The sequence below is a fragment of the Pseudomonas sp. 910_23 genome (assembly GCF_052850795.1).
This window is the reverse complement of the sequence record NZ_VXCZ01000001.1, coordinates 399,549-457,219: the sequence shown is the minus strand read 5'-3', so window position 1 is coordinate 457,219 and position 57,671 is coordinate 399,549. Positions and strand designations below refer to the sequence as shown.

The window sequence follows — 57,671 nt, the reverse complement described above, 5'->3', positions numbered from 1 at the left end:
CGTGCGGCCGATCATCAGGCCGGCGAGGAACACCGCGATCAGTACGTTAAGCAACATGCCGTACATGCCAGCACCGACGCCGCCAAAGATCACTTCGCCAACCATCATGTTGACCAATGCCACCATCCCACTCAGCGGGCTGAGGCTGTCCTGCATACCGTTGACCGAGCCGTTGGATGCCGCGGTAGTGGTCACCGACCACAGCACGGTGCCGGTGGTACCGAAGCGTGTTTCCTTGCCCTCCAGCGGTGCGGTTTGCTCCACGGCCGGGTTGTTCAAGGTCGGATTGGGCTGGTATTCGGACCACAGCGACGTCGCGCCGCCGATCAGGAACAGCGCCAGCATACACGCGAGGATCGCCCGGCTCTGACGCAGGTCTTTGACGTAGTGGCCGAAGGTAAATACCAACGCCACCGGGATCAGAATGATCGAGGCCACTTCGAACAGGTTGGCCCAGGCTGTCGGGTCTTCGAACGGATGCGCCGAGTTCACCCCGAAGAAGCCGCCGCCATTGGTGCCCAGTTGCTTGATCGCAATCTGGCTGGCCGCCGGGCCCAAGGGAATCACTTGGTCCACGCCCTGCAGCGTGACGGCGTCAACATAGTGGGCGAAGGTTTGCGGCACGCCCTGCCACACCAGGAACAGTGCGAGCACCAGGCACAACGGCAGCAGGCCGTAGAGGGTGGCGCGCGTCATGTCGACCCAGAAGTTGCCCAAGGTCTGGGCAGATTTGCGCCCGATCCCACGGCACAAGGCAACCAGGACGGCGAGACCGGTCGCCGCACTGACGAAGTTCTGCACAGTGAGGCCGGCCATCTGGCTGAGATAACTTAGGGATGCCTCACCGCTGTAGTTCTGCCAGTTGGTATTGGTCATGAAACTGACCGCAGTGTTGAACGCCAGGGTCCATTCCTGGCCCGGCAACTTCTGCGGGTTCAGTGGGAGGGAGCCCTGGAATAACAGGATCGAGAACAACAACAAGAAGCCCGCCAGGTTGAACGCGAGCAAGGCCAGCATGTATTTCTGCCAGCTCTGTTCCTGCTGCGCGTCCACGCCCGAAAGGCGATAACAGGCCTTTTCGACAGGCCCCAACACCGGCGTCAACCACGTGCGCTGGCCTTCCATCACCTTGTAATAGAACCGCCCCAAAAACGGTGCCGGCACCAGTACCACGGCAAAAAAGGCGATGATCAGCCAATAGTCATAACTGTGCATAGCCCGCTCCTAGTTCCGATCCGCGCGTAACAGCGCAACCAGCAGATAAATGAACAGCGCCACGGCCAATAGCAGTGACACTCCGTCCAGAACGCTCATGGAAATTTCCCCGTCTTGCGGCGATTGCCGCGTGTGGGGGCATTGTCCCTAGGAGGGGTGTAAAGGAACGAGAGCAAGGCGTTGGGTGAGGCGTAAAGATGGCGTAAAGAGTGGGTTTATCCGGGGTTTACAGGGGGCCTTATGGGGTAACCATCCAAAGGTGCCAGGTTAATGATCGCGAGCAAATCGACCCTTGCACTGCCACCTTTTGACCCACTGAGTGATTACAGAGGCGTGAACAAGTCGGAAACTCCTCCTGGCACCGCGGCCACGTTGGGATTTACCTGCGACTCTTTAAGCACTGACACTTGATACTCAGGTAAGCCCGATTCACCGTCGAAGTGCGACAGCATTGCCTTGCTCTGGCCTTTTCTCAAGGTCATTTCCAGGGCCGCTTTCATTTGCGTCTCGTCGGTGAATATCGCAAGACCATAGTTAGGGTCAAAATAGAACCATGTCTTGTTCCCATTGAGATCAACCACAACACGGGCCATCAAGCCATGGTCTGGGGTGCTGATTAACAAAGTTTTCGTTTCGCGGCTACTGGCCAAATCGGAAATGATACCGGTGGAGGGAACCTGTTTAAGTTCACCGGGTTGAAGGTATTTAGTTTCGATTTTTTCCTGAAGCCGGCTCAGCTTACTACGGAAGGTAGCGACTTGAGTGGCGCGCAGTTGTTCGGCATCGGCTTTCGCCGGGTCCAGTTTTCGCAACTCTGCAATGTCCTCGCCCGGAGGCACGGGGCGCATCGCCTGACTTAGATTTTCAAGAAAAATTTCGTGTTTGCCCTGCTTGAGGGCTTCCGCCATCAGCGTAGACAGCGCCGCGCACTCCCCCTCCGACAACAAGTCAACTCGACTGAGGTACAACCCTTGAGGAATACCCTTGATCACTATAGGCGGGCGGGCGTCTGTTAATCCAATGTCTTCGCTGAAACGTTTGAAGTTTCTCTTGCTCGCCTGTTCTCTTATCTTTTCCATATGCCTGACCAAGTAACCAATTTGTTCAGGTGTGCGTTCGGGTGCGATAGCCAGCTCTGCCACCTGATCGAGAGTCAATTTTTCCGTCAACTTGTCTAGCCCTGCCGGCTGCCCTGCGCGATACCCTCTCGCATAGCCGTCTTTGTCAGTGAGGGCCGCTTTAAGATGGGCCATCTTGAACCTGTCGGGCAGTTCTTGGAGATCTGCAATTCGTTTTGCCAGACTACCGAGTTGGCCCGGCGTACGGCGCTGGGCTACCGCAAGGCGTTTTAACTGATCGATGGTCATCGCTGGAGAGTAGCCATAGACGGCTTCTGGGTTTAACTCTCTCCACCCCTTTGAGTACGTGGCGAGGTCTTTACTCTTTGCATCGGCTATAACGTTATTGTAGTCAGTGCGAAAGTTTTTGTTGGGCGGCGCAGGAGGCGCCAATGTGTTTGTTATTCTTTCCCACGACAGGTAATCAGAGAATCCTTTGATTTCCCCTTTGATTGCACCTTGTTCGGGCTTGAAACCCTTCGCGGTACCATATGGGCGACCGCTGATGGGGTCATAGAGACCCCACTTACCATTCTGGAAGACCGCAGATCCATGTAGGGTCTGCTCGCCAACCTTGAATGTACCGTTGGCTACCGCGTCATAACGCTTACTGAGGTTGATGAGTTCCGGCCGGCCTAATGTGCTCTTGACGAACCGGAAGTTGTTAATGACGTGGCCAGCGCCCTGGGTGACCACTTTCGCCCCCCCCACAATCAAGTCACCAACACCGGCTAGCGGATTGAGCTCGGATAGAAGGCTTGTGCCCATTATTTTGGTGACCTTGAGCACCTTTTTCAGTGCGTTCCCCCCTTTAGCCAGCACTTTCGCTGCTTTGGCAGCAGCACCGACACCAGCGGTGATAAAACCAAAAATATCAAATGCAACATCGGTGATTCCTTCACTGTAGTTACCGTCTATAAAGTTGACAATTGCCGATCGAAAGGGAATAAAGTCGAGAAGAAAATTCCCTATGACTTTCTCCTGTTCCGCCCCCTGTTCGGACCGCGTCGCCCCCATAGCGGCTTTCCGAATGGCAGGGTTATCGAAGTCCAGTGCCTTAACAATCGAGTCAGCAATATGGTTGGCTCGCTCGTCGGTGAACAGGTACGGTGCAGACGGTGCGGAGGCTCTGGGCTGATCAAGAATGTGTCGTTTGATATCATCAGCACGTCTCACGCCAAACGGTAATATAGCCGCTAGCGTATTACTGCCATCGATCCATTTACTTAAATCTTGATCGGGGAAAAACTCCTCGATTTTAGTAACCTCGTTCTGAATGTACTCAGGATCACGCGGCACCTCAATATTGCCAAGGTTTTTGATCAGACCTTTTTCCGTATCGAACTCATAGTTACTGGTGGTGCCGTTGCGTTTAGCGGTTACTAGTACCTTGGAACTGGTATGAAACAACGTATTACCCAACGTTCCGATTTTATAGCTTTTCTCTTGATAATATTGGATTTCGCCAAAGCTGAGATTTTTTTTATCTTCCGGTGGCAAGTTGGTAAGGGCGTTCATAATAGACAGCTTTTTGACTGACTTATGGTTGGCTGTTACCGTTGAAAATGCCTCATCAAAATCTTTTTGAATACTAAATTCCGGACTCTTAGTAAAAGCGGTAAACCTCGCAAGATCAATGCCATCGCCCTCTTTAATAATTTTCCAGCGTTCATCCATTGCATTCCCTTCCATGACGATATCCAGCATGGAATAAGAAATGCCAGGAGCGTAGGACGCGTAGGGCGAAGTTTTGGCGAATTTAGGCTCCTCGAACGCTACGTTTTCCCCAAACGTCTTCTTGAGTAACGCCAGGGCGATCTCTCGACGGCTTGGCAGGGGCGTATCCAGTAAAGCCGAGGCTTTTTCGAGTTCTGTTTGCTGATGGTTGAAAGCCGCTTGCGCTTTGTTGATGTCGTCCTGGGTGTAAAGCGCATCCTGTTTTCCGTTGAGAATGTTATTGGCCACAGCCCAATTGAGCAGTATCGCCGTTTGCGCAAGCTTGGGAGCCGCGTCTCGGGCGTCGGCGGCGATCATCACTTCAGCGTAGGTCATATGGGCGACGCTGCCGGGTGACTGGGCTTCGATGGCGGCGACCGCAATGCACAGAGTCGCCCACGCCACACTGCCGTAGACCACACTGTCGGGGACATCTTTGACCAGTAATTGCGGCGCTGCCCGCATCAGCAACAGGTACGCCCCCGCCTTGGCCATCGCCGATGATGCACGGCCGGTTTCAATCAGGTGCCGGCTCAGGCCTTCGATGATGGCTGAGAGGGGCTGGCCCCAATATTTTTTATCGGTCAGGTCGAAACCGGCTACCCAATTTCGATGCGGCCTGGTGAGAGACTCGGGGTCCAGCGCCAGATTCATGAGTGCCAGCGTATAGTCATTGACGCTGATGTCCGTGGAGACGCCACCCAAATTGGTTTGCATCTCTAGTCCCAGCGCATGCCCTTGCGGGGAGCCCACGAGGGCCTCCAGCATCGTCACTGGATCCTGCAATACGTCCTGAGAGAGCGGTTGACGCGTGTTCAAGTAGTCCAGCAGCCCCATCTGCGTGCTGACCTTATAGTCACTGGCGACGGCCCGCACCGTCTGCTGCTCGCGGGCAGTCATAGGAATCGGCCAGGACAGGCCGCCCCCGAAATTGCCTAACGGGTGCTGCTGGGCCCTTGCAATTGCCGTTTGTGCCAGGGAAAGCAGCTCGTCCAGGGTCTTGGGCAGGGGCAAGTCATTTTCGTTGATGAATGCCTCCAGACTGATCGATTTACCGGGTTCGCGGACAGATGACTGGTAATGAGCAGAGTCCGGGGCAATTCTCATCGGCGTACTTTTCAAGATGGCCGATATGTCCTGCGCCGTGGCATTTTCCGGTAGCGCCTGGCCGGCCTGATTAAGCTGTTGTGCCAAATACTGCCAGTTGCTGCGATTCGCTGTCCGTTGCTGCATCACCTGGAGATTGTCCTGCTCGCTCAAACGCTCCAGCAGCCACTCATTGTGTACCCGCAGAACGTAATCGGCGCTGAAATGTGGCGCCAGAGCAGACGCCTGATCCAAGTCCCTGAGCGTTTGCGATCGTTGCCAAGGGCCCGTGTTCGCTACACCCCTATCATCGTCGAATAGCGCTTGCAGCTCGGTGTTTACCTGCTGCTGCTGGCGTTCGAGCAGCTGCGGTACGCCTGCGGCAATGACGTCGGTGGTGAGTGGAATAAGGGTTTGGCTCAGCTCGTTTTCCCAACCAGGCTTGAGGCTTTGCTCGACCGAAATCGGCAAACTCTGCTTGGCCTGTTGCGCGGCATAAGCGTTGTTGCTGAGGCGCTGGCGCCAGGCTTGCAGGGCTTTGGCCGGGCTGTCGAACACCTCGTAGCCATCGCGGGGGGTATAAAGCACCGTGAGGCCGCGTTGCTCGCTGGGCGATAGTGCCCTGTTGGTGTCCGAGTTATTGAACGGGCGCTGTGTCGACGAACCGTCACTACTCGTGATCAGGAAGGCGCCTGCCATCAACGTACCGTCGGGCTTTGGCGTATCGAGCTTGAGCGGATACACCCCAGGCCGCTCTCCATCCTGCATGGCACTTTCCCGCGCCTCCAGAGTGGGATATTCAATCGCTTTGTCGATCAGCACTTTGGCGGCCGGGAGCATTGTGCCTTCTTCTACCTGAAGCGCTGCAAGGGTAGACAACATCTGCCGTTGAATACGCAGTAACTCGCCTTGCCGTGCCTCAGGGTTCGCTTCGCCAGAGCGTGGCTCCGTCCAGAATCGGGCAAGGCTCGAGGGCAGCTCTTTTTCGATGGTTTGGGCAATCGACAACAGGCTACCGGCAGCGTCCAGTTGTTTATCGCGTTCGGCCGGCGCGTCCCCCAGATAAAAACCGCAGTCTGTGGTGGCGGGGCTTGTGGAGGCGTCCGAGCCACCGAGCCCCTTGGAGGTCTTGAGCGCGTTAAAGAGTGCCGCAGTGGCAGGCTCTACAGAGAGCAATGTGCGCTGCCCCTGCTCATCAGTGTGATAGCGATGAAAATAGAGTTTAGTGGCGTCCAGCGGCGTCTGTTTGTAGAGCGCCTCAGCGAGTTGCTGTTCGATGACGCTCGCAAGTGTCGGCTGCTGGCCCGTCAGTGCGTGGATTTGCTGATTCAGCGCCCGAAATTGGTGAAGCAACTGAAGGTGTTTTTCGCTGATTTGCCGGCCGTTTTTCAAGCCTGCCGGGGTCACGCTGATGGGGGCAATGCCCTTCACATGAGGAATCGTTGATGGCTCATTTGCCGGCGATAGGGCATTGGCCTCGGGCAATAGAACGCTTTGCGAGGGGGGCAGATCCCGGCGCGCATGAAGACCAGTCACAGCTGAAGTCATTTCGGCTTTCTCGGATGTATGAACCCATGCGTCCCTGACGATTATTCATGTAACACTCTTCCTGAATGGGCACCGCATAGTGAAAACTGAGCAGGGAACAGTTCCGACAAGGTCGATCAGTAATAGTAAGTAAGCGTAAATGGACCGCCTCGAACAGCCCGTTGATTGCAACCATGTCATGGGCCAAGACATGCACCACCGTCAGGTCATGGCGGATAAACCGACCGGGCTGGCGCACATATCTGGTGCGCACCGGAAAACTTCAAACACAAAACCATCCTCCAAGCGACACTGGCGCCGCTTTACGACGTATCCCCATGGCATGGCACGCCTGCTGCAACACGCTGAACCATTTCCAACGGTTCAGGGAGCGCAGCACAATGAACACACAACTCAAACCCACCTTAGGCACCCTGCATCTCTGGGGCATCGCCGTGGGGCTGGTGATTTCCGGCGAGTACTTTGGCTGGAGCTACGGCTGGGGCGTGGCCGGCACCTTAGGCTTTCTGGTCACTTCGTTGATGGTCGCCGCGATGTACACCTGCTTCATCTTCAGTTTTACCGAGCTGACTACCGCCATTCCCCATGCCGGAGGCCCCTTTGCCTACAGCCGTCGCGCCTTTGGTGAAAAAGGCGGCTTGATTGCCGGGCTGGCTACCTTGATCGAATTCGTCTTCGCCCCGCCCGCAATTGCCCTGGCCATCGGCGCCTACCTGAACGTGCAATTCCCGGCACTTGATCCCAAGCACGCCGCCGTCGGCGCTTATATCGTGTTCATGGGCCTGAACATCCTCGGGGTCAAACTTGCCGCGACCTTTGAGCTGGTGGTGTGCGTACTCGCCGTCGCCGAACTGCTGGTGTTCATGGGCGTGGTCGCCCCGGCGTTCAGCTTCAGCAACTTCGCCCTCAACGGCTGGGCCGGTTCCGACACCTTCGGCGCGCCGGCGATTGCCGGGATGTTTGCCGCTATTCCCTTCGCCATCTGGTTCTTCCTCGCCATCGAAGGTGCCGCCATGGCCGCCGAAGAAGCCAAGGACCCCAAACGCACGATTCCAAAAGCCTACATCAGCGGCATCCTCACCCTGGTGTTCCTGGCCATGGGCGTAATGTTCTTCGCCGGTGGCGTAGGCGACTGGCGCACCTTGTCGAACATCAACGACCCACTGCCCCAGGCGATGAAAACCGTAGTCGGCGAAAGCTCCGGCTGGTTGCACATGCTGGTGTGGATTGGCCTGTTTGGGTTGGTGGCGAGCTTCCACGGCATCATCCTCGGCTACTCGCGCCAGTTCTTCGCCCTGGCCCGCGCCGGTTACCTGCCGCCCTTCCTGGCCAAACTGTCGCGTTTTCAGACACCCCATCGAGCAATTATTGCCGGCGGCCTGGTCGGCATCGCGGCCATCTACAGCGACGGCCTGATCAACCTGGGCGGCATGACCCTGACCGCCGCCATGATCACCATGGCGGTGTTCGGTGCCATCGTCATGTACATCATGAGCATGCTCAGCCTGTTCAAACTGCGTAAGACCGAGCCCCTGCTGGAACGCACCTTTCGCGCACCGGGCTACCCCATCGTGCCGGGTATTGCACTGGTACTGGCAGTGGTGTGCCTGGTGGCGATGGCCTGGTTCAACGCCCTGATCGGGCTGATCTTCCTGGGCTTTATGCTGGCAGGCTTCATCTATTTCCAACTGACCGCGCAAGACCGCGCCGACGCCCCGACAGATGCGATGTTGACGGGACTATAGCGCCCGCGAGGCAGAACGGGCCTACACTGAACTACTCAGAAAGCCCGTGACTCAAAGCAGTCATTACCGTGGGAAACTTTCCCACGGACATCTGCCTCAAGGAGAGCCTTATGCCGTGGTATGCGTGGTTGATTATGGTAGTCGCAATCGGGTCGATCGTCGGAGGGCTGATGATGCTGCGCGACAGCGCCAACAAAGTCGAACTCACCGACGAACAACGTAAACGCGTGGCCGAGCGCAATGCGCAGGCGGATGCCAAGGATGCGCAGGATCGCTGAACCTTGAGTTACTCCCAATCCGCCTTGGCGATATGCAAACCGTGCTGCCCCTTGTAGGCAGCACGTTCCGGCTGGCTCCAGCCATTGAGCAACTCATCCTCCAACCGGTAGATCTCCACCCCCAACGGACGACACACCGTCAGCGGATCCTGCGCATCCGGCCCCCACATCGGTAGCGATAAATCCCCGCCAGGGCACGTCGACAACGCACACAGCAAATCAATCTCGGCAAAAAACTCCAGGTAATCACCCTTCTGCGCCGGACAGGCTTTCATAAAGTACATGTCATCGTGATTGAGGCCCGTGCACTGGAAAATATTCAACACGTCATGCACGTCGAATTCCGTCAGCCCATGGGGCAATACCGCACGGGTCAGGTTCGAGTGGCAATGGTGATGAAAGTCCTCCCCAGTCAGCATCCGGTTCACATAGGGATCGCAGCGCGTACCGAGCAAATCGTGCAAGCGTCCGCCGTATTCATCGATGCCGTAACTGGCGAGGCTGTCGTCGGTGATGGTCACCAGTGGCCGTAGAAAAGGCAGGTTCGACCACAAGCGATCATGGGTGCTGACATGGGCACCCTGAAGCTGCCGAGTGCGCGCAGCCCACAAACGCTCGCGCGGGTCATTGGCGTTCCATACGTTGAAGTCCCCCACCTGCGGGCCCACCGGCGTGGTCACACGGAACACATGCCCGGCCGGCACTTTCCATGCCCTGCCCGTACGGATAGGTACCTCGAACTGTTCGATCAACGTGCGCTGGGTTTTCTGATCACGAATGCGCTCATAGAACGCCGTGTCCACCTGCAATGCTGAGCCTTTGCTGACTTGGTACGCGGCCGGATAGTCTTTGTACATGGGGCAATCCTCCATCAAGGGTGATCAAACAAGGCGAGGGAAAGATGTTCCGAATCATCCAGGTACAGGCTCATCGCCTCGCTGGCGGCCTGGGTTTGGTTGCGGGTTAACAGCGTGTATATCTCATGGTCGCGCTCCAGCCAGGGTAACTGGAAACTCTGCTCATCCGGCGCGGCGCAAAACACCAGGCGCAGCTGGGTGATCACCTGGGCAAAAAACTCGTCGAACAGTGGGCTGTCCATCAACGCGACGATCTGTTGGTGGAAAACAAGACTGTGGGTAGCCACCGCTCGCCAATCTTCGCGCTCCCGGGCCAGGGTGGTGGCGTCGATAGCGTTTTGCATGCGGCCTGATTGAGTGTCCGTCAGCGGGCCGCTTTGGGCTATGGCCTGCAATTGCAGGGTGCGGCGGACTACGAAGAGGTCACGTACTTCTGCCCGCTGCAGGCGCCGAACCATTACGCCCTTATTGCGGACATAGCGGGTAAGCCCTTCTTGGCCCAAGCGATGCAGCGCCTCACGGATAGTATTGCGCGAGGCGTTGTAGCCCTTGACTAAGTCGGCCTCGACGAGCGACACACCCGGCAGCAGCCGCCCGCCGATAATGTCGGCGCGTAATTCCAGGGCGATTTGGTCGGCTAAAGACAAGCTGGACGTCATGTACACCTCAAGATTGTTGAACAATCGTTGAGTTGAATGTAATCACGTTTCATGCCAACGCGGCCTGAGAGTAAATAGACGCAGCTTTGATAAAGGAAAGGCCGGTCAATGACCGGCCTTCTGGGGCTATCTTCGCATCTTCAATTAATAACCAATCTGTCGCGATTCTTCTCCAGCAGTGCTTTACCGATGCCTTTTACTTCCAGTAACTCATCCACCGCCGTGAACGGACCGTTGCTTTCGCGATACGCAACGATTGCCTTCGCCTTGGAAGCGCCGATACCGAACAGGTCGCGGCGCAGGGTTTCGGCATCGGCGGCGTTGAGGTTGACCTTGGTGGATTGCTCGATCTTGGTCATTTGGGTGGAGATTGGGCTTGAAGCTTCCGGCTTGATGGAGGGCGCAGCAGTAGTGGCGACGGAGAGGCTAGTGAGGAAGGCGAAGATGAGGGATGAAATGTAGAGATTTTGCATTGGTGACGCTCCATGACATCGGTAAGAGAAAAGCAGCTTTCCGAAGCTGCATTTCTACATTAGGCGATAGATGGAGGGTGTCAAAAATGGGGGTATTGCAAGGTATGAAAGAGTTCGGCTTTTTGTGTACAGGCCAGTAAACGCTTGCCGTCAAGCAACGGTGGATGCCGACGATCGCCCGATAAATCTTCGCACAGAATCGCAAATTGAAGTTGCGAGCGGTGCCTGGAATATCCAACCACTTTCCTAATGACCATCGATAATATCAAGGTCCGCAGCAAACTCGGCGGCCCCGGCATTACCGATGGACAGTAGGCGGAACAAAGAGGCCGATGCAGTAGCACCGCACACTTCATATCACAGCGTTTGTTTTTTCCGAGTAGGCAACCGTGGGGGCGTTGGTCTGCTCCACTCGTTTCTTGCGCATAAACCTTTTCTCTACATGAACAAAAGTAATGGTCGACAAGGCGACGATGATTGGAATGGTCACGAAATTTGCCACCCAAAAAGTTACTTTATCAAGAGCAGCAAGATCAAAAAATACAGACAGGAGCTTGAAGGATAAAAACAGTACCGGCAAGTGGAGCAGGTAAACACTGTAGCTGATATCACTGAGCCTGTTCAGGAACTGGTAATGCAAGAAGTACGGATTTGAAATTGTAATGCATATGAAGAATATTGTTGCCAGAGCGAATCTCAACGCTCCGTAGCCGGGGACATCAACCAGCCCGCACACCCAAACAAATATACCCACTGCAATTAACATGGAAAAGAATTTAACCGGTTTATTCGTGATATTTTTTTTATGAACAACCGCTGCCACCATGCCTGACAGAAAGTAGGCCCAACACACCACGGCAGAGGTGCCCAGGTCAATGGCAGCAATCAGTATCGCCACCGTCATGATAATGGACCTATAGCGCGACCTGTAAAAAATTGCCACCATTGGCAGCACTGCATAAAAACGCCATTCATGAACCAACGTCCATGTCACGGAACTCAGAGGCACAAGCGATACGCCGCCAATTTTCATTGGGTTATCTATGAAATTAAACGTTACCAGACCAGCGATAGTGGTAATAGACTCTTTATCCAGGAAATCAAACCCTGCAAAAGAAATCGCAATAATAAATACCAAGAACGACGCCAGATAGTAAAGCGGAGCCACTCTCCTGATTCTGGCTACGAAAAAATCACCCCAATCTATATGCTTGCTCTTCATGACTTTGTCAAAGAAAAGAAAACCCGTTATGCAGAAAAAAATCTGCACACCAAAAGATCCAAGGTTCGGGTAAATTTGTCCCCACGCAGAAAAAACTGTATTTTTCACACCCAAATTTATTAGTACAAACGGCGCATGATTAATAAAAACAAATATAGCCGCAAGACCACGCAGGCCATTGATGAATTTATATTCATGCTGAACTTCTGCACTTTCTATTTTCGACCTGAATATCGACGAAAAAGTAATGAACATCAATATTATCAATAGCGTAAGTGCAATTACTTCAAGTGAATATTCGGTTTTCATTTAGAAAAATTACTCATGCAATGCCTTCCTGCTTTGGGCTATGTTGAAAAAGCTCCATGGATGATCAAGCCGCCGGCTCTGCCCGGCCGCTTATCACGAGGCAGCGCTCAATGAAAATGTCATCGTGCAGCGCCCCGAGCGGATTGTATTCCGTAAGCGGTGTGCAGGGGAAGAAAATGTAGAGCGCGAACGCTCCGTAAAAAGGGCGAGGTTATGCCAAAAAACGCTCTAAATGCACCTCGTGACAGACAATGAAGCTGATAGCTGAGTATTTCAACGTGTCGGCAAAAAAAGCCTTCTGATCAATAGATGTTGATTGACGTGAGTGCGCTGTAATTAATTAAATTATTTAACAGACCGAATGTTTTTAAAGCATAGATAACAGCACCGGTGTACTGTTATCTTCCTCCAAGACCTTACGTTATGGTTCCAGCCGCCTTTGTTGATAAGACCAGTCTACAATTTCACCATCGGGGGCATAGCCGCTAACAGTTTCGCGCAACAATTGACGTACTTTACTGTAATCATGGCTTTCAATAGCACATAACAACTCGGACAACCTCGGTTTCAATACGCTCCACGATAAATAATCTTCGTTTGCACTCATGATCATTGGATGTTGTGTGGCATCGACATTATCACCGATGAGTAATTCCTCGTAGAGTTTTTCCCCGGGCCGAAGCCCTGTAAACTCGATGGCGATATCGCCCAGCGGTTTTTTATCTGAACGAACACTCAGGCCAGACAGATGAATCATTTTCTCTGCCAATTCCGTGATTTTAACCGGCTCCCCCATATCCAATACAAAAACATCTCCTCCCTGGCCCATTGAGCCTGCCTGGATAACAAGTTGAGCCGCCTCAGGGATGGTCATGAAATATCGAGTGATTTTCGGGTGGGTCACTGTTATCGGCCCACCTGATTTGATCTGCTTGTGAAATAGAGGAATGACGGAACCAGAAGAACCCAGAACATTTCCAAACCGAACCATTGTGAAGCGTGTACGATTTTTAGGGGTAGCTGCACCGTTGAAGAGAGCAGGTTCTAGCTCACGGCTGAGCGCCTGCAACGTCATCTCAGCGAGCCGCTTGGTGCTTCCCATAACATTGGTAGGGCGAACCGCCTTATCAGTCGAAATAAGTACGAAATTAGCAACATTCGAAATAATGGCCGCTTGAGCGGTATTTAACGTACCAATAACATTATTCAGAAAACCTTCCGCGATATTATGCTCTACCATCGGCACATGCTTATAAGCGGCCGCATGATAGACGGTATTTACATGCCAGGTTTTCATCACATCAACCAATTTATCCTGGTGACGTATTGACCCCAGGATCGGCAGCAATTTTACCGCCAATGAATCCCTGAGTATGCGTGCCTCCAGTTCGGACATAATGCTGTATAAATTGTATTCACTGTGCTCAAAGAGAATCAGGGTGGTGGGTTGCAATTCAAGGATCTGGCGACACAGTTCAGATCCAATCGACCCCCCCGCGCCGGTAACCAGCACCACCTGGCCCTGTATGCAATGCTCCAACAGATCTTCTTGGGCGGGTACAGGATCGCGCCCCAACAGGTCGGCAATATCCACTTCTTGAATATCATCAACTTTGACACGACCGCTGGCCAAGTCCATGAAGCCCGGGACACTACGCACATGTAAAGGAAAGCCTTCCAGAAATCCGAGGATTTCCCGACGACGCCCGCGCGTCGATGAAGGTATCGCCAATAAAATTTCTTGAGCCCCTGTCGCATCGATCATACGCTGGATATGTTTGGGCTTATAAACCTGCAGCCCCGAGATTACCCGATCCGAAATAGTGGAATCATCGTCAATGAACGCAACGGGTCTCATCAAGCGGCCCATGCGTAATGCCGCGACGAGCTGATTTCCAGCAGATCCGGCACCGTAGATAGCTACACGCGGCAAACCATCGTCACGGTTGGTGAAAGGCACATGTTGAGCAGCGGTAAACCAATCTCCAAGGAAGAATTGGCGCAGCGCTAATCTCAAGCCCCCAATCATGATCAGGCTGAGCCACCAATAGTTAAAGATGATAGAACGCGGAATTACATTCTGGTGATTACTGTACCAATAAACGACCACACCAATAATTAGCGAAGACAGGCTGACGGCTTTGACGATAGCAATTAACGCATCATTTCCGAAATAGCGCAAAACCGCCCGATACATACCAAAATGTATAAACAGCGGAATAGTCACGATCGGCGCGGTCAAAAAAAGCCAGGTGTGCAGCATAAACGGATTGATCATTTCATCGAGACCTATCCGCACGACAAACGCCAACCAAAGCGCAAACCAAACTAAGAAGACGTCAGTAATCACCTGCAAAATACGTTTATACCTGCGCGGGAGGCTTAATAAGCGCGATCTCAGTGAGTTCATATATTTCTAAACCTCTCGCAGTTCTAACAATCTAAAATCTAAATAGACGCACATCACGATTAGGCTCTCGCCACTCCGAACCCTAACAACATTACTCTTTAACCCCGGCCTTGAACTTCAGAGCCACGACAACGAGTGGAACATAGGCGATCAACATACCGACAGCACCATCAATTCTGTCAAATGCAACAAGCCATGCAATCGGTGCGAGCCAAACCAGGTTTATCAAGATTACGCACAGTGTGACAGGGACGTGGGCATTAAAGCGCCGTGAGGCATATTGATAAGCGTGACTGCGATGTGCCTCATACACTTTTTCGCCGCGTAGTAGCCTGCGCATCAAGGTAAATGTCGCGTCAACGATAAATACTCCTAATAAGATCAGCCAGACCCATAGCAGCGTAGAGGAAAAAGAAGCCGCTTTAAGAGAAATAATGGCCAGCGTGATTCCCAGGAAGCCGCTGCCCGCGTCGCCCATGAAAATTCGTGCTTTTGGAAAATTCCAGTAGAAAAAGCCTGCCGTTGCCAACGCTAAATAAATAGGCGGCCATAACAACTCCTCATACCCCAATATCCAATAGATGAGAGCGGCAGAAGAGCACGCACAGATGGCTTCAGCACTTGCCAAGCCGTCAATACCATCCATGAAGTTGTAAAGATTCAACATCCACACTGCATACAAAACGGCTAACGCCCCGCCAATCCAGCCTAGGTTGACGTGTAATCCAAAAATCGTGACAGACGGTAGCCCGCCGATCCAATACACCGCCCATATCGCAGAGAGAAAATGTCCTAACAGGCGCCAGCGTGCAGGAATATGTCCGTGGTCATCCAGAAAACCTAACGCGGCTACCGTTATACCCGCCAGGAACGATGCAAGGAAAAAGGCGTTATCGATCAAATCAAAGGAACGCATCAACCCCAGGGATATCAGAAATCCCAGCACAATTGCCAGTCCACCACCACGAGGGGTCGGTACAGAGTGTGAACTTCTGCTGTTAGGAATATCCAATACATTGCGCTGGAGCGCATACCGACGCAATAATCCTGTGAAAAAAATGGAACTCGCTATTGAAATAATCGCTATCCAGAACGCCATCTGCCTATCCCTACCTGCAATAATTTCGAAGTGAATCACTTTAATAAACGGAACTTTCGGCCTGTTTCGACCAAAGCATTACTGGCTTCTTTCGCAGGAACCCAATTCAATAATGTTTGAGCTTTGGCAGCATCCACAACCAATGACCTACACAACTGCGTATATAACGATCGCTTCCCGAGTGCGCTGGCGACCGAACGTATTACAGTGTCAGGAAGGCTGAACAATTTTTCTTTTCGCTCCATGCCCGAGGCGAGAAGTTTGATAATTTCACCAATGGAAAAATCATCTCCGTCAGAAATTAAAAATAGTTCGTTTGCAGCCAAAGGGTGCTCAATACACAGCTCAACGAAATCCACCAGATTATCCAGCGCTATCATGCTGCGCTTGTTTTTCACGGCGGCGAAGGGTAACGGCAATCCAGACGATATCAGCTTCAGGAGACGATTAAAATTACCTGGCGCTTCAGCGGCATACACTAAAGGAGGCCGGACAACTGTCAACTCCATCGCCTCTGCAGCAAGTAACTCTGCTAGCTTTTGCTCTGCTTTTAATTTCGAGCGGGCATATTCTGCATGCGGCCGGGGCTCATCGCTCTCAGTAAAACCACACTTATCCGTCTCCGCACCATTTACTCCAATAGAGCTAATGAATATGAACCGACGGACACCTGCTTTTATCGATTGCTTGGCTAAATTAACGGCACCTTCGACATTTATTCGTTCAAACTCCGTAACTGGATCTTCGCTCCCCGCATTCAACACGTGCGCGCGCGCGGCCAGATGAATAACGGTATCAACGCCTTGCAGGGCACGATCCCAGTCGGTATTACCGTCTACCTCACCGGTCGAAAACATCTGGATATCAGATGGCACATCAGTAGAGGGCCTGCGGGAAGAGCCGACAACTGAGTATTTGGCTAAACTGACGAGGTGCCCGGATAACGCCCGCCCAATAAAGCCATTCGCACCAGTAATAAGGATTTTCATTTAGTCCTGTCTAACACTTTCTGGTAAATTTTCAGAATTTTATCCAACATAATATCGAAAGTAAAATTTGTGCGATATCTGTATTGACCTGAAATGCCTTGTTTTTTTCGAAGCTCAGCGGATTTAATCAATTGCGTCAATGCGTCGATCAGCCCTTGCTGATCCCCACGCTCTACCACGAAACCGTTATCACCATTCGCGACCAGCTCGGACACCCCTCCGACGTTAGAGGCGATGACTGCAAGCCCACTGCGCATAGCTTCCAATATAGTCAGCGGCAGTCCTTCCCAGTCAGAAATCAAGACGAAAATGTCAGATCGTGAAAGCCTGATCGGAACGTCATCACAAGCCCCGGAAAACACCACCTTCTCGCCAATTCCCAGCTGTGCTGCCAATTTCCGGGCGTTCGCAAGTGAAGGGCCGTCGCCCACCAATTCAAGCTCCCAGTTTTTGGCTTCCACTTTTGCAAGCGCTTCCAATAGGAATTTTTGGTTTTTGGGTACTTCGAACCTTGCAACCATGATCAAGCGTATTTGATCAGACTCGGTAAAGCCGACGCGATTGGAACAGACCTCGGGCATACCATTGTGGATGGTCAGAACAGTATCTTCATCGCCCACTTTGGCCTTCAAGGCAAGTTGCCTGTCAAACTCGGAAACCGTAAGGATCTGGTCTGAGAAACTAGCCATTACCCTCTCAATATTACGGTACACGAAACGACGCTTCTCAGACACGCCCTCCGTAAAAGCCCAACCATGTGCCGTAAAGATCGCTGGTAAACCAAGACTCTTAGCGGCCAGCCTGCCGAGGATGCCAGCCTTGGAGGAGTGCAAGTGGACGAGATCGGGTTTTAGCTTGGAAAGCATCGCTCTCAATTCAAAGAAGGCGCGAATATCCTTTCCAGGACTGATTTCACGAACGAGATATTTCAATGAATAGCACGACAGCCCCAGATCCCGCGCTCGAGAGTTAAAGACGCCCTCGCCACCCACGAGGATATCAACGCTATGACCTGCTTTAGATGAGCCCAAAGCCAAATCAAGGAGATGCACGCTGGCGCCACCTATAACATCCGAACGAGTTATGACATAAACAATTTTCACACTACGCACCTTTTCAAATAACTTGCCCAAGCCCAACTTACCGGGTCCAGAGATTGGCTATTTCTCATCGAGATGATCACACTAAAAACCGCTCGAGGATTGCTGATAACCAAGATCCTCAGGCCTTGGGCTGGGCATATAACTCCTCCCACCTACCAATCACAGACTCCATGGAAAAGTTATCAAGTACTCTTGATCTTGCCGAAGTGACGAGTGACTTTTTTTGCTCTGGAAGTAGATCAAGTGCCGAGTTGATAGCTTGACGTAGCGCCTCAGGATTGAATGGTTCAACAAGATAGCCGCTATCCCCCAGCACCTCCTTCACCCCTCCGCAGTCTGTGGCAACCACTAACGTTTCGCACGACATCGCTTCAGCGACAACTAGCCCAAAGCCTTCCCATGCAGAAGACAAAATATAGACATCCGCAGCACTGTAGAATGACGGAACGTCGTCGCGCCGCCCGAAAAAACTTATCTTTTCGCTCAGGTTGGCTTTGTTAGCATATAGCGCGAGATCAGCAGCCAAGGGGCCGTCGCCTACTATCCACAGACGTACATTGTCGTGGTCTTGTGAAACCAGCGTGAATGCATCTAATAGACAGGGATAGTTTTTGGCTTCAACCAGACGGCCGACTGCCAAGAGAACTTTAATAGAAGGATCCACAGACTCTCTGGCACGAACTTGATTTCGCACCGACTCATCAAATACAAAACGCTCCGTATCTATACCGTTGGGTACAAATACCATACGCCCGACAGGCGACGCGCCTTTCGCAATAAGTATATCAACCGCTTCTTGGCTTACATTCGTTGTGAGATCCGCCAAAAAATCAGTCAGACGGTAAGCCAGCATTTTCAGCTTACCTCCTTCATTTGAACTATGTGCCGTACAAATCAGCTTGGGAATTCTTACAACTGAACGAACCATTCTGGCTATTAAATTCGCATGTACCATGTGGCTGTGCAATACATCCGGCTCAAATCGCTTAATTAATTTGACCAGATTACTAATTGCACGCACCATCCCGAAGATGGTTTTATTGCCGTTTAGAGCCACCACCGTTACATCGGGCGCCTCTGGAAGCACATCCGCGTCGCCCGTCAAATAAGCAATCACGACGTTATGTCCTCGTGCGCTCATCCGGTCAGCCAGATTTACGACTTGCTTCTCGGCCCCACCCATACCCAACCCAGTGATAAAATATAATATATTCATCGAGGCCGCCCTAGAAGCATATACAAAATGCACTGCACGGACCTGATTAAATTCTTCAACTTATAATATACTGTTTTTTCACGCAAAAATTGCGACCAGTAATAAGTAAAGAACCCTTTTGGATTAGCTCTTAAATGGCGTGAAAAGTTACGACTGTATCCATCTTCCAGATAATCGCAGAGGTAAATTATTTTTCGTGTAAAAAAGATGATATCGCCCGCATCCCCCAATTTATTCCAGATATATAATTCCGGAACAAATTTTTCGTTCTTGAATATGGGAAACGGAAAAGCTGACATCACGTCAGTTCTAAATATGTAAGCCAAGTCACCCTTGAATAACTTGCCTGCTTCCGTCGGCGTCGAGACAAAGCTCTGCTCGACCGTGCTTAAGTCATTACCAAGCAGCTCACCGCTGAAATACGCCTTTCGATAGCACAAGCCCACTGTCTTATCAGTCGCCGTGGCGATTGAGGTAGTTATCGTTTCAACGGCGTCAGGCACAAGTGCATCATCGCTGTCGACTATAAAGATCCAGTTTTTTTTCGCAGCTGCTACCCCGCTATTGATAGCTGCGTGCTTTCCAGCATTACTTTGTCGCACCGCTGTCAGCGTGAAGCCTAGGTCTTTCTTTTTTAACTCTTCAATGAAATTCTGAGTTTCATCTGAGCTGCCGTCGTCTATCAGCACCCACTCAAACTCTTTTGAGCTTTGTTCAAGCAAGCTCTTGAGTAGCCTAGGGAGAGTACTGTAACGATTATATGTCGCCGTTAAAATTGTTATCACTCAGTGCGCCCCTCAAGATAAGTGACCGGCTTATATCGGTAAGACAATACAAGAAACGTCACGCACAACATGACTTCCGCCAAAATAAACCCAAGCACGATACCATTGACGTAATAGTTAATCGACAACAGACTTGCCAGAAGTATCGACACTACCGAGAACAAAAGCATTGCAGAGCTCGCAACTTTGTCCATACCGCGAGGTATAAGCATGCACAAACCCAATGCTTGATTAGTCATTCTAAAGGGGATTATCCATACAAAAATCTGCAAGGTCGTCGTCGCCTGCTCGAAATCAGCCCCCAATAGTTTGTTTATCAGGAACCCACCAGCTACGGAAATGGAAAATGCACTTACGCACCCCAGCAAGAACATCAACCCGACAATGATCCAGGAGAGCCTTGATGCTGATTTTGCAGAGGAAAGATACTGTCTATTCAAATACGGAAAAAACCCAATTAGGACTGGATTTATAAAACCCACAAATCCTCTTATGATTTTTTCAGCTGGGACATATCCTGAAACGGCGATTTTTCCGCAGAGCAGTCCTACAAGAGCAGGCCCAGCGCTAAGCAGAATATTGTTTGAGCTCTTATAGATGAAAACGTGAAACCCTTTGCAAATCTGAAGCCATCCACCTGACAAGCTGAACCGAACGCGGCATCCATTTCGGTAGCACAAATAATTTCCTAGCAATGTATTTGCCAATGCAAATGTGGCTAAAATCGATAACGCCACCAATGCGTCACCTGGGTCGTGAACAAAAACAAATAAGCATATAAGGCTTGCGACCCGCAGACCTACTTCTAAAAAGACCACAAGCGCAATTTTCTCAAGCCCTTGAAAAAACCAAAACGGGCTAAACCCAAAAGCTATAAAGTACAGAAAACCCAAGCCTATTACTTCAAGCTCGAAGGTCTGTGAATTGATAAACATATAAAAACACAGTGCCGCGATGCTTATAACCGATGAAATTATCAGCTTCGCGGACAGCACCTCACCAAAGACCCTAGACAGTACCGTCACATCAGTCTTCGCCAAAGAGACTTGTCTGGCAGCACTCAACGAAAAGCCGTATTCAACAACGAGTGAAGACAGTAAAGCAATTGATTGGACCAGTACGACCTTGCCGTATTCCTGTACACCCAATGAGCGCGCCAGTACCGGAATCTCCAGAATAGGCACCAAATAACCAAAGAGCTGTACAACAAAAAGCAGGCTCATATTTTTAAATACGGTAAACACGTTATCGCCCTATCTGCTTATCATACATAACATTCACCACTCCGGCATTGTCATACTTGTAAATACGAGACAGCCAGGACACCATCAGAATCCAATAGCCCCACTCTGACATCTCAGTACTTAGCGGGTGAAAGAGCATAATAAAAATATAACAAAGAACGCCCAACACTGCGGCAAACTTAAAGAATATATTGTTATTTAAATCAGAACCGTCCACCAGCGACAACAAGAAAAACACAAACGGCATTAGCATTAAAAATAAAAGTGCCAACTCACCCAGTACACCCACATCACCCAGCATGCCCAAATACACATTATGGATAACAATATTTTCCCCATCCACCACGCTAAATGAACTGCCGAATCCGCACCCGAATGGAAAGCACTTTTGGACGTTTGATATTCCATCCTGTATCATCGCCGATCTAACTGGATCACCCTCAAACAAACGATTCAAGACCAACAATGAATCATGATTCGTCAGGTCAATACTTGAAGAGAGCAGCACACAAACCCCCGCGATCAAACAAAGTATTGCGACCAGTAGCGTTCTGACAGGGAAAATCAAAAAGCGCAAAAGAAAAAAGGAACATACAACGATCGCAAACCATAGAAAACCGGTGCGACTGGAGTCCGCCAACAATATATACACCGACGCCATTAAAATAAGGCCAGCAAAAAGTGCATTTTTAATACGCGTCGTGAGTAACATTGCAATAATGTAGGGCGCAAAGAAAGCACACACTTTCCACATCACCCCTGGGTAGGCAAATTCACTGCCTTGCCGACCGTCGCCCAATTGAATATAGAGATCGGTAAAAAAGAATTTCGACAGCATAAACACAACAAGACTCACCACAATCGAAATCGAAGCAATTTTATAAAAGTCGTTCAACTCCAGCAAACCCGAACAGCTATATATCACGAGAAACAATATATAAATAGCTATGAATTTGACACCTTGATAAGCGGTATAGATATCCGAATTAATTACTCCGGAGATCATAAAAGCTAGTGTCATCAACGTAAAACCGAGGGTAATAGAGCTTACTTCTGGCGACAACTTCACTCTACCGCCGCTACCATAAATCCCAAATACTAGTACTCCACCCCACAGCAACCAATAGTTAAGCGAACCAATAATATTCCTAGTGTCACCCAAGGTCACGAGTACGCTGGCTGCCAGCACGGCCAGGAAGGCGTAACGCTTATTAGTTTTCATATCGACCTCAGAATACGCTCAGTTGAAGCATGCGCCGGTTGCCAATCGAGCCATTCTCAGGTACCGATTAGATGAAGGGGACCACTAGAGCAAGCCATAGGCCCGACAGCGAGTAAAAACAATTTTACACTGCAATCGAGGCTTCTATCTAGGATCTTCTGCTGGGTCAAGGCTAAGAAAACCAACACTACAACAGATGGCAATTTGCCTCTAGGATAAGGGGCCGCGATTTTTACGCTTGACCCCCCGATCGAAACCCATCCTATCTTGTATAATTGAAGAACTTGCTAAAGATCCGGCTCGCGCAATGCGTGCTTTATTATCCGGAAGAAAGCGATTGCAAACCCAACAACAAGACCAAGCAGTAATCCACCGATTATCAGCAAGGGACGATTCGGGCTTATCGGGGAAGTTGGCTCTAGTGCTTCTTTATCAATGGCCACAAGCTTAAGATTACTCATATCCTTATTCACACTCAGCAATCGTGCTTTCTCTGCGCGTAATGGCTGCACATCTGTCAGAAACAATTCATCCTTCACGCGACTCTTCAACACCTCAATCTCTCTATTGGACTCCAACAACTTTAATTCTTTGGCAATTTGAGAGATCCGTCGCTCAGTGAAGTCATTAGACTTTCGCTGTAGCAAGACTGCGCGCTCAGCTTCAAGCGCATTGACACCCATGAAATACAATGGAATCTGCTGATTGTTAATTTCCGTTCTCATGCTGACAGAACCGGAATGTGCATCATCACCCACGGAGGTAGGTGAAGCAGGCATCATAATATTCAGTTTCTTGGCAATTGTTATGGCCTCATTAAGCTCGGCAATTCGATTCGAATTTAAGCTATGAAGCTGCGTCCGCAGCCCTTGAAGCTCGTCTTGTAGCTGAGCTCGGCGAATTCTATCTGACTCGGAAAGGGATGCAATTCGTGCTTCTTTCCACGTGTCATAGTTTGAGCGGGCTGCGGCCAACCTGCCGTCGATCTCCTTTAAACGGTTATTGATAATAACCGTCAAGTCGGCCGATATATGATCACGCTCATTCGCTATTGCATACTCTACAAAACCATTGAGTATTGAAACACCATCAATCCCCTTTGGGTAGGTCAACTCAAGTTTCAAATAAGAACTAAGCGAATCAGCTTTATCTTTATCGGACAACATCAAACTTATAGATTTTTTATTGAACTCTTCGAACGTCTGCTGAAGATTACGTCCAGGGCGCACAAACCCCTCAAAGAGCTTTTGATTGGATCTAAAAAAACCCATGCGAATCTCGTATGACTCTAAGGCCATACCTACCCTTACCAATGCTTCACCAGGAGGTAAAACGTAAACTTCCGAGCGGTTAAGCGCATCCAATTCATTAATCGCAGCAGGCCTAAGCACACTGCTCACCTTGTATTCTGGCGTGACCGAAAATGCATAAATCGCAAAAACTGAAGAAATCAGTGCGCCCACTGAAAAAATAATGATTTTTTGACGCCAGAGGCTTGTTACAAGCGCTAACGAGTCAAATTTTTTATGCTGGGGGATGAGAACGGAGCGTAAGCTACTACTCACAACAAAAACCTGCCTTCAAAGAGAAACTGCGGGCTCGTTATGCAAAACAGATTGTGTATTTTCTTATTTTAATTGGATTATCGTCAAAACCCTGCGTCTCTGCCGAATTTCGAGCGCACAAAATGCCTGTTATCGAGAACAGATTCCATTTTGCCATCTCTCAGACATTTTACAAGTCTTGACATGTATGTAGGGCGATTCTGAGTTTTCCAAGGAACTATCGCAATCTACGGGGCTGCGCCAATAGGCACCCGCAGCGATTCATAATCCTTGAAGGGCATGAGATTTCTGACAAGCGGTCACGATCACCGCTTATCCAATCCCTGCCTAAGACAATCAAGCAATCGACTTATTCTGACGCCTACGCAGAAACACTCCCAACACTGGACCAATCAACATCCCAACAATCAAAGCCACCACCACAAACACCGCCACCGGCATCTGCGCAGTACTCCACCCCAGGAACGACAGCGCCACACCCTGCTGGTTCTCCAGCACAAATGCCAAGACCACCAACGCCGCAAGCACTGCAATCAATACCGCAACAACGCGCTTAACCCCACGCATACCCTTCTCCTTCCCCAAAAACACTCAGACGCCTTCTTCCTCTTCTTCGTTCACCCGATCACGCAATTCCTTGCCCGGTTTGAAGTGGGGTACGAATTTGCCATCGAGGCTGACGGATTGGCCGGTTTTTGGGTTGCGGCCTACGCGCGGTGCGCGGTAGTGCAGTGAGAAACTGCCGAAGCCACGGATTTCGATGCGGTCTCCGGTGGCGAGGCATTGGGACATTTGCTCAAGCATGGTCTTGATAGCCAGCTCCACATCCTTGGATGAGAGCAGCCCTTGATGGGTGACAATTCGTTCGATCAACTCCGACTTCGTCATATTTTTCCCTTCTTTTTCAAGCAGCTAGGAAAAGCGCTTCGAAGGTTTTAGCATGACTTGATGAATTTGAACAGCCCATGTGTAAACTTATCTGCCGACCGCATAAACACCTTCAGCCACCCCGCAGTTACTCATTTACAGATCACCAACATCGTCCGCGTCACTGCGCCAGCCGGGTTCCAGCCGAACAGGTAGTCGCCCTCTTCGTCTTCAGCATCACTGGAGCGGGTGATGACTTTGTAGCCCTGCATCTTGCACTCACGGGCGGCACGCCTCTCGCACTTCTCCCATTTGTTACCTAAGCCGGAGCAGTCGATCTCGATGCCACTGACGCCGCGCTTGGCGTGGGTTTTGGCACTAGTGGAGGAGCAGCCCGCGAGAACCACTAATGCGAGCATTACGATAATCCTGTTCATTCAAACCCTTATTGAGTCAGCAACGCGAAATAGCCGTTTCAAAGACTATAGTCAGTTCTGACATTGGGCTGAACGCCTTCGTTCGATGCAGTTGCTTCATCAAATTTCAGGCGCAAAAAAGGGCGACCGAAGTCGCCCTTTTTCAACAGCTTTACAGAACTTAGTTCTGCTTGGCCATTGCCTGGCGCAGCAGTGCCGCCATGGTGGTGTCAGCAGCAGCTTCCGGAGCAGCTTCTTTCAAGCTCTGGATAGCTTCTTTCTCTTCCACTTCGTCTTTCGACTTGATGGAGAGTTGGATCACGCGGCTCTTGCGATCAACGCTGATGATCTTGGCTTCTACTTCCTGGCCTTCTTTCAGAACGTTGCGCGCATCTTCAACGCGGTCACGGCTGATTTCGGAGGCTTTCAGAGTCGCTTCGATATCGTCGGCCAGAGTGATGATGGCGCCTTTAGCGTCAACTTCTTTCACAGTGCCCTTAACGATGGCGCCTTTGTCGTTCTCTTGAACGTACTCGGAGAACGGATCGCTTTCCAGTTGTTTGATACCCAGGGAGATGCGCTCGCGCTCTGGGTCAACCGACAGGATAACGGTGTCCAGCTCGTCGCCCTTCTTGAAACGACGAACAGCTTCTTCGCCAACTTCGTTCCAGGAGATGTCGGACAGGTGAACCAAGCCGTCGATGCCGCCGTCCAGACCAATGAAGATACCGAAATCGGTGATCGACTTGATGGTGCCGGAGATTTTATCGCCCTTGTTGAACTGGCCAGAGAAATCTTCCCATGGGTTAGATTTGCACTGCTTGATGCCCAGGGAGATACGACGACGCTCTTCGTCGATGTCCAGAACCATAACTTCCACTTCGTCGCCGACTTGTACGACTTTCGAAGGGTGGATGTTCTTGTTGGTCCAGTCCATTTCGGAAACGTGTACCAGGCCTTCAACGCCTTCTTCCAGCTCAGCGAAGCAGCCGTAGTCGGTCAGGTTGGTAACACGCGCGGTTACGCGAGTGCTTTCTGGGTAACGAGCCTTGATAGCAACCCATGGATCTTCGCCCAGCTGCTTCAAGCCCAGGGAAACGCGGTTACGCTCACGATCGTATTTCAGAACCTTGACATCGATCTCGTCGCCAACGTTGACGATTTCGGAAGGATGCTTGATACGCTTCCAAGCCATGTCGGTAATGTGCAGCAGGCCATCGACGCCACCCAGATCGACGAATGCGCCGTAATCGGTGAGGTTCTTGACGATACCTTTGACTTGTTGGCCTTCCTGCAGGGATTCCAGCAGAGCTTCACGCTCGGCGGAGTTCTCTGCTTCCAGCACGCTGCGACGGGAAACGACAACGTTGTTGCGCTTCTGGTCGAGCTTGATGACTTTGAATTCGAGTTCTTTGCCTTCCAGGTGCGTGGTGTCGCGCACAGGACGAACGTCGACCAAAGAACCTGGCAGGAACGCACGGATGCCGTTAACGTCGACAGTGAAGCCGCCTTTAACCTTACCGTTGATAACGCCCTTGACCACTTCTTCAGCTGCGAAGGCTGCTTCGAGAACAATCCAGCATTCAGCGCGCTTGGCTTTTTCACGGGACAGCTTGGTTTCACCGAAACCGTCTTCAACCGAGTCCAGAGCAACGTGAACTTCGTCACCGACATTGATAGTCAGGTCACCAGCATCGTTGTAGAACTGTTCCAGCGGGATCAGAGCTTCAGACTTCAGACCAGCGTGAACGGTTACCCAGCGAGCTTGGTAATCGATATCAACGATAACACCGGTGATGATGGAGCCTGCCTGAAGGTTCAGGGTTTTTAGGCTTTCTTCAAAGAGTTCCGCAAAGCTTTCGCTCATTTTAATTCCTGTTGATAAGGGCGAAGAATACGCCCATCTCCACACCCCAGACGGTGTGGGTCAGTTTCAGTTAAAAGAAGCCACCGCAGGACTATGACTGGTCCCCTGCGGCCTTCTTGATCACCCGGCGATATCGCGAATGGCGATTTCACTCATGATGCGTTCCAGCACCTGCTCGATGGACAACTCCGTGGAATCCAGCTGTATGGCGTCAGCCGCCGGCTTGAGCGGGGCTACCGCACGCTGGGTATCACGCTCATCGCGTGCACGGATCTCATCTAGCAGACTCGACAGACTAACACCATCGACTTTGCCCTTCAACTGCAAGTAGCGGCGGCGCGCTCGTTCCTCGGCACTGGCCGTGAGGAATATCTTCAACGGCGCCTCGGGAAACACCACCGTGCCCATGTCACGGCCGTCGGCCACCAGGCCCGGCGGCTCCTGGAACGCACGCTGGCGCTGCAGCAAAGCCTCACGAACCGCCGGCAAAGCAGCCACTTGGGAGGCGCCGGCACCGATGCTCTCGGTACGAATCACATCACTGACTTCGTCGCCTTCCAGAATGATGCGCTGCAGTTGACCGTCGGTCGCCGCGATGAACTGCACGTCCAGATGGGCGGCAATTTTCGTCAGCAACTCTTCGTTGGTCAGATCGACACCATGGTTGCGCGCCGCGAATGCCAACAGGCGGTACAGCGCGCCGGAATCGAGCAGGCACCAGCCCAGGCGCTTGGCCAGGATGCCGGCGATGGTGCCTTTGCCCGAGCCGCTTGGCCCGTCGATGGTAATCACCGGTGCTTTGATATTCACAATTGAGCCTCTTGGGCAACACGAATGCCGACGTGGGCACACAGTGTAAGAAAGTTCGGAAAAGACGTAGCAACATTGGCGCAGTCACGAATACGAATCGGCGCCGCTGCCTGCAGGGAGGCCACGCTGAACGCCATGGCAATGCGGTGATCGCCATGGGCATGCACTTCGCCACCGCCTATCGGGCCACCGTCAATGATAATCCCATCAGGCGTGGGTTGGCACTTCACACCCAGGGCCAGCAGACCGTCGGCCATAACCTGGATACGGTCCGATTCCTTGAGCCGCAGCTCCTCGGCACCGCGTAATACGGTGCGCCCCTCGGCGCGGGCAGCGGCGACAAACAATACGGGAAACTCATCGATCGCCAACGGCACCAACGCCGCTGGAATCTCGATACCCTTCAAGACAGCTGCCCGGACACGCAAGTCCGCAACAGGCTCGCCACCTACCTCACGCAGATTTTCAAGACTGATATCAGCCCCCATCAGCCGCAGGATATCGATCACGCCGGTGCGGGTAGGATTGACGCCGACATGCTCAAGCAGCAACTCCGAACCCTGGGCAATCGACGCAGCCACCAGAAAAAACGCCGCAGACGAAATATCCCCAGGCACTTCAATGTGGGCAGCCGTCAGTCGATGACCCGACTCCACCGACGCCGTCGCGCCCTCCACCGCCACCGGACAACCAAAGCCACGCAACATGCGCTCGGTATGGTCGCGGGTCGGCGCAGGCTCGGTGACTGCGGTTTTACCTTGTGCATACAGGCCAGCCAGCAACAGACAGGATTTAACCTGTGCACTGGCCATCGGCAACGCGTAAGTCAGGCCGTTGAGCGCTTGCCCACCACGAATGGTCAGCGGCGGGCGCCCTTCAAGACCGGTCTCGATCACCGCGCCCATTTCCCGCAGCGGCTTAGCCACGCGACTCATCGGGCGCCTGGACAGCGATACATCACCGGTCAGGACGCTATCGAAGCTTTGCGCCGCAAGCAGACCCGCCAACAGGCGCATCGATGTACCGGAGTTACCCAGGTAGATCGGTCCTGGCGCTGCCTTCAAGCCGTGCAGGCCAACCCCATGAATAGTCACTCGCCCATGGTGCGGGCCCTCGATCACCACGCCCATGTCGCGAAACGCCTGCAAGGTCGCCAGGGCATCTTCGCCCTCAAGGAAACCTTCGACCTCCGTTACGCCGTCAGCCAATGAACCCAGCATGATCGATCGATGGGAGATCGACTTGTCACCTGGCACCCGAATGCATCCGCTCAAGCGGCCACCCGGATTGGCGATAAAAGTCAGCTCATCGGCATTCACTGCAGTTTCCATATAGGCCCGGCGCGCCAGGATCTTGCTGAAATGCTCTCGCGCCATCCGCGCCCGGGTGAACACACCCAGCAACTGATGGCCATCACCCGCATCCACCGCATCGCGCAAGGCGTCGAGGTCACTGCGGAACGTGTCCAGGGTGCGCAACACCGCTTCGCGATTGGCGAGAAAGATGTCATGCCACATCACCGGGTCACTGCCGGCAATCCGCGTGAAATCGCGAAAACCACCGGCGGCGTAACGGAAAATCTCGAGGTTTTCGTTGCGCTTGGCCAACGAATCCACCAAGCCGAATGCCAGCAGATGGGGAAGATGGCTGGTCGCGGCCAACACTTCATCGTGGCGCTCGACCTGCATATGCTCCACATCCGCGCCCAGCTCGCGCCAGAGCCGATCCACCACGGCCAACGCAACTGGATCAGTCTGCGCCAGCGGCGTCAGGATCACCTTATGCCGACGGAACAACTGCGCATTGGACGCTTCCACCCCGCTCTGCTCGGAACCGGCAATCGGATGGCCCGGCACAAAGCGCGGCGGCATAGCGCCAAACGCCAATTGTGCCGCGCGCACCACATTGCCTTTGGCGCTGCCGACGTCCGTGAGGATCGCCTGCCCCAGGTCCATGCCAGCCAATACGGCGAGCAATTTCTCCATGGCCAGGATCGGCACCGCAAGCTGGATCACGTCCGCGCCCTGGCAAGCGATTGCCAGGTCCGCTTCACAGCGATCCACGACACCCAACTCCACCGCCAGCTTGCGCGATTGCGGGTCAAGGTCCACGCCGACTACTTCGCCACACAGCCCGCTTTCCCGCAGGCCCTTGGCGAACGAACCACCGATCAACCCCAGGCCGACCACCACCAGGCGACCGATCATAGGCACAGCAGGTTGCAATGCAGTGACATCAACCACGGGCCAGAACCTTGGCCAACGCCTCCAGGAAGCGGCTGTTCTCGGCCGGCAAACCAATGGTGATACGCAGGTGGTTCGGCATACCGTAGTTGGCCACCGGACGCACGATCACGCCTTCGCGCAACAAGCCCTGAAATACCGGTGCAGCCTCTTGGCCGAGGTCGACGCAGATGAAGTTGCCCTTGGACGGAATCCAGCCCAGGCCCAACTCGCGAAAGCCGTCCTGCAACTGCAACATGCCGCTTTCGTTAAGGCGGCGCCCTTCTTCCAGGTATTGGGCATCCTTCACCGCCGCACACGCAGCCGCAAGGGCCAGGCTGTTGACGTTGAACGGTTGGCGTACGCGGTTCAGCACATCGGCCACTACCGCTGTGGACAGGCCGTAGCCCACCCGCAACGACGCCAGGCCATAAGCCTTGGAGAAGGTGCGCGACACCAGCAGGTTCGGGTAGGCCGCGAGGAAATCCAGGCCATCGGGCAGGTCGCCGCCTTCGGCGTACTCGATGTAGGCTTCGTCCAGCACAACCAGCACATGCTCCGGCACGTTCTGCAGGAACTCGTTCAGGGCCTGCGCATCGAACCAGGTGCCAGTCGGGTTGTTCGGGTTAGCGATAAACACCACGCGGGTTTGCGCATCGATCGCTGCCAGCATCGCCGGCAGGTCGTGGCCCCAGTTCTTGGCAGGAATGACGCGCGCATCAGCCCCTACGGCCTGGGTCACGATCGGGTAGACCGCGAATGCATGCTCACTGAACACCGCATTCAAACCGGGCGCCAGGTAGGCACGCCCGACCAGTTCAAGAATGTCGTTGGAGCCATTGCCCAGGGTCACCTGATTGAGCTCGACCCGGCATTTTTCTGCCAGCAGGGACTTGAGGGCAAAGCCATTGCCGTCGGGATAACGGGTCAGCTCGGCAAGCTCCTCCCGAATCGCCGCCAATACTTTGGGGCTCGGACCCAGCGGGTTTTCGTTACTCGCCAGCTTGACGATCCTGGACGGGTCCAGATTCAACTCACGGGCCAGTTCGTCCACAGGCTTGCCTGGAACGTAAGGCGAGAGTTGTTGCACGCCCGGCTGAGCCAGGGCGAGGAAGTTGCCACTCATGTCAAAGCCTCACAAAACCGCTTTCGGGTAGGAGCCCAGCACTTTGAGTGCCACGGCTTCCTGACTGATCTTCTCCAGCACGCCCTTGACCAGCGGGTCGCGGTGGTGGCCGATGAAGTCGATAAAGAACACGTAGGTCCATTTACCGCTGCGCGAAGGACGAGTCTCGATGCGCGTCAGGTCAATCCCGTTGTCGTGGAATGGCACCAGCAGCTCATGCAACGCGCCGGGCTTGTTGCTCATGGAAACGATGATCGAAGTCTTGTCGTCGCCGGTTGGCGGCACTTCCTGGCTGCCGATCATCAAGAAGCGCGTGGAGTTGTCCGGGCGGTCCTCGATTTTCTCGGCCAAGCGTGTCAGCCCGTAGAGGCCCGCAGCCATATCGCCGGCAATCGCCGCCGAGTTCCACTCACCCTTGACCCGCTTGGCCGCTTCGGCGTTGCTGGACACCGCCACGCGCTCGACATTCGGGTAGTGGGCGTCCAGCCACTTGCGGCACTGGGCCAGGGACTGAGCGTGAGAGTAGATACGGCTGATGCTGTCGGTCTTGGTGTTCTCGCCCACCAGCAGGTGGTGGTGAATACGCAACTCGACTTCGCCACAGATCACCATGTCGTGCTCGAGGAAGCTGTCCAGCGTGTGGTTGACCGCGCCTTCAGTGGAGTTTTCCACCGGCACCACACCAAAATTCACCGCGCCGGCCGCCACTTCGCGGAACACTTCGTCGATGGCCGCCATCGGCTTGCTGATCACCGCGTGGCCGAAGTGCTTCATGGCCGCCGCCTGGGTGAAAGTGCCTTCGGGGCCCAGGTAGGCCACTTTCAGCGGCTGCTCAAGGGCAAGGCACGAAGACATGATTTCACGGAACAACCGCGCCATCTCCTCATTGCCCAGCGGCCCCTTGTTGCGCTCCATCACGCGCTTTAGCACCTGGGCTTCGCGCTCAGGCCGGTAGAACACCGGCACTTCGCCTTCCGCCAGGGACGCCATTTTCACCCGAGCCACTTCCTGGGCGCAGCGCGCGCGCTCACTGATCAGCTCCAGGACTTTCTCGTCCAGGCTGTCAATGCGTACGCGCAGGGCTTTGAGTTCTTGCTCAGACATTAGCCGTGTTCCTTTTCGAACTCTGCCATGTAGGCAACCAGCGCGTTGATGGCGTGGATGTCGACAGCGTTATAAATGGAGGCGCGCATACCACCGACCGAGCGGTGGCCCTTGAGGTTCAGCAAGCCACGCTCGTCGGCGCCGGCCAGGAACGGCTTGTCCAGGCGATCATCGGCCAGGCGGAACGGCACGTTCATCCACGAGCGGTCGGTAAGGTTGATCGGGTTGCTGTACAGGCCGCTGGCATCGATGAAGTCGTACAGGGTGCGCTTCTTCTCTTCGTTGCGCTTGCCCATCGCAGCCACACCGCCCTGCTCCTTGAGCCATTCGAAGACCAGGCCGGACAGGTACCAGGCAAACGCCGGCGGGGTGTTGTACATCGAGCCGTTATCGGCCGCGACCTTGTAGTTGAGCATGGTCGGGCACAGCGAACGGGCGCGGCCGAGCAGGTCTTCGCGGATGATATTGACCAGGATGCCGCTCGGGCCGATGTTCTTTTGCGCACCGGCGTAGATCATGCCATACCGGGACACGTCGATCGGGCGCGAGAGGATGTCCGAGGACATGTCGCACACCAGCGGAACGTCACCGACTTCAGGCACCCAATCAAATTCCAGGCCACCGATGGTTTCGTTCGCGACGTAGTGAACGTAGGCCGCGTCCTTCGTCAGCTTCCACTCGTTCTGACCTGGAATGGCGAAGTAGTCGTAGGGCTTGGCGGTACCGGCCACATTGACGTGACCGTAGCGCGAGGCTTCTTCAATGGCTTTCTGCCCCCAGATACCGGTGTCGATATAGTCGGCAGTGCCCTCTTCGGGCAACAGGTTCAGTGGGATCTGAGCGAACTGCTGGCTCGCGCCGCCTTGCAGGAACAACACTTTGTAGTCGGAGGGGATGTCCAGCAAGTCGCGCAAGTCCTGCTCGGCCTTGGTGGCGATGGACACGAACTCATCGCTGCGATGGCTCATTTCCATCACGGAGAGGCCTTTTCCATGCCAGTCGAGGAGTTCACCCTGCGCACGCTGCAGGACTGCTTCAGGAAGCGCCGCGGGACCGGCACAGAAGTTATAGGCTCTCTTGCTCACATCCAATCTCACTCTGATCTGGTGGTAGTCACGCAAACATATCAGGCGACACCCGATCCAATGTGGGAGCGGGCTTGCTCGCGAAAGCGGTGGGTCAGTCAACTTATGTGCCGCTGACACTCCGCAATCGGGAGCAAGCCCCCTCCCACAGTTGGATTTTCATCGCTGTCGATATTTCCATCCGGACAAACAACAAGGGGGCGAATCTTCATCCGCCCCCTGTGTGTCCGCTTATTCCTGCGGTTCTTCTTCGTCTGCGGCAGCATCGAGGGTTGGCTCGTCGACGTTGTCATCGCCGGCTGCGATCACCTCGCCGTCGAACTCCTCGCCTTCCAGCTCTTCACCTTCAACTTCCGAAGGCTCCTGCACACGCTCCAGGCCGACCAGTTTTTCATCCTTGGCCAGCTTGATCAGGGTCACGCCCTGGGTATTACGGCCCAGGCTCGACACTTCAGCCACACGGGTACGCACCAGGGTGCCCTGGTCGGAAATCAGCATGATCTCCTCGCCATCAAGCACCTGTACCGCGCCAACCAGGCGGCCGTTGCGGTCGTTGCTGACCATGGCGATCACGCCCTGGCCGCCACGCTTGTACTCCGGGAACTCGCTGATGGCAGTGCGCTTGCCATAGCCACGCTCGGAAGCGGTGAGGATCTGGCTGCCTTCTTCCGGGATCAGCATCGAAATCAGCTTCTGCCCTTCCGGCAGGCGCATACCACGTACACCGCGGGCGGTACGGCCCATCGCGCGCACGTCGGATTCCTTGAAGCGCGTAACCTTGCCGCCATCGGAGAACAGCATGACTTCGCGCTCACCATCGGTAATGGCGGCGGAAATCAGTACGTCACCTTCATCCAGCTCCAGGGCGATCAGGCCCACGCTGCGTTGACGGCTGAAGGATTCCAGCGGGGTCTTCTTCACGGTGCCCTTGGCGGTGGCCATGAAGATGAAGTGACCTTCGGTGTATTCCTCGACCGGCAGCATGGTGGTGATGTATTCATCACTGTCCAGCGGCAGCAGGTTGACCAATGGGCGACCACGGGCAGCACGGGAGGCTTCCGGGATTTCGTAGGTTTTGAGCCAGTACACCTTGCCCTTGCTGGAGAACAGCAGCAGCGTGGTGTGGCTGTTGGCGACCAGCAGGTGAGCGATGTAGTCCTCATCCTTGACGCCGGTAGCCGATTTACCTTTACCGCCACGACGCTGGGCCTGATACGCAGCCAACGGCTGGGTCTTGGCATAGCCACCGTGGGAGATGGTCACCACACGCTCTTCTTCCGGGATCATGTCACCCAGGGTCAGGTCCAGGCGCGCATCGAGGATTTCGGTGCGGCGCACGTCGCCGTACTCGGCGCGGATCACTTCCAGTTCTTCGCGGATCACTTCCATCAGGCGCACAGCACTGCTGAGGATGCGGATCAACTCGCCGATCTGGTTGAGGATCTCCTGGTACTCGGCCAGCAGCTTCTCGTGCTCAAGGCCCGTGAGGCGGTGCAGGCGCAGTTCCAGGATGGCCTGGGCCTGCTCCGGCGACAGGAAGTACTTGCCTTCGCGCAGGCCGTATTGCGGGTCCAGGGTTTCCGGACGGCAAGAATCGGCGCCTGCGCGCTCAACCATGGCCACCACGGCACTGGATTCCCAAGGCGTGCTGATCAACGCTTCCTTGGCTTCCGACGGGGTTGGCGAGGCCTTGATCAGGGCGATCACCGGGTCGATGTTCGACAACGCAACGGCCTGGCCTTCCAGGATGTGGCCGCGCTCGCGAGCCTTGCGCAGTTCGAACACGGTACGGCGGGTGACCACTTCGCGACGGTGACGTACGAAGGCTTCCAGCAGGTCCTTGAGGTTCAGGATGCGTGGGCGGCCGTCGATCAGTGCAACCACGTTGATACCAAACACGCTTTGCAGCTGGGTCTGAGCGTAGAGGTTGTTGAGGATCACCTCAGGCACTTCGCCACGACGCAGTTCGATCACCACGCGCATACCGTCCTTGTCGGACTCGTCGCGCAGTTCGGTAATGCCTTCGAGCTTCTTCTCTTTAACCAGCTCGGCGATCTTCTCGATCAGACGCGCCTTGTTCAACTGGTACGGGAGTTCGGTGATGACGATCTGCTGGCGGCCACCGACCTTGTCGATGTCTTCGATCATCGAACGGGCGCGCATGTAAATGCGCCCGCGACCGGTGCGGTAGGCTTCGATGATGCCGGCGCGACCGTTGATGATCGCGGCGGTCGGGAAGTCCGGGCCGGGGATGTACTGCATCAGCTCATCGACAGTCAGCTCGGGGTTGTCGATAAGGGCCAGGCAACCGTCGATGACTTCACCGAGGTTGTGCGGCGGGATGTTGGTGGCCATGCCCACGGCGATACCGCTGGAGCCGTTGACCAGCAGGTTGGGGATCTTGGTGGGCATGACGGCCGGGATCATTTCGGTGCCGTCGTAGTTCGGCACCCAGTCCACGGTTTCTTTATGCAGGTCGGCCAGCAGCTCGTGCGCCAGCTTGGTCATGCGCACTTCGGTGTATCGCATGGCCGCGGCGTTGTCGCCGTCGACCGAACCGAAGTTGCCCTGGCCGTCTACCAGCAGGTAGCGCAGGGAAAACGGCTGGGCCATCCGAACGATGGTGTCGTACACCGCAGTGTCGCCGTGAGGGTGATACTTACCGATCACGTCACCGACAACACGGGCAGATTTCTTGTACGGCTTGTTCCAGTCGTTACCCAGCTCGCTCATCGCGAACAGCACACGCCGGTGCACGGGCTTCAAGCCATCGCGCGCATCAGGCAGTGCCCGACCGACAATTACGCTCATCGCGTAGTCGAGGTAGGACTGTTTCAGCTCGTCTTCGATATTGACCGGGAGGATTTCTTTGGCCAGTTCGCCCATGAGAAGCCTGATTCCTTTTTCGGGTGAAACCTCGTCACATCCATTCGGGACGAACGAAGCTCGCCGCTGCCGGCACGGTGCCTGACAACGACTTACGACAAATCAACGAGTTATGACACGGATCTGCGCGTTATGAGCAACCCCTCGGGGCAGCCCTGGAAACCGCCGGATGTTATCACAATCGCCGCCACGCACCTATCCCCCTGATGCGCATGGAGGCTAGTAATTTGACGGATGACAGGCTTGAAGGGGACGAGAGGGGCTCAGAGGTGGGGTGATGCTGTTTTTTGAGGATGGATCCGAGGGTTTTATTGACTTTCGGGCCCAATCGGGGGCAAGCCCCCTCCCACACTTGAATTGTGAACACAGTCAAAATGTGGGAGGGGGCTTGCCCCCGATTGCTATTTCACAGACACCACTGTCCTCAATGCAGCCGCTTACGGCACATCAACCTGGCCAATTTGGCAGTATCCGGCCGCTCGACCACGCCTTTCTCGGTCACGATCACATCAATCAGGTCGGCCGGGGTCACATCAAATACCGAATTAAACCCATCCACCTCCAGGCGCTGCCCCATGACGTGCAGCAGCTCAGCGGGATCGCGCGCCTCCAGTGCAACATCATCGCCAGTAGCCATCATCAAATCGAGCGTCGAACTCGACGCCACCACCATAAAGCGCACGCCATGGTGCATGGCACAGACGGCCAGCTGATAAGTGCCGATCTTGCTGATCACGTCGCCATTGGCAGCAATACAGTCAGCACCGACCACCACCCAGGTCACGCCTTTGGTCTTGAGGATATGCGCCCCGGCGGAGTCGGCATTCACCGTCACCGGGATGCCCTCGCCCGCCAACTCCCACGCCGTCAGGCGCGAGCCTTGCAGCCATGGACGGGTTTCGTTGACATAGACCTGCTCGACCAGCCCCTCCAGGAACGCCGCACGAATCACGCCGTGGGCCGTGCCGACACCGCCCGTGGCCAATGCACCGGCGTTGCCATGGGTGAGGATCGCCTGGGCGTTGCCCTGGTGCTTGCGAATCCGCTCCATACCCAACTGGGCCATGACCACATTGGCCTCCCGGTCGCTTTCATGGATCACAATGGCCTGGGCTTCCAGCACGGTAACCGGGTCGGCGTGCTGCTTGAGGCGGTCCAGGCAGTCGCGCATATTCTTGAGTGCCCAGAACAGATTCGACCCGGTCGGGCGGCTATCGGCCAGCAGCGCGTAGTCTTCTTCCCACGCTGCCTGCCAGTCGCCACCCTCGGCAATGCGCTCACGGGCAGCCAGCACCAGGCCATAGGCGGCACTGATGCCGATGGCTGCTGAGCCCCGCACCACCATCGAACGAATGGCCTCGGCCACCGCCGCGACGGTATGGCAGGCCACCCAGCTCTCCCGGGACGGCAACACGCGCTGATCGAGCAGGTACAGCGCGCCGTCACGCCAATCGATGGCCTTCACTTTCTCTGCAGCCAACAGTCGGTCGCGCATCCCTTACCCCGCACTCATGAACAAAAGCCGCGGATTATAGCGATCCGCCAGCCAGGACGCTCGGGTATACTTCGCCCTTCTTTTATAGCTGCCTGGGAAGAAGCCTGCGATGACCTCCACTGCCGCCCCGCTCGACGTGTTGCTCTTGCCGACCTGGCTGGTACCGGTCGAACCTGCCGGCGTGGTGCTCAAAGAGCATGGTCTGGGCATCCGCGATGGGCGCATTGCCTTTATCGGCCCACGGGCCGCCGCATTGAAGCTGGCGGCCAATGAGGTGCGCGAACTGCCCGGCATGTTGCTCAGCCCCGGCTTGATCAACGCCCACGGCCATGCGGCAATGAGCCTGTTCCGTGGCTTGGCCGATGACCTGCCGTTGATGACCTGGCTGGAAAAACACATCTGGCCGGCCGAAGCCAAATGGGTCGATGAAGCCTTTGTGCGCGACGGCACCAACCTGGCCATCGCCGAACAGATCAAGGGCGGCATCACCTGCTTCTCCGACATGTACTTCTTCCCCAAGGTCGCCAGCGATTGCGTGCACAATAGCGGTATGCGCGCGCAGATCGCCATGCCGATCCTCGACTTCCCGATTCCCGGCGCCAGCACTGCCGACGAGGCGCTTCGCCAGGGCATCGAGCTGTTCGGCGACCTCAAGCACCACCCGCGCATCAAGATCACCTTCGGCCCTCACGCGCCCTACACCGTGTGCGACGCCAACCTGGAAAAGATCCGGGTGATCGCTGAAGAGCTGGACGCCGCGATCCATATGCATGTGCATGAAACCGCCTTTGAAGTACAACAAGCCGTGGAGCAGACCGGCGAGCGGCCATTGGCGCGCCTGGGTCGCCTCGGCTTGCTCGGGCCGCGCTTCCAGGCCGTTCACATGACCCAAATCAGCGAAGAAGACTTGGCTTTGCTGGTAGAAAGCAACACCAGCGTCATCCATTGCCCGGAATCGAACCTGAAACTGGCCAGCGGCTTTTGCCCGGTTGAGCGCTTGTGGCAGGCTGGGGTCAATGTGGCCATCGGCACCGACGGCGCCGCCAGCAACAATGACCTGGACCTGCTGGGCGAAACCCGTACCGCCGCGATGCTGGCCAAGGCCGTCGCCGGCTCGGCCACCGCCCTGGACGCCCACCGTGCCCTGCGCATGGCAACGCTCAACGGTGCACGGGCCATGGGCCTGGAAAGCGAGATTGGCTCGCTGGAAGTCGGCAAGGCCGCAGATATAGTCGCCTTCGATCTGTCGGGGCTGGCGCAACAACCGATCTACGATCCGGTCTCACAGCTTATATATGCCACCGGACGCGATTGCGTGAAACACCTTTGGGTCGCCGGCAAGCTATTGCTCGACGACCGGCAATTGACCCGCATGGATGAACAACAGTTGACCGCCACCGCCATTGCCTGGGGCCAACGCATCAGCGGGCACAGCGAATAACGAAGGTGCTGAGCCCATGCGCTCGGCACCCACTCACCGATTTTTCAGATTTAGAGGATTCATCATGAGCAACGTCGACCACGCCGAAATCGCCAAATTCGAAGCCCTCGCCCACCGCTGGTGGGACCGCGAGAGCGAGTTCAAACCCCTGCACGACATCAACCCGTTGCGGGTCAACTGGATTGACGAGCGCGTCAACCTGGCCGGCAAGAAGGTGCTGGACGTGGGTTGCGGCGGCGGCATCCTCAGCGAAGCCATGGCCCAGCGCGGCGCGACCGTGATGGGCATCGATATGGGCGAAGCGCCATTGGCCGTGGCGCAGTTGCACCAGCTCGAATCCGGCGTGAGCGTGGAATACCGCCAGATCACCGCCGAAGCCCTGGCCGAGGAAATGCCCGAGCAGTTCGACGTGGTGACCTGCCTTGAGATGCTGGAACACGTGCCGGACCCATCCTCGGTCATCCGTGCGTGCTTCCGTATGGTCAAGCCGGGCGGCCAGGTGTTCTTCTCCACCATCAACCGCAACCCCAAGGCTTACCTGTTCGCGATCATTGGCGCCGAATACATCATGAAGCTGCTGCCGCGTGGCACCCATGACTTCAAGAAATTCATCCGCCCCTCGGAGCTGGGTGCGTGGAGCCGTCAGGCCGGGCTGACCGTCAAGGACATCATCGGCCTGACCTACAACCCGCTGACCAAGCACTACAAGCTGGCCAGCGATGTTGACGTCAACTACATGATCCAGACCCTGCGCGAGGAGTAAGCCTGTGAAGTTGCGAGCGGTTCTCTTCGACATGGACGGTACCCTGCTGGATACCGCGCCGGACTTTATCGCCACCTGCCAGGCCATGCGCGCCGACCGCGGCCTGGAACCGATCAACCCGCAGCACATCCGCGATGAAATCTCCGGCGGTGCGCGGGCGATGGTTGCCGTGACCTTTTCGATGGATCCTGAATCGCCAGGCTTTGAAGAGCTGCGCCAGGAATTCCTCGATCGCTACCTCAAGGGCTGCGCGGTGCACAGCAAACTGTTCGACGGCATGGCCGAGTTGCTGGAAGACATCGAGAAGGCCAAGTTGATCTGGGGTGTGGTCACCAACAAGCCCGTGCGCTTTGCCGAACCGATCATGCAGCAACTGGGCCTGGCCGAGCGCTCGGCCGTGCTGATCTGCCCGGACCACGTGAAGAACAGCAAGCCGGACCCGGAGCCGATGATTCTGGCGTGCAAGCTGCTCGACCTGGACCCAGCGAGCGTATTGTTCGTGGGCGATGACCTGCGTGATATCGAATCCGGCCGCGATGCCGGTACGCGCACGGCGGCGGTCACCTATGGCTATATCCACCCGGATGACAACCCGCGTCACTGGGGCGCGGATGTGGTGGTGGATCACCCGCTGGAATTGCGCAAGGTGCTGGATAACGCGCTGTGCAGTTGCTGATGGCTCCCACACTCTAATGACCCATGAAGATTAAAAAATGTGGGAGGGGGCTTGCTCCCGATAGCTGTGGGTCAGTCAGTAAATGCAGTGACTGACACACTGCTATCGGGAGCAAGCCCCCTCCCACATTGGATTTTCAATGCACTCAAAATTGGTATTACCTACTGAATTTTGTCGAGGCTATTTATGTTTGATTATTCTGCCCCTCCAGAACTGCTCAAAGGCCGGGTCATCCTGGTCACCGGCGCCGGCCGCGGGATTGGCGCAGCAGCGGCAAAGACCTATGCCGCCCATGGCGCGACCGTGCTGTTGCTGGGCAAGACCGAAGCCAACCTGGCCCAGGTGTATGACCAGATCGAAGCCGCCGGCCAGCCGCAACCGGTGGTGATCCCGTTCAACCTGGAGACCGCCCTGCCCCATCAATACGATGAGCTGGCGGCGATGATCGAAAAAGAGTTCGGCCACCTCGACGGCCTGTTGCACAACGCCTCGATCATCGGCCCACGCACGCCTATCGAGCAGTTGTCCGGCGAGAATTTCATGCGCGTGATGCATGTGAACGTCAACGCGATGTTCATGCTGACCAGCACCTTGCTGCCGCTGCTCAAGCTGTCCCAGGATGCATCGGTGGTGTTCACCTCCAGCAGCGTCGGGCGCAAGGGGCGGGCGTATTGGGGGGCTTATGGTGTATCGAAGTTTGCCACCGAAGGCTTGATGCAAACCCTGGCCGATGAGCTGGAAGATGTAGCGGCAGTGCGCGCCAACAGCATCAACCCGGGCGGTACACGCACGAGTATGCGGGCCCAGGCGTATCCCGGTGAAAACCCGATGGAAAGGCCAGCACCGGAAGAGATCATGCCGGTGTACCTGTACCTGATGGGGCCGGAAAGTGCCGGCATCAATGGACAGGCATTTGATGCGCAGTAAGCCCTGACACACTGCAAAAAATGTGGGAGCTGGCTTGCCTGCGATAGCATCACTGCGGTGTAACTGAAGCACCAAGGTGTCTGCATCGCAGGCAAGCCAGCTCCCACACTGCTTTGTGGTGTAGTCAAAAACTCAGTTTTTCACCACTTCCTCAAGGGTGAAGCGCCCCAGAGGATTCTGCAGGAAGTTGCTCACATTCTTGCGTGAAATATTGATGTACGGGCTGTAGTACAGGTCAATCCAGTTCACATCCTGTTTCGCCAGTTTCTGCAACTCGACATACATCTGCTCACGCTTGGCCGGGTCTGCCTCGACTCGCGCCGCAGCTACCAGCGCCTTGACCTTGTCGTTCTTGTAGCGGGTCATGTAGTTCTGGTTGGTGTCGTGGCCCAGCACGAAGGTGGTCTTCTGGTCCGGGTCGAGGATATCGTTGGTCCAGTACATCACCGAAATATCGTACTCACCGTCCACCAGCATCTGCCAGCTTTGGGTCGGGTCAACCTTTTGCAGGTTGGCGGTCACACCGACCTTGGCCAACTGGTCCTTGATGATCACCGCAATCTGCTCGTCGGCCTCGTTGCCGGCGTTGACCACGTAGTTGAGCTTCAAGTCCTTGGCACCAGCCTCCTCCAGCAGTTTCCTGGCCTCAGTCGGGTCATAAGGACGTTGCAGGTTGTTGGCGTAGTGGTACAGCGAGCCTTTGGGAATGTAGGAATACGCCACGGTGCCTTGACCGTAAGTAGCGGTTTTCACCAGCGATTGTTTGTCGATGGCCATGTCCAATGCCTGGCGCACCTGCGGCTTGGCGAGCAAGCCGTGCTCGTGGTTGATCAACAAGTGATCTTCACGGGTGGACGGGTCGGCGTGGATCACCACGTTCTTGTCTTTCTTCAGCTCTTCGACCCGCGAGAACGGTACGAAGATCGCCGTGTCGAGTTCGTTGTTCTGCACCATGCGCATACGGGTGTTGTCGTCGGTCACCGACACCCACTCCACGCCGTCGAGGCTGACGTTATTGGCCTGCCAGAAATTCGGGTTCTTCTTCAGGATCACCCGGTCGCCCTTGCGCCACTCTTCCACGGTAAACGCGCCGGACGTCACCGGGTTTTCCGAGTAGGCGTCTTCACCCATCGTGGTCATGGCTTTTTCCGACAAGATCGACACCGTCGGCGACGCCAATTGCGAGAGGAAGGCCACCGCCGGGGTTTTCAAAGTGACCACCAGGGTCTTCGCATCGCTGGCCTTGGCGGTGTTGATCAGGCTGAACGGATCGCTCCACAACGACGCCTTGTTGTCACGAATGCGCAGCAGGCTGAACGCCGCGTCGGCGGCGGTGATCTTTGATCCGTCGGAGAACTTCGCTTCGCGCAGTTTGAAGGTGTACGTCAGGCCGTCTTTGGAAATGTCCCAGCTTTCAGCCAGGCCCGGTTCCATCTTGGTGCCCAGGTTATCCACGCGCACCAGGGTGTCGTAGACGTTGGCAAATACCCAGGTGTCGCGGTTTTGCGCGCTTTTGATCGGGTCGAAGGTGGTGCTGTCTTCACGGCAGCCGATGGTGAGGACACCAGCGGCCTGGGCCAGTCCTGCGGTCAGCGACCAGGCGGTCAGCGTAGCGGCGGCGAGCAACTTCAAGTGGCGCGATTGCATATCACAACTCCTTGTTAATGAATGGCAGAGGTCAAGGCAAAGGTTCTTCAAGCACGCAACTGTACCGATGCTCGTGCAGGAAATGGGTCGGCGGCAACACCGCGGAACACACGGCTCGCGCATACCGGCAACGCGGGTGAAACGCACAGCCTGTAGGCAGATTCAGTGGGCTTGGTGGCTCACCCGGCAAGGGGTGCGCGGGCAATGGCCGATGCGGGTCAATCTCGGGAATCGCCTCGATCAACGCCGCCGTATACGGATGACGCGGCGTGGTGAACACCGCCTCCACCGGTCCTTCCTCGACGATCTTGCCCAGGTACATCACCGCCACGCGGTCGCACAGGCGCCGCACGATGGCCAGGTCATGGGCGATAAACAGGATCGCCAGGTTCATGCGTTGTTGCAGTTCCAGCAGCAAGTTGATGATCTGGCCCTGGATCGACACATCCAGCGCGGCCACGCATTCATCGGCAATGATCAGGCGCGGCTCCACCGCCAGTGCCCGGGCGATACCCACGCGCTGGCATTGGCCGCCGCTGAGGGAGCCCGGTTTGCGCCCGGCCAACTCGGGGCGCAGGCCCACCAACTCCAGCAGCTCATTGACGCGTGCCGGGATCTGCTCCACAGCCACCTTGCGCTGCACGCGCAACACCTCAGCGAGGGTTTCGCCAATGCTGTGCCGGGGGTTCAGCGCGGCGTACGGGTCCTGGAAAATCATCGCGGTTTCATGGCGCAGGCGGGCGATGTCGATGGCGCTGCCGTGCGCCATATCGATACCGTCAAACAGCACCTGGCCGGCGCTGATCGGGTTGAGGTGCAAAATCGCCCGGCCCAGGGTGCTCTTGCCGCTGCCGGACTCGCCCACCAAGCCGAGGGTTTCACCGGCGGCAAGGTTCAGCGACACCCCGTTCACCGCCCTCACCCACTGCTTGTTCAGGCCGAGCAGGCCACTGCCGGACGCGGCAAAGCGCACCTCCAGGTCCTTGATCTGCAACAGACTCATGGGCGACCTCCCAGTGGATAGTGACAGGCCACGCGTGCGCCTTGGGGCAACAGCTCGGTGCATAAGGCCCCGGCCTTCGGGCAACGCGGATTAAAGCGGCAACCGTCAGGCAAGGCATCGAGCAACGGCGGCTGGCCAGGGATGGTGCGCAACAAGGCATGACCGCTGCTGTGGGCCGGCTGGCAGTCGATCAGCCCAGCGGTATAGGGATGTTGCGGCCGCGCCAGCAGTTCGTATTTGCTGCCGTGCTCGCACAGGCGCCCGGCGTACATCACCGCGATGGAGTCGCAGGTTTGCGCGACCACGCCCAGGTCATGGGTGATCATGATGATCGACAGGCCACGCTGGTCGCGCAGGTCGAGCAACAGGCGCAGGATTTGCGCCTGCACCGTCACATCCAGGGCCGTGGTCGGCTCGTCGGCAATCAGCACTTTCGGGTTGCAGCCCAGGGCCACAGCGATCATCGCGCGCTGGCGCATACCGCCGGAAAACTCATGGGGATAGTTGTCGACCCGCGCCTGCGGGTCAGGAATCCCGACCTGGCGCAGCACCTCGATAGCCTGCAAGCGGGCGTCCTTTTTCGACGCACCTTGATGCAGGCGGATGCCCTCGGCGATCTGCTCGCCGATGCGCATCAGCGGATCCAGGTGGCTGCTGGGGTTCTGGAAGATCATGCCCAGTTGCCCGCCACGCACGGCGCGCATACCGGCGTCATCCAGTTGCAGCAGGTCCTGGCCGGCCAGGCGTACGGCGCCGCCTTGCACACGCAGGCCGGGCGATGGCAGCAGGCGCATCAAGCCGCGGCAGGCCATGGTCTTGCCCGACCCGCTCTCACCCACCAGGCCGAGAATCTCACCTTCGGCCAGGTCGAAGGACACGCGATCCACCAAGGTGACATCACGCCCGCTGTTGTTGGCGATCACGCTGAGGTCGCGCACTTGCAGCAGGCTCACGAGCGGTCCCCCAACACTTGCGCGACACCGTCGGCCAACAGGCTGAAGCCCATGGCCAGGGTCACAATGGCCAACCCCGGGAAGGTGCAGATCCACCAGGCCGTGGTGATAAAGGCTTGCCCCTCGGCCACCATCGTCCCCCATTCCGCGGTAGGCGGTTGCACGCCCAGGCCCAGGTAACTCACGGCGGCGCCGTTGAGCAGCACCAGCACCGCGTCGGACATGGAAAACACGATGGAGCCAAACAGGGCATTGGGCAGCAAATGCAGGAACAGAATGCGCCCATGGCCAAACCCCAGGCTCTTGGCGGCCAGGGCAAACTCGCTTTCCTTGAGCACCAGGATCTGCGAGCGAATCAACCGCGCATACGACACCCAGCCCACCAGTGCCATGGCGATATAAAAGCTCTGCAAGCCAGGCCCCAGAATGGCCATGATCGCCAGCATCAGCACCAGGAACGGGAACGCCAGCACCACATCGATCACGCGCATACAGAAACTGTCGAAACGCCCACCCACATAACCGGACACCGCGCCGACGAAAGTGCCGATGATGAACGGGAAGATCACCCCGACAATCGCCAGTTGCAGGTCGATGCGCGCGCCCCAGATCACCCGCGATAACACATCCCGGCCGTAATTGTCGGTACCCAGCGGATGGGCAAGGCTGGGCGCCAGCAAACTCATGTCGGTGTTTTGCGCGATGGGGTCAAACGGTGCGATCCACGGCGCAAACAGCGCCAGGGCCAGCCACGTCAACAGGATCAGCAGGCCCCAGGCGGCGGTCAGGCGGCCATTGCGAAAGCCAAAGCGCAGGCGCAAGCGCCAGGGTGCAATCAGTGGGCGGCCGCTCATTGCATCTTCACCCGTGGGTCGAGCGCTACCGTCACTATGTCGGCGACGAAGTTGACCACCACCGTGGCACAGGCCAGCACCATCGCCACGCCCTGCACCACCATGTAGTCACGGGTGAAAATACCGCGCACCAGCAATTGGCCGATGCCCGGAATCGCAAACAGGCTTTCGATGACCACCGTACCGCTGATCAGCCAGCCGATGTTGACCGCCAGCAGGTTGACGGCCGGCACCAGGGAGTTGGGCAGCACATGCCGACGAAACACCGCAGCCTCGGACAAGCCTCGGGCCCGGGCGGCGGTGACATGATCGGCCTGCAGCTCCATCAACATACTCGCCCGCAGGTTGCGCACCAGCACCGCCGACAGCGCCAGGGCGATGGTCAGGCACGGCAACACCATATGGTGGGCCTTGTCCAGCCAGGTCCGCCCATAGCCAGACACCGGGAACAGGCCCCATTGCACGCTCAGCAGCAGGATCAGCATCAAGCCCAGCCAGAATGCCGGCATCCCCAGGCCGACCGTGGTGAAAACGCGGATCAGGTTGTCCGCCCAACCGCCTTTGTGGCGCGCCGCTACTGTCGCCAGCGGCACCGCGATCAGCAACGCCAGGGCCACGCTGCCCAGCACCAGCACCAGCGTCGGCTCGATGCGGGTAACGATCAGTTTCAGCGCGTCGACCTTGTACAGCAGCGATTGGCCGAGGTCGCCCTTGAGCAGGTTTTTCAGGAAGTAGAAGTATTGCAGCCACAAGGGCTGGTCGAGGCCGAACTGGGCACGGATTTTCAGCAGCGCATCCGGCGTACTGCGCGAGCCAAGCAAAGCCCGCGCTGGGTCGCCGGGGATCGAGCGCACCAACACAAAAGTGATCAGGCTGATGCCAAACAGCACCGGCAGCAGTTGCAACGGCCGGGACAGGACAAAACGGTAACGCGCCAGGTTCATCCGTCAGCCTCGGTTGCGAGCGAGAAAGTCCAGCAGCACCGGGAAGTACGCTTGAGGTTCCTCATAAAACGGCATATGGCTGCTATTGGGGAATACGTGCAGTTCGGCGTGTGTGGCGGCCAGCTTCATGCGCATGGCGCAGGCGGGGGTCAGTTCGTCGTGCTGGCCGGTAGTGATCAGGATCGGCATCCTGAATTCAGCCATCTCCTTGAGGCGGTTCCAGTCCTTGAGGTTGCCGATATAGAGGAACTCGTTGGGGCCCTGCATGGTTGCGTAGGGCCCCATGTTCCAGTCGCCCAGGGAGCGTTTGAGCGGCTCCGGCCACTCGTCGAGGCGGCACACATGACGGTAGTTGAGCAAGGTGATGGCGGCCTGGTATTGCGGGTGGTCGAGGGTGCCCATGGCTTCGTGGCGTTGCATCATGGCCACGGTTTCGCTGCCCAGGGCGCCTCGCAGGCGTTCGAGTTCCTGGGACAGATGGGGAATGTCGCCGACGGTATTTTCCAGGATCAGGCTTTTCAGCGCATCGGGATAATGGATGGCGTATTCGATACCGAGCCAACCGCCCCAGGAATGCCCGAGCAAATGCACGCGGCCCAGGCCCAGGGCTTGGCGCACGGTCTCGACTTCTTCGACATAACGGCGGATTTCCCACAGCGCAACATCGGTCGGTCTGGCTGATGCGCCCGTGCCAAGCTGGTCGAATGCAACCACTCGCAGGTTATGCGCTTTGAGCCAGCCATGAGCGTCACGCAGATAGTCACACGGCAGGCCTGGGCCGCCGTTGAGACACAGCAGCACTTCATCGCCTTCGCCAAAGCTGTAGACCACGAGGTTATGGCCGTCGACTTGTACGTTGTACTGCTGGTCGGGGGCAATTTCACGCCACATGCATACATTCCTTGTGTTGTATCGGCCTGGCGGGTAGCGGCCGTTTATCAGGTCAACACTACCGAGGATACCGTGCGTCCATAACCTAGTATTTCCTATAGGTTTGGCCTGGCTGTCCTTCGCCGGGGCGTGGCATTCTACTTGCAGCAAGTCGAGATTCAAATGAATTCGGGAGCAGAACGGATGCTGGCCAAGCTGACCGCCTTCAATAATCGCCTCATGCCGGGCAGGAGCCTGGATGAACAGATGGACAATACGTTTATTCTCGCCCAACAACTGGGCTTCGATGCGCTGGTGTACGACTACACGCCGGTGCCCATCGACCTCAATGGCACGCTGATTACCCCCTCGGTGTTGCAACTGCGCAACACACCGCCCGACTGGCACGCCTTATGGTGCAGCGAAGGGTTTTACCAGATCGACCCGGTGCAGCACCTGGCGTTGAGCACGGTATCGCCGTTTGTCTGGTCCTATGAAGCGAAAACCGAGACCGCCCTGCAAAAAATCATCGACCCGTGCCACGCCCCCGTTTCCTCGTACCTGCACGAACGTGAACTGACCTGCGGCGTCAGCGTGCCCATTCACTTGCCCCGTGGTGGCTTCGCATCGCTGACCGGCCTGCGCACCGGCAAGGCGCGCACGGTATTGAAGGACGCACAGCACACATTGGCCGACTTCAGCCTGATCACCCATGCCCTGCAGGAAGCGGCTTACCCGTTGTTCAGCAAGGAACTGCGCGCCTACCCGCACATCCACCTGACCAAACGCGAACGCGAATGCCTGAAATGGGCCGCCGATGGGCTGACCGCCGCCGAAATCGCCACCAAACTGAGCCGCTCCCTGGCAGTCGTCACCCTGCACCTGGCCTCGGCCATGCACAAACTGGGGGCCAAGAACCGCGTCCAAGCGGTGGTGCGGGCCACGCATTACCGCTTGCTGGAAGGTTGAGTTTTCGCAAAAACCTAGCTGTTTTGCTAGTTACCTAAACTTTTTGTTCAGATTATCGTAACCCTGATCATTTTTTTCAGGGGTACGAAATGGAATTCATCGAAAAAGTTCGCGAAGGCTTCGCACCCTTTGGCGCCTACCAGACCTGGTATCGCGTCACCGGTGACCTGGGCAAGGGCCGCACGCCGCTGGTGATCATCCATGGCGGCCCGGGCTGCACCCACGATTACGTCGATGCCTTCAAGGATGTCGCCGCCAGCGGCCACGCGGTGATCCACTATGACCAACTGGGCAACGGTCGCTCCACGCACCTGCCCCACAAAGATCCTTCGTTCTGGACCATCGGCCTGTTCCTCGACGAGTTGAACAACCTGCTGGACCACCTGCAGATCAGCGAGAACTACGCGATCCTCGGTCAATCCTGGGGCGGTATGCTGGGCAGCGAACACGCGATCTTGCAGCCCAAGGGCCTGCGCGCGTTTATCCCCGCCAACTCACCGACCTGTATGCGCACCTGGGTCAGCGAAGCCAATCGCCTGCGTAAACTGCTGCCCGAAGGTGTGCACGAAACCCTGCTCAAACATGAACAGGCCGGCACTTATCAAGACCCGGAATACCTGGCGGCCTCGCGGATTTTCTATGACCAGCACGTGTGCCGGGTCAACCCATGGCCCGAGGAAGTGGCGCGCACCTTCGCCCAGGTCGACGCAGACCCGACGGTGTACCACGCCATGAGCGGCCCGACTGAATTCCACGTGATCGGCAGCTTGAAGGACTGGAACGTGATTGGCCGCCTGGACGCGATCAAGGTGCCGACCCTGGTGATTTCCGGTAGGCATGACGAAGCCACACCGCTGGTGGTCAAGCCGTTTCTGGATGAGATAGCAGACGTGCGCTGGGCACTGTTTGAAGACTCCAGCCACATGCCCCATGTGGAAGAACGCCAGGCGTGCATGGGGACCGTGGTGAAGTTTTTGGATGAGGTGTGTTCAATGCCGCACGAAGCCCGCAAGGCTGGCTAGATTCCAATATGGGAGGGGGCTTGCTCCCGATGACGGTGTATCAGTCAATATCTTCAGTGGCTGACACACTGCTATCGGGAGCAAGCCCCCTCCCACATTTTTAGACCTCTGTGGTTTCGGGTTTTGCGGCTTTCTTCGAGGTATCCGCTACCAGAGGAATCTCCTTACCCTCTGCATCAAACAACTTCCCGCCCCGGTAATAATCCCCATCACGCAGCGCGGCCACGTCGCGAAAGCACAGGCTGCGCTCAGTCCCCGCCACAAACACTGACTGCTGGTCCGAGTTACCCGCGGTGAAGTGGTTGAACGCCAGGTTCAGCAGGATCGCCATGATTGCCGACGAACTGATGCCCGAGTGGAAGATGGTCGCGAACCAGCTCGGGAACTGATCGTAAAAGCTCGGCGCGGCGATGGGGATCATGCCAAAGCCGATGGACGTGGCAACGATGATCAGGTTCATGTTGTTGCGGTAATCCACCTTGGACAGCGTACGAATACCACTGGCCGCGACTGTGCCGAACAACACGATCCCCGCGCCACCCAGCACCGAGGTGGGCACCGCCGCGATCACCCGCCCCATAAAGGGCAACAGGCCCAGCACCACCAGGAACACCCCGCCGGTGGCCACCACAAAGCGGCTCTTCACACCGGTCACCGCCACAAGGCCGACATTCTGGGCGAACGCGCTTTGGGTGAACGAACCAAAGATCGGCGCGAACATACTCGACAGCATGTCGGCGCGCAGGCCATTGCCCAGGCGCTTGGAGTCAACCTTGGTGTCGATGATCTCGCCCACTGCGAGGATGTCCGCCGAAGTTTCCACCAGCGTCACCATCACCACGATGCACATGGAAATGATCGCGGCCACATGAAAGGTCGGCATACCAAAGTGGAAAGGTGTAGGAAAGCCAAACATCGGCCCTTGCGTGACGCTGGAGAAGTCAGCCATGCCAAGCAGTACGGCGATTACTGTGCCGATCACCATTGCCAGCAGGATCGACAAACGCGAGATGGTAGCGCTGCCGATTTTGCTCAATAGCAGCACCAGCACCAGAGTCAGGGCCGCGAGGCCGACATTCGACATACTGCCGAAATCCGCCGCACGGCTGTTGCCGCCCATGGCCCAGCGCGCAGCCACTGGCATCAGCGTCAGACCGATAGTGGTGATCACGATGCCGGTCACCAGTGGCGGAAAAAATTTGGTAATGCGTGAAAACACCGGGGTGATCAACAGGCCGATCAACGACGCGGCCATCACCGCACCGAGAATTGCCGGAATACCTCCCGCACCGTCGCTGCCGACAATCGCCACCATGGTCGCCACACCCGCGAACGACACGCCCTGCACCAGTGGCAACTGACAGCCGAAGAACGGCAGGCCAAGGGTTTGCAGCAACGTGGCCAAGCCACCGGCAAATAACGACGCGGCAATCAACAGACCAATATCCGCCGGCGACAACCCGGCGGCCTGGCCGACGATCAACGGCACGGCGACGATGCCGCCGTACATGGTGAGTACATGCTGCAGGCCGTAAGCCATGTTGGCGGCAACGCCCAGATTTTCATCTTCGGGCCGCTGCGGTGACGCCTTCGGGATAGTCATGGTGAGGGGTTCTCTGTTTTTGTTGTGCGCTCACTGTATGCAATATTCAGACTGTATGTCCATAGAGTTGTATACAATCAATCGAACAAGATACCCTCCCGCGGCGTTACAAAAATAATCCGGCCGTCATGAGCCAGAACGCCAAAGGACAAAAATAATGAAAAAGGCACTACAGGGCGCAACCGTTGCATTGACCCTTCTGGGCGGTGGTGAGGCTGTCGCGGTGGAATGGATGAACAACAGCGTAGGATTTCGCTACGGCCAGCACTTCACCAATCCGAACAACCCCGACGATTTCAGCAAGCGTATCTACAGCTTCACCCACGCCAGCGGCTACCGCTATGGCAGCAACTTCCTCAACCTCGATGTGTTTCTGTCCGATAGCCGTGACCCACGCAAGGGTACCGACCATGGCGGCAGCGAGGTGTATGCCGTGTACCGGCACCAGCTGTATGCCTCGCGCGTGTTCGATCTGCCGCCGGGCACCGGGTTGATCAAGGATTACGCCCTGACCCTGGGTTTCGACGCCAACCGCAACAACAACTTCGCCTCAGCCAAAAAGCGCGCGCTGGTGATCGGCCCGACCTTGAAGTTCAACACCGTCGGCGTGCTGGACCTGAGCCTGATGTACTACAAGGAAAAGAACCACACCGGCATTCCCGGCGCGCAAGAGTCGAACCACACCTTCGACGACACCTACATGCTTAACCTGACGTGGATGCGCCCGTTCGAGGTCGGCAACCACGCGGCGAAATTCCAGGGGTTTATCAATTACGTCGGGGAGAAAGGCGAGGACTATCATGGCCGCGATACCGCGCCGGAAGGGCTGATGCGTACCGCGCTTATGGTGGCGGTGCGGCCGGGGAAAAGCGTCAAGCCGAACCTGTACCTGGGGGTGGGCTATGAATACTGGCATAACAAATTCGGCGTGGACGGTGGCCGTGGCAGCCGCACCTCAACGCCGACGCTGAACATGGAAGTCACGTTCTAACTGAAGAAATGCAAAAAAATGTGGGAGGGGGCTTGCTCCCGATGGCGGTATGTCAGTGGCAAATGTGCTGGCTGATACACCGCTATCGGGAGCAAGCCCCCTCCCACATTTTGATCGTATTGTCAGCTCAGGCGCTGGCCAGTTCGGAAGTATTGCGCTTCGGCCGCGCCAGCCAATACCCCAACACCGCCAGCGGCGCCGTCGCCAACATCACAATCACCGTAATCATCAGCGGTTGCTCGATCATCGACGACACCAACAAGCTGGCCAGAAAGCACAGGCCCAGTTGCAGGGTATTTTGCAGTGCCGCCGCCTTGCCGGAGTTTTCGGCAAACGGCATCAGCGCATTCGCCACCACGATCGGGTAGCTGGCGCCGTTGCACAGCGCCATCAGGCAGAACGGAATCAGCAAGGTGGTCAGGGTCGGCACGCTCAAGGTGGCCACCAGGTACAACGCCACCATACTCAGGCAATAGGCGCCCAGCAACCACGGCAACAGGGTTTTGCCCGCCAGGTGCTGCAAGGCGCTGCGGCAACTGTAGCCGCCAACGAGAAACGCCAGGGTCGGCAGTACGTAGCTCAGGCCGATGTCATTCGGGCTGTAACCCATGCCGCCGAGGATGAACGGCGAGGCCGTGAGCCATGCGAAGAAGCTGGCCGAACAGGCGGCGAAAATCATCACGTTGCCGGTAAACACCCGCGAGGTGAGCAACTGTCCATACCCCAGACGCGTGGGTCCGCCCTTGTGCTCCACACGCTTGGGCAGGCTACGCAGGAACAAGGTCGGCAACAGCAGCAATAGTGACACCACCAGCAACACGCCGAAGATCGCCTGCCAACCAAAGTGATTCAACACCATGGCACCCAACAACGGTGCAAGGGCCGGCGACAGCGACATCAACGGCATGATGCTGGCGAAGACGCGATGGGCCTTGTCGGCCGGGTAGCGATCAATCACCAATGCCTGCCAGCTCACGGCCGCGGCACACACACCAATCGCCTGTATAAAGCGCAGCGCCAGCAGTTGCGGGGTGGTCTCGACCCAGAACATGCCCAGGCAACCGAGCACAAACAGACTCAAGCCCGCGAGCAGAATGGGCTTGCGCCCCAGGCGGTCCGAGAGCGGCCCCCACACCAACTGCCCCACCGCAAAGCCGGCGAGAAAAATGCTCAAGCTGGCGCCCACCGCGCCAGCACCAATATTCAACTGCTCGCCCATGGCGCCAAACGCCGGCAAGTACATGTCCATGGCGAGATAGCCGAGCATACTCAGCCCCGCCAGATACCAGGTAAAACCAAAAGAATTTTTCATCGAAGCCTTGTAAAAACTGCCATCAAACTATTTGCTGACTGGCGCCCATTATGAAGCTGACAAAATCTGTGTGAAGCGATAATAATTGGACACTCTCATCAATAATTTTGAAGGCAGCCCACATGTGGTCGGAATATTCTCTGGATGTGGTCGACGCCGTCGCCCGTCACGGCAGCTTCAGCGCCGCCGCCCAGGAACTGCACCGCGTACCGTCGGCCATCAGTTACACCGTACGCCAACTTGAAGAATGGCTGGCCGTGCCCTTGTTTGTGCGCCGGCATCGCGACGTGGAACTGACCCCCGCAGGCCGCCTGTTTATCGACGAAGCCCGCAGTGTGATGAAGAAAATGCTCGGCACCCGACGCTTGTGCCAGCAGGTGGCCAATGGCTGGAGCGGCCAGTTGAAGGTGGCGGTGGACTCCATCGTCAAACCCCAACGCTGCCGCCAACTGGTGCTGGACTTCTATCGGCAGTTTCCCGAGGTGGAACTGCTGCTCGAATACGAGGTGTACAACGGTGTATGGGATGCGCTGGCCGATGAGCGCACCGACATCGTGATCGGCGCCACCAGCGCAGTGCCGGTGGCCAGTCACTTCAGCTTCCGTGACATGGGCCTGTTGAACTGGCTGTGCGTGGTCAGTGCCCGGCACCCCTTGGCGGCGGTGGAAGGCTTGCTCAGTGATGACCAATTGCGCCCTTTCGCCTCACTGTGCATGACTGACACCTCGCGCAATCTGCCCAAGCGTGACACCTGGACCCTGGATAACCAGCGCCGCCTGGTGGTGCCCAACTGGGCTTCGGCCCTGGATTGCCTACGCGATGGGCTGTGTGTAGGGATGGCGCCGGCCCATCAGGTATTGCCATGGATCGAGCGCGGCGAGTTGGTGGCGCTGCAATTGAGCCGGCCCTTTCCAGCCAGCCCATCATGCGTGGCGTGGGCGCAGAGCAAGCTTTCGCCGGCCATGGCGTGGTTGCTGGAATACCTGGGAGATACCGAAACCATGAACCAGGAATGGCTGAATGGCCCCTCACTCTGAACCCCACACAGAACCACTGTGGGAGGGGGCTTGCTCCCGATAGCGGTGTATCAGTCAATATCTCCAGTGGCTGACACACTGCTATCGGGAGCAAGCCCCCTCCCACACTTTGATTGCGTTTTCAATCCAGCAATCGGGTGATGGCGCGTACGATCATTTCGACTTCCTTGCTGTGCAACGTCAGCGGGGGCAGCAGGCGAATGATCTTGCCCCGTGTGACGTTGATCAGCAGCCCGTGCTCCTGGGCGGCACGTTGGGCCAGGTCGCGATAAGGGCTGGCCAGCTCAATCCCGATCATCAAGCCTTTGCCACGAATTGCCCGGACGTGCGGGTGCCCATCCAGCTCCATGCGCAAGCGCGCCAGCAAGTGTTCGCCCTGGTGTGCGGCGTTTTGCAACAAGCCTTGCTCATGAATGATATCCAGCACGGTGCAACCGACACGGCACGCCAGCGGGTTGCCACCAAAGGTGCTGCCATGACTGCCTGGGGTGAACAGCTCGGCGACGGCGGCGCGGGCCAGGCAGGCGCCGATGGGCACGCCATTGCCCAGGCCTTTGGCCAGCGTCATCACGTCTGGCACGATGCCTTCGTGCTGGAAGGCAAACCAGGTGCCGGTGCGCCCGATGCCGGTCTGGATTTCGTCGAGCATCATCAGCCAGCCGTGGCGCGTGCAGTGGTCGCGCAAGGCTTTGAGATAACCCACTGGCGCCACCACCACACCACTTTCACCCTGGATCGGCTCAAGCAGCACAGCTGCGATGCGCGTGCCGAACTGCGCAGTGATCACCTCCAAAGCCTGCATATCGCCAAAGCCTACCTTGATGAAATCCCCCGGCAGGCGCTGAAAGCCCAGGCGCACCGACGGCCCGTCGCTGGCGGCCATGGTGCCCAGCGTGCGGCCGTGAAAGGCGTTCTCCATCACCACCACCAACGGTTGTTCAATGCCTTTTTTCCAGCCATGCAAGCGCGCCAGTTTAAGCGCTGTCTCGTTGGCCTCGGCGCCGGAGTTGTTGAAGAACGCGCGATCGAGCCCGGACAGCTGCGCCAGGCGTCGGGCCAGCCGTTGTTGCCAGTCGATGCTGTAGAGGTTGGACGTGTGCAGCAGCAAACCGGCTTGTTCGCTGATAGCTGCCACCAGCCTGGGGTGGGAATGGCCAACATTGGTCACCGCCACGCCGGCGACAGCGTCCAGGTATTCGCGGCCCTGCTGGTCCCAGAGGCGCGTGCCCAGGCCACGGGTGAAGCTCAGGGCCAAAGGTTGGTAGGTGCTCATCAGGCAGGCGGCGGTCATGGTTGCGGCTCCAGTGCATCGTTGCGGTGATAGAAGTATCGTTAACCACCTGCGCTGGATAAACTGCGAATATCTGCAATGACTTTAAATCAGGGCTTGATAATGGATCTGTTCCAGGCAATGTCGGTGTACGTAAAAGTGGTCGAAACCGGCAGCATGACTGCCGCCGCGCAAGAATGCGGGATGTCGACCACCATGGTGGGCAACCATCTGCGGGCGCTGGAGCAACGGTTGGGCGTGAGCTTGCTCAAACGCACCACGCGTAAACAGAACCTGACCGAATTTGGCGGGCAATATTACCAGCGCTGCCTGGAAGTGCTGGGGCTGGTGGCGGACTCCGAACTGCTGGCCGAGCAAATCCACAGCGAAGCTCCTAAGGGCAGCCTGCGCATCACCGCGCCTCCCGTGTTCGGCACCGAACGCCTGGTGCCGGCCCTGAGCGAGTTTTCCCAGCGTTATCCACTTATCGACCTGTACGTGGTGCTGGGCAATGAACGCATGGACCTGGTCGACAGTGGCTTCGACGTAGCGATCCGTCTCGGTGAACTGGGGACCTCCAGCCTGATCGCCCGGCCTATGCAGCCCTACACGCTCACCCTCTGTGCATCGCCTGCCTACCTGGCGCGACGCGGCACGCCGCAGACCCCGCAGGACCTGCAACAACATGACTGCCTGGCATTCGCCTACCCTGCGAACGACAACTGGCGTGACACCGACAAACTGTGGCGCATGAGCGAGGATGGCAGCGAGGTGGAGGTTCCGGTGGCGGGGTCATTGACCATCAACAGCTCGCAAGGCTTGCGCCAGGCGGCCGTCAACGGCATGGGCATCACGATGCTGGCCGACGCCTTGGTGCAACCGGACCTGGAGAGCGGCAAGCTGGTGGCCCTGTTAACCACGTATAAATTGCCCAGCCGCCCGATGCACTTGCTGTATCGCCATGACCGTTACCGCCTGCCCAAGCTGCGGGCATTCGTCGATTTCGTCATGGAAAAGTGGGCACATTAAAGGCCACGCCCAACGCCCGCAGACGCGCGGCGGTACGCTCGGCAGATACATGATGAATGCCCTGCCAACCCAAGGCGATAGCGGCCTCGGTGTTGCCGGCGACATCGTCAATAAACACCACTTCACTCGGTTTTATGTCCGGCAGGTGAGCGCGGATCTGATCAAGGCTGGCGTGGTAGATCGCCGGATCAGGCTTGATCAATTCCAACTCGCCGGACACGACGATGTTTCGAAAGAGTTGCAGGAACGGATAGTGGGCCCGAGCGTAGGGGAAGGTCTCTGCCGACCAGTTAGTAAGCCCGAACAATGGCATATCGGCTTTGTGCAACGCCTTGAGAATCGCCACACCGTCGGCTAACTCACCGCGCAGCATCTCGTGCCAGCGCTCGTAGTAAGCCTGGATCAAGGGTTCGTGATCGGGATGCAGGTCAATCAGGGTGCGGGTGGCTTCAGCCAGGGTACGACCGGCATCTTGCTCGGTGTTCCAGGCCTGGGTGCAGATGTTGTCGAGGAACCACTGCCGTTCTGCATCGTCGGCAATCAGCTTGCGGTACAGGTGCTGCGGGCTCCAGTCGAACAGGACACCGCCGAAATCAAAAACTACTGCACGAATCGTCATCAGA

Annotated in this window: 48 protein-coding genes (1 of these 48 only partly in view); 11 read left to right on the top strand and 37 right to left on the bottom strand. The window is 56.3% G+C overall.

The features are described 5' to 3' along the window. The 3 genes from kdpA to FW800_RS02110 all read right to left on the bottom strand — a co-directional run. On the bottom strand, nucleotides 1-1,215 hold the 5' portion of the coding sequence (gene kdpA / locus FW800_RS02120; RefSeq protein WP_216090934.1) for a potassium-transporting ATPase subunit KdpA. It extends 480 nt beyond the left edge of the window; only the first 1,215 of its 1,695 coding nucleotides appear in the window; the start codon lies at nucleotides 1,213-1,215; its stop codon lies off the left edge, out of view. 9 nt (nucleotides 1,216-1,224) lie between these two features. Further along, nucleotides 1,225-1,314: a K(+)-transporting ATPase subunit F gene (kdpF, locus tag FW800_RS02115; RefSeq protein ID WP_003218754.1), complete on the bottom strand. Its 90-nt coding sequence runs from the start codon at nucleotides 1,312-1,314 to the stop codon at nucleotides 1,225-1,227. Between the two features lie 224 nt (nucleotides 1,315-1,538). Continuing rightward, the gene (locus tag FW800_RS02110; RefSeq protein WP_446436867.1) at nucleotides 1,539-6,683 is read right to left on the bottom strand and encodes a hypothetical protein; all 5,145 of its coding nucleotides are present in this window, start codon (nucleotides 6,681-6,683) and stop codon (nucleotides 1,539-1,541) included. A gap of 380 nt (nucleotides 6,684-7,063) precedes the next feature. On the opposite strand from FW800_RS02110, the gene eat reads away from it, so the two are divergent. Next, complete coding sequence (gene eat, locus FW800_RS02105) at nucleotides 7,064-8,428, top strand: ethanolamine permease (RefSeq protein ID WP_032877161.1); 1,365 nt, start codon at nucleotides 7,064-7,066, stop codon at nucleotides 8,426-8,428. A 110-nt stretch (nucleotides 8,429-8,538) separates the two neighbouring features. Further along, nucleotides 8,539-8,706, top strand: a complete 168-nt coding sequence (locus FW800_RS02100) for a DUF2897 family protein (RefSeq protein WP_003172675.1) — start codon at nucleotides 8,539-8,541, stop codon at nucleotides 8,704-8,706. Nucleotides 8,707-8,714: 8 nt separating this feature from the next. Here FW800_RS02100 and FW800_RS02095 read toward each other — a convergent pair whose 3' ends face one another. From FW800_RS02095 to mtnA, 24 genes are all read right to left on the bottom strand, one after another. Then, nucleotides 8,715-9,563: an urea carboxylase-associated family protein gene (locus FW800_RS02095; protein ID WP_032877162.1), complete on the bottom strand. Its 849-nt coding sequence runs from the start codon at nucleotides 9,561-9,563 to the stop codon at nucleotides 8,715-8,717. A 14-nt stretch (nucleotides 9,564-9,577) separates the two neighbouring features. Then, nucleotides 9,578-10,222, bottom strand: coding sequence for a GntR family transcriptional regulator (locus FW800_RS02090; RefSeq protein WP_446436866.1), 645 nt, complete (start codon nucleotides 10,220-10,222; stop codon nucleotides 9,578-9,580). A 140-nt stretch (nucleotides 10,223-10,362) separates the two neighbouring features. After that, the gene (locus tag FW800_RS02085) at nucleotides 10,363-10,695 is read right to left on the bottom strand and encodes a ComEA family DNA-binding protein (protein ID WP_103733582.1); all 333 of its coding nucleotides are present in this window, start codon (nucleotides 10,693-10,695) and stop codon (nucleotides 10,363-10,365) included. 352 nt (nucleotides 10,696-11,047) lie between these two features. Then, the gene (locus tag FW800_RS02080; RefSeq protein ID WP_228309566.1) at nucleotides 11,048-12,226 is read right to left on the bottom strand and encodes an acyltransferase family protein; all 1,179 of its coding nucleotides are present in this window, start codon (nucleotides 12,224-12,226) and stop codon (nucleotides 11,048-11,050) included. 421 nt (nucleotides 12,227-12,647) lie between these two features. Further along, nucleotides 12,648-14,636: a polysaccharide biosynthesis protein gene (locus FW800_RS02075; RefSeq protein WP_078820673.1), complete on the bottom strand. Its 1,989-nt coding sequence runs from the start codon at nucleotides 14,634-14,636 to the stop codon at nucleotides 12,648-12,650. 91 nt (nucleotides 14,637-14,727) lie between these two features. Continuing rightward, a complete protein-coding gene (locus FW800_RS02070; protein WP_446436865.1) occupies nucleotides 14,728-15,735 on the bottom strand; it encodes an MraY family glycosyltransferase in 1,008 nt (335 codons plus the stop codon). 35 nt (nucleotides 15,736-15,770) lie between these two features. Continuing rightward, entirely contained in the window at nucleotides 15,771-16,724 is a 954-nt protein-coding gene (locus tag FW800_RS02065) for an NAD-dependent epimerase/dehydratase family protein (RefSeq protein ID WP_078820671.1), read from the bottom strand. Further along, a complete protein-coding gene (locus FW800_RS02060; protein WP_446436864.1) occupies nucleotides 16,721-17,857 on the bottom strand; it encodes a glycosyltransferase family 4 protein in 1,137 nt (378 codons plus the stop codon). Before FW800_RS02060 ends, FW800_RS02065 begins: the two co-directional genes overlap by 4 nt. A gap of 88 nt (nucleotides 17,858-17,945) precedes the next feature. Then, nucleotides 17,946-19,043 (bottom strand): glycosyltransferase, encoded by a 1,098-nt coding sequence (locus FW800_RS02055; RefSeq protein WP_446436863.1) that lies wholly within the window; start codon nucleotides 19,041-19,043, stop codon nucleotides 17,946-17,948. Next, nucleotides 19,040-19,828, bottom strand: coding sequence for a glycosyltransferase family 2 protein (locus FW800_RS02050; RefSeq protein WP_446436862.1), 789 nt, complete (start codon nucleotides 19,826-19,828; stop codon nucleotides 19,040-19,042). Before FW800_RS02050 ends, FW800_RS02055 begins: the two co-directional genes overlap by 4 nt. Beyond that, nucleotides 19,825-21,072: an oligosaccharide flippase family protein gene (locus FW800_RS02045; protein ID WP_223018559.1), complete on the bottom strand. Its 1,248-nt coding sequence runs from the start codon at nucleotides 21,070-21,072 to the stop codon at nucleotides 19,825-19,827. Before FW800_RS02045 ends, FW800_RS02050 begins: the two co-directional genes overlap by 4 nt. 1 nt (nucleotide 21,073) lies before the next feature. Then, complete coding sequence (locus FW800_RS02040) at nucleotides 21,074-22,294, bottom strand: hypothetical protein (RefSeq protein ID WP_078820666.1); 1,221 nt, start codon at nucleotides 22,292-22,294, stop codon at nucleotides 21,074-21,076. A 287-nt stretch (nucleotides 22,295-22,581) separates the two neighbouring features. Next, the gene (locus tag FW800_RS02035) at nucleotides 22,582-23,859 is read right to left on the bottom strand and encodes a chain-length determining protein (RefSeq protein ID WP_103733573.1); all 1,278 of its coding nucleotides are present in this window, start codon (nucleotides 23,857-23,859) and stop codon (nucleotides 22,582-22,584) included. Between the two features lie 336 nt (nucleotides 23,860-24,195). Further along, complete coding sequence (locus FW800_RS02030; protein ID WP_078820664.1) at nucleotides 24,196-24,426, bottom strand: LapA family protein; 231 nt, start codon at nucleotides 24,424-24,426, stop codon at nucleotides 24,196-24,198. A gap of 24 nt (nucleotides 24,427-24,450) precedes the next feature. After that, nucleotides 24,451-24,747: an integration host factor subunit beta gene (gene ihfB, locus FW800_RS02025; protein WP_003189779.1), complete on the bottom strand. Its 297-nt coding sequence runs from the start codon at nucleotides 24,745-24,747 to the stop codon at nucleotides 24,451-24,453. 131 nt (nucleotides 24,748-24,878) lie between these two features. Then, on the bottom strand, nucleotides 24,879-25,163 hold the full coding sequence (locus FW800_RS02020; RefSeq protein WP_446436861.1) for a hypothetical protein: 285 nt from the start codon (nucleotides 25,161-25,163) through the stop codon (nucleotides 24,879-24,881). Nucleotides 25,164-25,323: 160 nt separating this feature from the next. Continuing rightward, a complete protein-coding gene (rpsA, locus tag FW800_RS02015) occupies nucleotides 25,324-27,009 on the bottom strand; it encodes a 30S ribosomal protein S1 (protein ID WP_005786304.1) in 1,686 nt (561 codons plus the stop codon). Between the two features lie 120 nt (nucleotides 27,010-27,129). Next, complete coding sequence (gene cmk, locus FW800_RS02010; RefSeq protein WP_005786302.1) at nucleotides 27,130-27,819, bottom strand: (d)CMP kinase; 690 nt, start codon at nucleotides 27,817-27,819, stop codon at nucleotides 27,130-27,132. Further along, nucleotides 27,816-30,026, bottom strand: a complete 2,211-nt coding sequence (locus FW800_RS02005) for a bifunctional prephenate dehydrogenase/3-phosphoshikimate 1-carboxyvinyltransferase (protein WP_446436878.1) — start codon at nucleotides 30,024-30,026, stop codon at nucleotides 27,816-27,818. The genes cmk and FW800_RS02005 overlap by 4 nt, the downstream gene beginning before the upstream one ends. A 28-nt stretch (nucleotides 30,027-30,054) precedes the next feature. Continuing rightward, complete coding sequence (gene hisC / locus FW800_RS02000) at nucleotides 30,055-31,167, bottom strand: histidinol-phosphate transaminase (protein ID WP_032877176.1); 1,113 nt, start codon at nucleotides 31,165-31,167, stop codon at nucleotides 30,055-30,057. A 9-nt stretch (nucleotides 31,168-31,176) separates the two neighbouring features. Beyond that, nucleotides 31,177-32,271: a prephenate dehydratase gene (gene pheA / locus FW800_RS01995; protein WP_003172650.1), complete on the bottom strand. Its 1,095-nt coding sequence runs from the start codon at nucleotides 32,269-32,271 to the stop codon at nucleotides 31,177-31,179. Next, a complete protein-coding gene (gene serC / locus FW800_RS01990; protein ID WP_032877177.1) occupies nucleotides 32,271-33,356 on the bottom strand; it encodes a 3-phosphoserine/phosphohydroxythreonine transaminase in 1,086 nt (361 codons plus the stop codon). The genes pheA and serC overlap by 1 nt, the downstream gene beginning before the upstream one ends. Before the next feature lie 231 nt (nucleotides 33,357-33,587). After that, entirely contained in the window at nucleotides 33,588-36,242 is a 2,655-nt protein-coding gene (gene gyrA / locus FW800_RS01985) for a DNA gyrase subunit A (RefSeq protein WP_005786294.1), read from the bottom strand. Between the two features lie 424 nt (nucleotides 36,243-36,666). Beyond that, complete coding sequence (mtnA, locus tag FW800_RS01980) at nucleotides 36,667-37,737, bottom strand: S-methyl-5-thioribose-1-phosphate isomerase (RefSeq protein WP_446436860.1); 1,071 nt, start codon at nucleotides 37,735-37,737, stop codon at nucleotides 36,667-36,669. A gap of 109 nt (nucleotides 37,738-37,846) precedes the next feature. Here mtnA and FW800_RS01975 point away from each other — a divergent pair, with 109 nt between their 5' ends. The 4 genes from FW800_RS01975 (at nucleotide 37,847) to FW800_RS01960 (ending at nucleotide 41,544) form a co-directional block, all read left to right on the top strand. Further along, the gene (locus FW800_RS01975) at nucleotides 37,847-39,178 is read left to right on the top strand and encodes a TRZ/ATZ family hydrolase (RefSeq protein WP_103733568.1); all 1,332 of its coding nucleotides are present in this window, start codon (nucleotides 37,847-37,849) and stop codon (nucleotides 39,176-39,178) included. Between the two features lie 64 nt (nucleotides 39,179-39,242). Next, nucleotides 39,243-39,941, top strand: a complete 699-nt coding sequence (ubiG, locus tag FW800_RS01970; protein ID WP_003172645.1) for a bifunctional 2-polyprenyl-6-hydroxyphenol methylase/3-demethylubiquinol 3-O-methyltransferase UbiG — start codon at nucleotides 39,243-39,245, stop codon at nucleotides 39,939-39,941. Between the two features lie 4 nt (nucleotides 39,942-39,945). Then, nucleotides 39,946-40,617 (top strand): N-acetylmuramic acid 6-phosphate phosphatase MupP, encoded by a 672-nt coding sequence (mupP, locus tag FW800_RS01965; RefSeq protein WP_446436859.1) that lies wholly within the window; start codon nucleotides 39,946-39,948, stop codon nucleotides 40,615-40,617. A gap of 186 nt (nucleotides 40,618-40,803) precedes the next feature. Next, complete coding sequence (locus FW800_RS01960) at nucleotides 40,804-41,544, top strand: YciK family oxidoreductase (protein ID WP_446436858.1); 741 nt, start codon at nucleotides 40,804-40,806, stop codon at nucleotides 41,542-41,544. 132 nt (nucleotides 41,545-41,676) lie between these two features. On the opposite strand, the gene FW800_RS01955 is transcribed toward FW800_RS01960, so the two are convergent. From FW800_RS01955 to FW800_RS01930, 6 genes are read right to left on the bottom strand one after another with little or no spacing between them, the layout of a single operon-like run. Next, complete coding sequence (locus FW800_RS01955; protein ID WP_446436857.1) at nucleotides 41,677-43,191, bottom strand: ABC transporter substrate-binding protein; 1,515 nt, start codon at nucleotides 43,189-43,191, stop codon at nucleotides 41,677-41,679. A 31-nt stretch (nucleotides 43,192-43,222) separates the two neighbouring features. After that, complete coding sequence (locus tag FW800_RS01950; RefSeq protein ID WP_032877183.1) at nucleotides 43,223-44,194, bottom strand: ABC transporter ATP-binding protein; 972 nt, start codon at nucleotides 44,192-44,194, stop codon at nucleotides 43,223-43,225. Then, entirely contained in the window at nucleotides 44,191-45,147 is a 957-nt protein-coding gene (locus FW800_RS01945; protein WP_446436856.1) for an ABC transporter ATP-binding protein, read from the bottom strand. Before FW800_RS01945 ends, FW800_RS01950 begins: the two co-directional genes overlap by 4 nt. Further along, the gene (locus FW800_RS01940; RefSeq protein WP_446436855.1) at nucleotides 45,144-46,001 is read right to left on the bottom strand and encodes an ABC transporter permease; all 858 of its coding nucleotides are present in this window, start codon (nucleotides 45,999-46,001) and stop codon (nucleotides 45,144-45,146) included. Before FW800_RS01940 ends, FW800_RS01945 begins: the two co-directional genes overlap by 4 nt. Next, nucleotides 45,998-46,945 carry an ABC transporter permease gene (locus tag FW800_RS01935; protein WP_032877185.1) on the bottom strand — a complete coding sequence of 316 codons (948 nt, stop codon included), beginning with the start codon at nucleotides 46,943-46,945 and terminating at the stop codon, nucleotides 45,998-46,000. Before FW800_RS01935 ends, FW800_RS01940 begins: the two co-directional genes overlap by 4 nt. 3 nt (nucleotides 46,946-46,948) lie before the next feature. After that, nucleotides 46,949-47,836 (bottom strand): proline iminopeptidase-family hydrolase, encoded by an 888-nt coding sequence (locus FW800_RS01930; protein ID WP_032877186.1) that lies wholly within the window; start codon nucleotides 47,834-47,836, stop codon nucleotides 46,949-46,951. 183 nt (nucleotides 47,837-48,019) lie between these two features. Here FW800_RS01930 and FW800_RS01925 point away from each other — a divergent pair, with 183 nt between their 5' ends. Beyond that, complete coding sequence (locus FW800_RS01925) at nucleotides 48,020-48,784, top strand: LuxR family transcriptional regulator (RefSeq protein WP_005786276.1); 765 nt, start codon at nucleotides 48,020-48,022, stop codon at nucleotides 48,782-48,784. An 89-nt stretch (nucleotides 48,785-48,873) separates the two neighbouring features. Continuing rightward, nucleotides 48,874-49,806, top strand: a complete 933-nt coding sequence (locus FW800_RS01920) for a proline iminopeptidase-family hydrolase (protein ID WP_446436854.1) — start codon at nucleotides 48,874-48,876, stop codon at nucleotides 49,804-49,806. Between the two features lie 100 nt (nucleotides 49,807-49,906). Here FW800_RS01920 and FW800_RS01915 read toward each other — a convergent pair whose 3' ends face one another. Further along, the gene (locus FW800_RS01915; protein WP_032877188.1) at nucleotides 49,907-51,409 is read right to left on the bottom strand and encodes a nucleobase:cation symporter-2 family protein; all 1,503 of its coding nucleotides are present in this window, start codon (nucleotides 51,407-51,409) and stop codon (nucleotides 49,907-49,909) included. Between the two features lie 157 nt (nucleotides 51,410-51,566). Between FW800_RS01915 and FW800_RS01910 the strand changes: the two genes are divergently transcribed. Further along, nucleotides 51,567-52,400, top strand: coding sequence for a nucleoside-binding protein (locus FW800_RS01910; RefSeq protein ID WP_446436853.1), 834 nt, complete (start codon nucleotides 51,567-51,569; stop codon nucleotides 52,398-52,400). A 127-nt stretch (nucleotides 52,401-52,527) separates the two neighbouring features. Here FW800_RS01910 and punC read toward each other — a convergent pair whose 3' ends face one another. Continuing rightward, on the bottom strand, nucleotides 52,528-53,712 hold the full coding sequence (gene punC / locus FW800_RS01905; protein ID WP_005786270.1) for a purine nucleoside transporter PunC: 1,185 nt from the start codon (nucleotides 53,710-53,712) through the stop codon (nucleotides 52,528-52,530). A 122-nt stretch (nucleotides 53,713-53,834) separates the two neighbouring features. Between punC and punR the strand changes: the two genes are divergently transcribed. Then, nucleotides 53,835-54,749: a DNA-binding transcriptional activator PunR gene (gene punR / locus FW800_RS01900; protein WP_032877190.1), complete on the top strand. Its 915-nt coding sequence runs from the start codon at nucleotides 53,835-53,837 to the stop codon at nucleotides 54,747-54,749. Between the two features lie 121 nt (nucleotides 54,750-54,870). Here the strand turns inward: punR and FW800_RS01895 are convergent, their stop codons facing one another. Beyond that, a complete protein-coding gene (locus tag FW800_RS01895) occupies nucleotides 54,871-56,040 on the bottom strand; it encodes an acetylornithine/succinylornithine family transaminase (protein ID WP_446436852.1) in 1,170 nt (389 codons plus the stop codon). Nucleotides 56,041-56,142: 102 nt separating this feature from the next. Here FW800_RS01895 and FW800_RS01890 point away from each other — a divergent pair, with 102 nt between their 5' ends. Beyond that, nucleotides 56,143-57,048 carry a LysR family transcriptional regulator gene (locus FW800_RS01890; protein WP_032877192.1) on the top strand — a complete coding sequence of 302 codons (906 nt, stop codon included), beginning with the start codon at nucleotides 56,143-56,145 and terminating at the stop codon, nucleotides 57,046-57,048. Here the strand turns inward: FW800_RS01890 and FW800_RS01885 are convergent. Further along, the gene (locus tag FW800_RS01885; RefSeq protein WP_446436851.1) at nucleotides 57,026-57,667 is read right to left on the bottom strand and encodes an HAD family hydrolase; all 642 of its coding nucleotides are present in this window, start codon (nucleotides 57,665-57,667) and stop codon (nucleotides 57,026-57,028) included. The two genes, FW800_RS01890 and FW800_RS01885, sit on opposite strands and share 23 nt — an antisense overlap. Nucleotides 57,668-57,671 lie beyond the last annotated feature (4 nt).

Coding starts and splice junctions, on each gene's coding strand:
- FW800_RS02075 (WP_078820673.1), bottom strand. CDS start 14,636: ATGAACTCACTGAGATCGCGCTTATTAAGCCTCCCGCGCAGGTATAAA.
- gyrA (WP_005786294.1), bottom strand. CDS start 36,242: ATGGGCGAACTGGCCAAAGAAATCCTCCCGGTCAATATCGAAGACGAG.
- FW800_RS01940 (WP_446436855.1), bottom strand. CDS start 46,001: ATGAGCGGCCGCCCACTGATTGCACCCTGGCGCTTGCGCCTGCGCTTT.
- rpsA (WP_005786304.1), bottom strand. CDS start 27,009: ATGAGCGAAAGCTTTGCGGAACTCTTTGAAGAAAGCCTAAAAACCCTG.
- FW800_RS02070 (WP_446436865.1), bottom strand. CDS start 15,735: ATGGCGTTCTGGATAGCGATTATTTCAATAGCGAGTTCCATTTTTTTC.
- FW800_RS02110 (WP_446436867.1), bottom strand. CDS start 6,683: ATGACTTCAGCTGTGACTGGTCTTCATGCGCGCCGGGATCTGCCCCCC.
- FW800_RS01955 (WP_446436857.1), bottom strand. CDS start 43,191: ATGCAATCGCGCCACTTGAAGTTGCTCGCCGCCGCTACGCTGACCGCC.
- FW800_RS01895 (WP_446436852.1), bottom strand. CDS start 56,040: ATGACCGCCGCCTGCCTGATGAGCACCTACCAACCTTTGGCCCTGAGC.
- FW800_RS01910 (WP_446436853.1), top strand. CDS start 51,567: ATGAAAAAGGCACTACAGGGCGCAACCGTTGCATTGACCCTTCTGGGC.
- FW800_RS02080 (WP_228309566.1), bottom strand. CDS start 12,226: ATGAAAACCGAATATTCACTTGAAGTAATTGCACTTACGCTATTGATA.
- FW800_RS01890 (WP_032877192.1), top strand. CDS start 56,143: ATGGATCTGTTCCAGGCAATGTCGGTGTACGTAAAAGTGGTCGAAACC.
- FW800_RS01950 (WP_032877183.1), bottom strand. CDS start 44,194: ATGAGTCTGTTGCAGATCAAGGACCTGGAGGTGCGCTTTGCCGCGTCC.
- FW800_RS02065 (WP_078820671.1), bottom strand. CDS start 16,724: ATGAAAATCCTTATTACTGGTGCGAATGGCTTTATTGGGCGGGCGTTA.
- FW800_RS02040 (WP_078820666.1), bottom strand. CDS start 22,294: ATGAAAACTAATAAGCGTTACGCCTTCCTGGCCGTGCTGGCAGCCAGC.
- kdpF (WP_003218754.1), bottom strand. CDS start 1,314: ATGAGCGTTCTGGACGGAGTGTCACTGCTATTGGCCGTGGCGCTGTTC.
- ubiG (WP_003172645.1), top strand. CDS start 39,243: ATGAGCAACGTCGACCACGCCGAAATCGCCAAATTCGAAGCCCTCGCC.
- FW800_RS01975 (WP_103733568.1), top strand. CDS start 37,847: ATGACCTCCACTGCCGCCCCGCTCGACGTGTTGCTCTTGCCGACCTGG.
- FW800_RS02005 (WP_446436878.1), bottom strand. CDS start 30,026: ATGATCGGTCGCCTGGTGGTGGTCGGCCTGGGGTTGATCGGTGGTTCG.
- FW800_RS02085 (WP_103733582.1), bottom strand. CDS start 10,695: ATGCAAAATCTCTACATTTCATCCCTCATCTTCGCCTTCCTCACTAGC.
- FW800_RS02020 (WP_446436861.1), bottom strand. CDS start 25,163: ATGAACAGGATTATCGTAATGCTCGCATTAGTGGTTCTCGCGGGCTGC.
- hisC (WP_032877176.1), bottom strand. CDS start 31,167: ATGAGTGGCAACTTCCTCGCCCTGGCTCAGCCGGGCGTGCAACAACTC.
- FW800_RS02100 (WP_003172675.1), top strand. CDS start 8,539: ATGCCGTGGTATGCGTGGTTGATTATGGTAGTCGCAATCGGGTCGATC.
- FW800_RS02095 (WP_032877162.1), bottom strand. CDS start 9,563: ATGTACAAAGACTATCCGGCCGCGTACCAAGTCAGCAAAGGCTCAGCA.
- FW800_RS01885 (WP_446436851.1), bottom strand. CDS start 57,667: ATGACGATTCGTGCAGTAGTTTTTGATTTCGGCGGTGTCCTGTTCGAC.
- FW800_RS01915 (WP_032877188.1), bottom strand. CDS start 51,409: ATGACTATCCCGAAGGCGTCACCGCAGCGGCCCGAAGATGAAAATCTG.
- FW800_RS01930 (WP_032877186.1), bottom strand. CDS start 47,836: ATGTGGCGTGAAATTGCCCCCGACCAGCAGTACAACGTACAAGTCGAC.
- eat (WP_032877161.1), top strand. CDS start 7,064: ATGAACACACAACTCAAACCCACCTTAGGCACCCTGCATCTCTGGGGC.
- mtnA (WP_446436860.1), bottom strand. CDS start 37,737: ATGCGCGACCGACTGTTGGCTGCAGAGAAAGTGAAGGCCATCGATTGG.
- FW800_RS02030 (WP_078820664.1), bottom strand. CDS start 24,426: ATGCGTGGGGTTAAGCGCGTTGTTGCGGTATTGATTGCAGTGCTTGCG.
- pheA (WP_003172650.1), bottom strand. CDS start 32,271: ATGTCTGAGCAAGAACTCAAAGCCCTGCGCGTACGCATTGACAGCCTG.
- FW800_RS01925 (WP_005786276.1), top strand. CDS start 48,020: ATGCTGGCCAAGCTGACCGCCTTCAATAATCGCCTCATGCCGGGCAGG.
- FW800_RS02055 (WP_446436863.1), bottom strand. CDS start 19,043: ATGAATATATTATATTTTATCACTGGGTTGGGTATGGGTGGGGCCGAG.
- FW800_RS02090 (WP_446436866.1), bottom strand. CDS start 10,222: ATGACGTCCAGCTTGTCTTTAGCCGACCAAATCGCCCTGGAATTACGC.
- FW800_RS01960 (WP_446436858.1), top strand. CDS start 40,804: ATGTTTGATTATTCTGCCCCTCCAGAACTGCTCAAAGGCCGGGTCATC.
- punR (WP_032877190.1), top strand. CDS start 53,835: ATGTGGTCGGAATATTCTCTGGATGTGGTCGACGCCGTCGCCCGTCAC.
- FW800_RS01920 (WP_446436854.1), top strand. CDS start 48,874: ATGGAATTCATCGAAAAAGTTCGCGAAGGCTTCGCACCCTTTGGCGCC.
- ihfB (WP_003189779.1), bottom strand. CDS start 24,747: ATGACGAAGTCGGAGTTGATCGAACGAATTGTCACCCATCAAGGGCTG.
- punC (WP_005786270.1), bottom strand. CDS start 53,712: ATGAAAAATTCTTTTGGTTTTACCTGGTATCTGGCGGGGCTGAGTATG.
- FW800_RS01935 (WP_032877185.1), bottom strand. CDS start 46,945: ATGAACCTGGCGCGTTACCGTTTTGTCCTGTCCCGGCCGTTGCAACTG.